Source organism: Streptomyces sp. SolWspMP-5a-2 (assembly GCF_900091845.1).
GTDB classification, from domain to species: domain Bacteria; phylum Actinomycetota; class Actinomycetes; order Streptomycetales; family Streptomycetaceae; genus Streptomyces; species Streptomyces doudnae.
Window position 1 is genome coordinate 1 of sequence record NZ_FMCI01000048.1, and the last position, 53,807, is coordinate 53,807.

General features: G+C 73.9%; 56 protein-coding genes, 2 tRNA genes, 1 other RNA gene and 3 pseudogenes. 30 read left to right on the forward strand and 32 right to left on the reverse strand.

Translation table 11 applies throughout. From position 1 onward, the window contains the following. The 9 genes and pseudogenes from GA0115242_RS04220 to GA0115242_RS04260 form a co-directional block, all read right to left on the reverse strand. Window positions 1-294 (reverse strand): annotated as a pseudogene (locus tag GA0115242_RS04220) (hypothetical protein); the annotation flags it as partial. Between the two features lie 125 nt (window positions 295-419). Further along, a complete protein-coding gene (locus GA0115242_RS04225) occupies window positions 420-1,310 on the reverse strand; it encodes an RNA polymerase sigma factor SigF (RefSeq protein ID WP_093824652.1) in 891 nt (296 codons plus the stop codon). Window positions 1,311-1,555: 245 nt separating this feature from the next. Next, window positions 1,556-2,419 carry an RNA polymerase sigma factor SigF gene (locus tag GA0115242_RS04230; RefSeq protein ID WP_093824654.1) on the reverse strand — a complete coding sequence of 288 codons (864 nt, stop codon included), beginning with the start codon at window positions 2,417-2,419 and terminating at the stop codon, window positions 1,556-1,558. Window positions 2,420-2,550: 131 nt separating this feature from the next. Continuing rightward, on the reverse strand, window positions 2,551-2,853 hold the full coding sequence (locus GA0115242_RS04235) for a Dabb family protein (RefSeq protein ID WP_093824656.1): 303 nt from the start codon (window positions 2,851-2,853) through the stop codon (window positions 2,551-2,553). Then, a complete protein-coding gene (locus GA0115242_RS04240) occupies window positions 2,850-3,029 on the reverse strand; it encodes a hypothetical protein (protein ID WP_093824658.1) in 180 nt (59 codons plus the stop codon). The genes GA0115242_RS04235 and GA0115242_RS04240 overlap by 4 nt, the downstream gene beginning before the upstream one ends. A gap of 171 nt (window positions 3,030-3,200) precedes the next feature. Then, window positions 3,201-3,288 (reverse strand) — tRNA-Ser (locus GA0115242_RS04245). A gap of 45 nt (window positions 3,289-3,333) precedes the next feature. Continuing rightward, complete coding sequence (tadA, locus tag GA0115242_RS04250; protein ID WP_093824660.1) at window positions 3,334-3,759, reverse strand: tRNA adenosine(34) deaminase TadA; 426 nt, start codon at window positions 3,757-3,759, stop codon at window positions 3,334-3,336. 58 nt (window positions 3,760-3,817) lie between these two features. Further along, on the reverse strand, window positions 3,818-4,333 hold the full coding sequence (locus GA0115242_RS04255) for a tRNA adenosine deaminase-associated protein (RefSeq protein WP_093824662.1): 516 nt from the start codon (window positions 4,331-4,333) through the stop codon (window positions 3,818-3,820). 291 nt (window positions 4,334-4,624) lie between these two features. After that, window positions 4,625-4,855, reverse strand: a complete 231-nt coding sequence (locus tag GA0115242_RS04260; RefSeq protein WP_093824748.1) for a hypothetical protein — start codon at window positions 4,853-4,855, stop codon at window positions 4,625-4,627. Between the two features lie 104 nt (window positions 4,856-4,959). On the opposite strand from GA0115242_RS04260, the gene upp reads away from it, so the two are divergent. Further along, window positions 4,960-5,595: a uracil phosphoribosyltransferase gene (upp, locus tag GA0115242_RS04265; protein WP_093824750.1), complete on the forward strand. Its 636-nt coding sequence runs from the start codon at window positions 4,960-4,962 to the stop codon at window positions 5,593-5,595. A gap of 18 nt (window positions 5,596-5,613) precedes the next feature. Here the strand turns inward: upp and GA0115242_RS04270 are convergent, their stop codons facing one another. Further along, window positions 5,614-6,267 (reverse strand): LytR C-terminal domain-containing protein, encoded by a 654-nt coding sequence (locus GA0115242_RS04270; protein ID WP_237548795.1) that lies wholly within the window; start codon window positions 6,265-6,267, stop codon window positions 5,614-5,616. A 97-nt stretch (window positions 6,268-6,364) separates the two neighbouring features. Then, entirely contained in the window at window positions 6,365-6,661 is a 297-nt protein-coding gene (locus GA0115242_RS04275) for a type II toxin-antitoxin system VapB family antitoxin (RefSeq protein ID WP_003999914.1), read from the reverse strand. Between the two features lie 105 nt (window positions 6,662-6,766). On the opposite strand from GA0115242_RS04275, the gene GA0115242_RS04280 reads away from it, so the two are divergent. Then, window positions 6,767-8,347: a helicase HerA-like domain-containing protein gene (locus GA0115242_RS04280; protein ID WP_093824666.1), complete on the forward strand. Its 1,581-nt coding sequence runs from the start codon at window positions 6,767-6,769 to the stop codon at window positions 8,345-8,347. Window positions 8,348-8,470: 123 nt separating this feature from the next. On the opposite strand, the gene GA0115242_RS04285 is transcribed toward GA0115242_RS04280, so the two are convergent. From GA0115242_RS04285 to GA0115242_RS04305, 5 genes are all read right to left on the reverse strand, one after another. After that, a complete protein-coding gene (locus GA0115242_RS04285) occupies window positions 8,471-8,743 on the reverse strand; it encodes a hypothetical protein (protein WP_093824668.1) in 273 nt (90 codons plus the stop codon). Window positions 8,744-8,801: 58 nt separating this feature from the next. Continuing rightward, a complete protein-coding gene (locus GA0115242_RS40240) occupies window positions 8,802-9,107 on the reverse strand; it encodes a hypothetical protein (protein ID WP_093824670.1) in 306 nt (101 codons plus the stop codon). A 72-nt stretch (window positions 9,108-9,179) separates the two neighbouring features. Then, window positions 9,180-9,833 carry an HdeD family acid-resistance protein gene (locus GA0115242_RS04295; protein ID WP_093824673.1) on the reverse strand — a complete coding sequence of 218 codons (654 nt, stop codon included), beginning with the start codon at window positions 9,831-9,833 and terminating at the stop codon, window positions 9,180-9,182. A 79-nt stretch (window positions 9,834-9,912) separates the two neighbouring features. Further along, a complete protein-coding gene (locus GA0115242_RS04300) occupies window positions 9,913-10,620 on the reverse strand; it encodes an HhH-GPD-type base excision DNA repair protein (RefSeq protein WP_093824675.1) in 708 nt (235 codons plus the stop codon). A 24-nt stretch (window positions 10,621-10,644) separates the two neighbouring features. After that, window positions 10,645-11,355, reverse strand: a complete 711-nt coding sequence (locus GA0115242_RS04305) for a siderophore-interacting protein (RefSeq protein ID WP_093824677.1) — start codon at window positions 11,353-11,355, stop codon at window positions 10,645-10,647. Window positions 11,356-11,433: 78 nt separating this feature from the next. Between GA0115242_RS04305 and GA0115242_RS04310 the strand changes: the two genes are divergently transcribed. The 6 genes and pseudogenes from GA0115242_RS04310 (at window position 11,434) to GA0115242_RS04335 (ending at window position 19,492) form a co-directional block, all read left to right on the forward strand. Beyond that, complete coding sequence (locus tag GA0115242_RS04310; RefSeq protein ID WP_093824679.1) at window positions 11,434-13,509, forward strand: penicillin acylase family protein; 2,076 nt, start codon at window positions 11,434-11,436, stop codon at window positions 13,507-13,509. Then, the gene (locus GA0115242_RS04315) at window positions 13,502-14,110 is read left to right on the forward strand and encodes a GNAT family N-acetyltransferase (RefSeq protein WP_093824681.1); all 609 of its coding nucleotides are present in this window, start codon (window positions 13,502-13,504) and stop codon (window positions 14,108-14,110) included. The genes GA0115242_RS04310 and GA0115242_RS04315 overlap by 8 nt, the downstream gene beginning before the upstream one ends. Window positions 14,111-14,379: 269 nt before the next feature. Then, window positions 14,380-16,136: pseudogene (locus tag GA0115242_RS04320) on the forward strand (copper resistance protein CopC). Window positions 16,137-16,314: 178 nt separating this feature from the next. After that, a complete protein-coding gene (locus GA0115242_RS04325; protein WP_093824683.1) occupies window positions 16,315-17,637 on the forward strand; it encodes an ABC transporter substrate-binding protein in 1,323 nt (440 codons plus the stop codon). Then, window positions 17,634-18,611: a carbohydrate ABC transporter permease gene (locus GA0115242_RS04330; protein WP_093824685.1), complete on the forward strand. Its 978-nt coding sequence runs from the start codon at window positions 17,634-17,636 to the stop codon at window positions 18,609-18,611. The genes GA0115242_RS04325 and GA0115242_RS04330 overlap by 4 nt, the downstream gene beginning before the upstream one ends. After that, window positions 18,608-19,492, forward strand: coding sequence for a carbohydrate ABC transporter permease (locus tag GA0115242_RS04335; protein ID WP_093824688.1), 885 nt, complete (start codon window positions 18,608-18,610; stop codon window positions 19,490-19,492). Before GA0115242_RS04330 ends, GA0115242_RS04335 begins: the two co-directional genes overlap by 4 nt. A gap of 34 nt (window positions 19,493-19,526) precedes the next feature. Here GA0115242_RS04335 and GA0115242_RS04340 read toward each other — a convergent pair whose 3' ends face one another. Beyond that, a complete protein-coding gene (locus GA0115242_RS04340) occupies window positions 19,527-20,432 on the reverse strand; it encodes a phosphorothioated DNA-binding restriction endonuclease (protein WP_093824691.1) in 906 nt (301 codons plus the stop codon). Between the two features lie 126 nt (window positions 20,433-20,558). On the opposite strand from GA0115242_RS04340, the gene GA0115242_RS04345 reads away from it, so the two are divergent. From GA0115242_RS04345 to GA0115242_RS04355, 3 genes are read left to right on the forward strand one after another with little or no spacing between them, the layout of a single operon-like run. After that, window positions 20,559-21,107 carry a hypothetical protein gene (locus GA0115242_RS04345; RefSeq protein WP_093824694.1) on the forward strand — a complete coding sequence of 183 codons (549 nt, stop codon included), beginning with the start codon at window positions 20,559-20,561 and terminating at the stop codon, window positions 21,105-21,107. Window positions 21,108-21,127: 20 nt separating this feature from the next. Continuing rightward, on the forward strand, window positions 21,128-22,318 hold the full coding sequence (locus GA0115242_RS04350) for a sensor histidine kinase (protein WP_093824697.1): 1,191 nt from the start codon (window positions 21,128-21,130) through the stop codon (window positions 22,316-22,318). After that, on the forward strand, window positions 22,315-23,007 hold the full coding sequence (locus GA0115242_RS04355; RefSeq protein ID WP_093824699.1) for a response regulator transcription factor: 693 nt from the start codon (window positions 22,315-22,317) through the stop codon (window positions 23,005-23,007). The genes GA0115242_RS04350 and GA0115242_RS04355 overlap by 4 nt, the downstream gene beginning before the upstream one ends. A 45-nt stretch (window positions 23,008-23,052) precedes the next feature. Here the strand turns inward: GA0115242_RS04355 and GA0115242_RS40585 are convergent, their stop codons facing one another. Together GA0115242_RS40585 and GA0115242_RS04360 are read right to left on the reverse strand one after the other, a co-directional pair. Next, on the reverse strand, window positions 23,053-23,199 hold the full coding sequence (locus GA0115242_RS40585; RefSeq protein WP_161352997.1) for a hypothetical protein: 147 nt from the start codon (window positions 23,197-23,199) through the stop codon (window positions 23,053-23,055). Window positions 23,200-23,284: 85 nt separating this feature from the next. After that, window positions 23,285-23,372, reverse strand: a tRNA-Ser gene (locus GA0115242_RS04360). A gap of 72 nt (window positions 23,373-23,444) precedes the next feature. On the opposite strand from GA0115242_RS04360, the gene ffs reads away from it, so the two are divergent. The 3 genes from ffs to GA0115242_RS04375 all read left to right on the forward strand — a co-directional run bounded on the left by ffs (window position 23,445) and on the right by GA0115242_RS04375 (window position 26,048). Next, window positions 23,445-23,541: signal recognition particle sRNA small type (ffs, locus tag GA0115242_RS04365), an RNA gene on the forward strand. A gap of 59 nt (window positions 23,542-23,600) precedes the next feature. Continuing rightward, window positions 23,601-24,833: a DNA polymerase III subunit gamma and tau gene (locus GA0115242_RS04370; RefSeq protein ID WP_370672251.1), complete on the forward strand. Its 1,233-nt coding sequence runs from the start codon at window positions 23,601-23,603 to the stop codon at window positions 24,831-24,833. Window positions 24,834-24,992: 159 nt separating this feature from the next. Next, complete coding sequence (locus GA0115242_RS04375) at window positions 24,993-26,048, forward strand: hypothetical protein (protein ID WP_093824701.1); 1,056 nt, start codon at window positions 24,993-24,995, stop codon at window positions 26,046-26,048. 283 nt (window positions 26,049-26,331) lie between these two features. Here the strand turns inward: GA0115242_RS04375 and GA0115242_RS40590 are convergent, their stop codons facing one another. Beyond that, window positions 26,332-26,484 carry a hypothetical protein gene (locus GA0115242_RS40590; RefSeq protein WP_176729741.1) on the reverse strand — a complete coding sequence of 51 codons (153 nt, stop codon included), beginning with the start codon at window positions 26,482-26,484 and terminating at the stop codon, window positions 26,332-26,334. A 98-nt stretch (window positions 26,485-26,582) separates the two neighbouring features. On the opposite strand from GA0115242_RS40590, the gene GA0115242_RS04380 reads away from it, so the two are divergent. Then, complete coding sequence (locus GA0115242_RS04380) at window positions 26,583-27,926, forward strand: helix-turn-helix domain-containing protein (RefSeq protein ID WP_093824703.1); 1,344 nt, start codon at window positions 26,583-26,585, stop codon at window positions 27,924-27,926. A gap of 134 nt (window positions 27,927-28,060) precedes the next feature. Beyond that, on the forward strand, window positions 28,061-28,774 hold the full coding sequence (locus tag GA0115242_RS04385) for a GAF domain-containing protein (RefSeq protein WP_176729742.1): 714 nt from the start codon (window positions 28,061-28,063) through the stop codon (window positions 28,772-28,774). A gap of 216 nt (window positions 28,775-28,990) precedes the next feature. Here GA0115242_RS04385 and GA0115242_RS04390 read toward each other — a convergent pair whose 3' ends face one another. Continuing rightward, on the reverse strand, window positions 28,991-29,782 hold the full coding sequence (locus tag GA0115242_RS04390) for a hypothetical protein (RefSeq protein ID WP_093824754.1): 792 nt from the start codon (window positions 29,780-29,782) through the stop codon (window positions 28,991-28,993). A gap of 378 nt (window positions 29,783-30,160) precedes the next feature. Here GA0115242_RS04390 and GA0115242_RS04395 point away from each other — a divergent pair, with 378 nt between their 5' ends. After that, a complete protein-coding gene (locus GA0115242_RS04395; RefSeq protein ID WP_093824704.1) occupies window positions 30,161-31,126 on the forward strand; it encodes a nucleoside hydrolase in 966 nt (321 codons plus the stop codon). Between the two features lie 38 nt (window positions 31,127-31,164). On the opposite strand, the pseudogene GA0115242_RS04400 reads toward GA0115242_RS04395, so the two are convergent. Beyond that, window positions 31,165-32,197: pseudogene (locus GA0115242_RS04400) on the reverse strand (aldo/keto reductase). A gap of 181 nt (window positions 32,198-32,378) precedes the next feature. After that, window positions 32,379-33,362 carry an LAETG motif-containing sortase-dependent surface protein gene (locus GA0115242_RS04405; protein ID WP_093824706.1) on the reverse strand — a complete coding sequence of 328 codons (984 nt, stop codon included), beginning with the start codon at window positions 33,360-33,362 and terminating at the stop codon, window positions 32,379-32,381. 375 nt (window positions 33,363-33,737) lie between these two features. On the opposite strand from GA0115242_RS04405, the gene GA0115242_RS04410 reads away from it, so the two are divergent. Next, window positions 33,738-35,396 carry a glycoside hydrolase family 13 protein gene (locus tag GA0115242_RS04410; protein WP_093824708.1) on the forward strand — a complete coding sequence of 553 codons (1,659 nt, stop codon included), beginning with the start codon at window positions 33,738-33,740 and terminating at the stop codon, window positions 35,394-35,396. 6 nt (window positions 35,397-35,402) lie between these two features. On the opposite strand, the gene GA0115242_RS04415 is transcribed toward GA0115242_RS04410, so the two are convergent. Beyond that, window positions 35,403-36,125 carry a DUF4142 domain-containing protein gene (locus GA0115242_RS04415; protein WP_093824756.1) on the reverse strand — a complete coding sequence of 241 codons (723 nt, stop codon included), beginning with the start codon at window positions 36,123-36,125 and terminating at the stop codon, window positions 35,403-35,405. Between the two features lie 284 nt (window positions 36,126-36,409). On the opposite strand from GA0115242_RS04415, the gene GA0115242_RS04420 reads away from it, so the two are divergent. Then, entirely contained in the window at window positions 36,410-37,117 is a 708-nt protein-coding gene (locus tag GA0115242_RS04420) for a DUF6445 family protein (RefSeq protein WP_093824710.1), read from the forward strand. A gap of 87 nt (window positions 37,118-37,204) precedes the next feature. Then, window positions 37,205-38,275, forward strand: a complete 1,071-nt coding sequence (locus tag GA0115242_RS04425) for an endonuclease/exonuclease/phosphatase family protein (protein ID WP_161352998.1) — start codon at window positions 37,205-37,207, stop codon at window positions 38,273-38,275. Window positions 38,276-38,416: 141 nt separating this feature from the next. Here GA0115242_RS04425 and GA0115242_RS04430 read toward each other — a convergent pair whose 3' ends face one another. Beyond that, window positions 38,417-38,785, reverse strand: a complete 369-nt coding sequence (locus GA0115242_RS04430; protein WP_093824712.1) for a DUF6479 family protein — start codon at window positions 38,783-38,785, stop codon at window positions 38,417-38,419. 143 nt (window positions 38,786-38,928) lie between these two features. Between GA0115242_RS04430 and GA0115242_RS04435 the strand changes: the two genes are divergently transcribed. Continuing rightward, a complete protein-coding gene (locus GA0115242_RS04435) occupies window positions 38,929-39,327 on the forward strand; it encodes a luciferase domain-containing protein (RefSeq protein WP_093824714.1) in 399 nt (132 codons plus the stop codon). A 16-nt stretch (window positions 39,328-39,343) separates the two neighbouring features. Here GA0115242_RS04435 and GA0115242_RS04440 read toward each other — a convergent pair whose 3' ends face one another. Next, window positions 39,344-39,820: a hypothetical protein gene (locus tag GA0115242_RS04440; protein WP_093824717.1), complete on the reverse strand. Its 477-nt coding sequence runs from the start codon at window positions 39,818-39,820 to the stop codon at window positions 39,344-39,346. A 379-nt stretch (window positions 39,821-40,199) separates the two neighbouring features. On the opposite strand from GA0115242_RS04440, the gene kdpF reads away from it, so the two are divergent. From kdpF to GA0115242_RS04465, 5 genes are all read left to right on the forward strand, one after another. Further along, the gene (gene kdpF / locus GA0115242_RS04445) at window positions 40,200-40,289 is read left to right on the forward strand and encodes a K(+)-transporting ATPase subunit F (protein ID WP_016434100.1); all 90 of its coding nucleotides are present in this window, start codon (window positions 40,200-40,202) and stop codon (window positions 40,287-40,289) included. Window positions 40,290-40,296: 7 nt separating this feature from the next. Then, the gene (gene kdpA, locus GA0115242_RS04450; RefSeq protein WP_093824720.1) at window positions 40,297-41,961 is read left to right on the forward strand and encodes a potassium-transporting ATPase subunit KdpA; all 1,665 of its coding nucleotides are present in this window, start codon (window positions 40,297-40,299) and stop codon (window positions 41,959-41,961) included. A gap of 29 nt (window positions 41,962-41,990) precedes the next feature. Continuing rightward, a complete protein-coding gene (kdpB, locus tag GA0115242_RS04455) occupies window positions 41,991-44,090 on the forward strand; it encodes a potassium-transporting ATPase subunit KdpB (protein WP_093824760.1) in 2,100 nt (699 codons plus the stop codon). 5 nt (window positions 44,091-44,095) lie between these two features. Then, window positions 44,096-44,755 (forward strand): potassium-transporting ATPase subunit C, encoded by a 660-nt coding sequence (locus GA0115242_RS04460; RefSeq protein WP_093824722.1) that lies wholly within the window; start codon window positions 44,096-44,098, stop codon window positions 44,753-44,755. A gap of 100 nt (window positions 44,756-44,855) precedes the next feature. Next, window positions 44,856-45,539: a response regulator gene (locus tag GA0115242_RS04465; RefSeq protein WP_093824724.1), complete on the forward strand. Its 684-nt coding sequence runs from the start codon at window positions 44,856-44,858 to the stop codon at window positions 45,537-45,539. A gap of 108 nt (window positions 45,540-45,647) precedes the next feature. On the opposite strand, the gene GA0115242_RS04470 is transcribed toward GA0115242_RS04465, so the two are convergent. After that, window positions 45,648-46,199 (reverse strand): universal stress protein, encoded by a 552-nt coding sequence (locus GA0115242_RS04470; RefSeq protein WP_093824726.1) that lies wholly within the window; start codon window positions 46,197-46,199, stop codon window positions 45,648-45,650. 672 nt (window positions 46,200-46,871) lie between these two features. Here GA0115242_RS04470 and thyA point away from each other — a divergent pair. The 3 genes from thyA to GA0115242_RS04485 are packed head-to-tail and all read left to right on the forward strand — an operon-like array spanning window position 46,872 to window position 48,756. After that, window positions 46,872-47,768 (forward strand): thymidylate synthase, encoded by an 897-nt coding sequence (thyA, locus tag GA0115242_RS04475; protein ID WP_093824728.1) that lies wholly within the window; start codon window positions 46,872-46,874, stop codon window positions 47,766-47,768. Beyond that, a complete protein-coding gene (locus GA0115242_RS04480) occupies window positions 47,765-48,292 on the forward strand; it encodes a dihydrofolate reductase (protein ID WP_093824730.1) in 528 nt (175 codons plus the stop codon). The genes thyA and GA0115242_RS04480 overlap by 4 nt, the downstream gene beginning before the upstream one ends. Then, entirely contained in the window at window positions 48,289-48,756 is a 468-nt protein-coding gene (locus tag GA0115242_RS04485; protein ID WP_093824732.1) for an HIT family protein, read from the forward strand. Before GA0115242_RS04480 ends, GA0115242_RS04485 begins: the two co-directional genes overlap by 4 nt. Here GA0115242_RS04485 and GA0115242_RS04490 read toward each other — a convergent pair. From GA0115242_RS04490 to GA0115242_RS04510, 4 genes are all read right to left on the reverse strand, one after another. Further along, window positions 48,731-49,609: a deoxycytidylate deaminase gene (locus tag GA0115242_RS04490; protein WP_093824734.1), complete on the reverse strand. Its 879-nt coding sequence runs from the start codon at window positions 49,607-49,609 to the stop codon at window positions 48,731-48,733. The two genes, GA0115242_RS04485 and GA0115242_RS04490, sit on opposite strands and share 26 nt — an antisense overlap. Continuing rightward, on the reverse strand, window positions 49,606-50,142 hold the full coding sequence (locus GA0115242_RS04495; RefSeq protein ID WP_161353000.1) for an adenylyltransferase/cytidyltransferase family protein: 537 nt from the start codon (window positions 50,140-50,142) through the stop codon (window positions 49,606-49,608). Before GA0115242_RS04495 ends, GA0115242_RS04490 begins: the two co-directional genes overlap by 4 nt. A 217-nt stretch (window positions 50,143-50,359) precedes the next feature. Continuing rightward, window positions 50,360-51,100: an ABC transporter ATP-binding protein gene (locus tag GA0115242_RS04500; protein ID WP_093824738.1), complete on the reverse strand. Its 741-nt coding sequence runs from the start codon at window positions 51,098-51,100 to the stop codon at window positions 50,360-50,362. 454 nt (window positions 51,101-51,554) lie between these two features. After that, window positions 51,555-52,136, reverse strand: a complete 582-nt coding sequence (locus tag GA0115242_RS04510; RefSeq protein ID WP_093824742.1) for a TetR/AcrR family transcriptional regulator — start codon at window positions 52,134-52,136, stop codon at window positions 51,555-51,557. 240 nt (window positions 52,137-52,376) lie between these two features. Between GA0115242_RS04510 and GA0115242_RS04515 the strand changes: the two genes are divergently transcribed. Then, window positions 52,377-53,240, forward strand: a complete 864-nt coding sequence (locus GA0115242_RS04515; protein ID WP_237548809.1) for an LLM class flavin-dependent oxidoreductase — start codon at window positions 52,377-52,379, stop codon at window positions 53,238-53,240. A gap of 24 nt (window positions 53,241-53,264) precedes the next feature. Here the strand turns inward: GA0115242_RS04515 and GA0115242_RS04520 are convergent, their stop codons facing one another. Further along, window positions 53,265-53,588 (reverse strand): SCO5918 family protein, encoded by a 324-nt coding sequence (locus GA0115242_RS04520; RefSeq protein WP_093824746.1) that lies wholly within the window; start codon window positions 53,586-53,588, stop codon window positions 53,265-53,267. Window positions 53,589-53,807 lie beyond the last annotated feature (219 nt).

Here is a 53,807-nt window from a genome sequence, read left to right on the forward strand (position 1 = left end):
AGGGGTGGCCCCAGGTGGCGCAGGCGGTCCCGAACTCCCGCCCGCCGCAGGCGTGGTGGCGGAGCCGGAGGGGCCGTCCAGCGGGACGAGCGCCACCCCCGCCGTCGGCCGCGCGGGCGCCGCGGAGACGTCAGGCGCCGCCCCGCCCGGAGCGAGATAGGCGTCCCGCCCGTCCCCGCCGCCGCAGGCCGCCAGCGCCCCGCCCAGCGACAGGACGGCCGCCGCCGCCGTGATCAGGGCGCCCCGGTGGCCGCGGGCCCAGGTGTCACGCGTCCCGGAGTCGGTTCGAAGCATCGCGCCATGGTGACTGACGCTCCGTCAAAGAGGAACCCCGCGGCGCACTTCACCCCCGGCGGTTCGCGCGAGGAGAGCCGGACGGTCGGACCGTCCGGCCGTCACCGCTGCCGGGTCGGCCCGGCTCAGTCGGAGATGAGGCCCTCGCGCAGTTGCGAGAGGGTGCGGGTGAGCAGGCGCGAGACGTGCATCTGGGAGATGCCGACCTCCTCGCCGATCTGCGACTGGGTCATGTTGGCGAAGAAGCGCAGCATGATGATCCGGCGCTCCCGGGGCGGCAGCTTGGCCAGCAGCGGCTTGAGCGACTCGCGGTACTCGACGCCCTCCAGGGCGGTGTCCTCGTAGCCGAGGCGGTCCGCGAGGGAGCCCTCGCCGCCGTCGTCCTCCGGGGCCGGGGAGTCGAGCGAGGAGGCCGTGTAGGCGTTGCCGACCGCGAGGCCGTCGACGACGTCCTCCTCGGACACCCCGAGCACATGGGCGAGTTCGGCGACGGTCGGCGAGCGGTCCAGCTTCTGCGACAGCTCGTCGCTGGCCTTGGTGAGGGCCAGGCGCAGCTCCTGCAGGCGGCGCGGGACCCGCACCGACCAGGAGGTGTCGCGGAAGAACCGCTTGATCTCGCCGACCACCGTCGGCATCGCGAACGTGGGGAACTCCACGCCGCGTTCGCAGTCGAAGCGGTCGATCGCCTTGATCAGGCCGATGGTGCCGACCTGGACGATGTCCTCCATCGGCTCGTTGCGCGAGCGGAAGCGGGCCGCCGCGTAGCGCACGAGCGGGAGGTTCAGCTCGATCAGGGTGTCCCGGACGTAGGCGCGCTCGGGGCTGTCCTCGGCGAGCGCGGCGAGCCGCAGGAACAGGGAGCGGGACAGGGTGCGGGTGTCGATGGCTTCCGAGGCCGTGGGAGGCGCCGGGGCCGCGGGGGCCTCCAGCACCTGTACATCGTCGATCGCGGCGTCGGGCGCGGACTCGCTCTTCGTGAGCGTGAGCACCTTCGAGCTGCCCTGGTCTGCGGACATGCCACCCCCTTTGGGTCGCGGGACGGTCGTGACGAACGCTCCGGACGAGGAACGCCAGCCTTCACCTGAATACCGGAGCCGGGGCCACGGCAAACGCGTCTCCGGCAGAATGTCACATGTCGGCAACACGCTGTAGTGACATGTCGACATGTGAAACGCGAAAAGGCCCTGGAAGAAGGGGGTCTGACGGTGATTCGGGCCGAAAACACGCGCAACCGCCCTGGTGAGCGATTCGCTCGTGGCGGTTACGCCTCGATCCTGTTTGCGGATCGCAGCCGCTGGAAGCTACGCGCCAGTAGCCGGGACACGTGCATCTGGGAGACGCCGAGTTCGGCGCTGATCTGCGACTGGGTGAGGTTGCTGTAGTACCGCAGCAGCAGGATGCGCTGCTCCCGCTCGGGGAGCTGGACCAGGAGGTGGCGGACCAGGTCGCGGTGTTCCACGCCGTCCAGGGCCGGGTCCTCGTAGCCGAGCCGGTCGAGCAGCCCCGGCAGCCCGTCGCCCTCCTGCGCGGCCTCCAGGGAGGTCGCGTGGTACGAGCGCCCGGCCTCGATGCAGGAGAGCACCTCGTCCTCGCCGATGCGCAGCCGCTCGGCGATCTCGGCGGTGGTCGGGGTCCGTCCGAAGGCCGTGGTCAGGTCCTCGGTCGCGCCGTTGACCTGCACCCACAGCTCGTGCAGCCGGCGCGGGACGTGGACGGTGCGGACGTTGTCGCGGAAGTACCGCTTGATCTCGCCGACGACCGTCGGCATCGCGAAGGTCGGGAACTGCACGCCCCGCTCGGGGTCGAAGCGGTCGATCGCGTTGATGAGCCCGATCGTGCCGACCTGGATCACGTCCTCCATCGGCTCGTTGCGCGAGCGGAAGCGGGCCGCCGCGTAGCGCACGAGCGGGAGGTTCGCCTCGATGAGCGCCGCGCGCACCCGGTTGTGCTCCGGCGTGCCCGGGAGGAGGTCCTTGAGTTCGGCGAAGAGCACCTGGGTGAGCGCCCGGGTGTCGGCGCCGCGGCTGCGCTGCGGGGTCTCCGTGACTTCCTGGACCTCCTGCGGAGGCGCTGTACTGGCCGACACGGTCAACGCCACCTCTTCTTCGGTCAACTCATCCGTCAAAAGCGGTCATAGCATCACAAGACATGTGCACTGTGTGCAAGCACCCCATAACACCGTGTTGAGGGTCAGTTGGGACATAAAGCACAAAAAGGCCCCCCGCCGTACGGCGGAGGGCCCGGCGGGGGGCAGGCTCAGCGGGCCTCGTAGGCGTAGTCCGCGATCACCCAGGTGGAGAACTCCTTCCACAGGGCGACCCCGGCCTGGTGCTCCGGGTGGACCAGATAGCGGTGCAGCGCCTCGGGATCGTCGAAGCCGGAGTTGATGGCGAAGTCGTGGGCGATGGGGCGGTCGCTGATGTTCCAGCCCAGCTCCCAGAACCGGATCTCCGGGATCGTGCCCTCCAGCGAGCGGAAGGCCTCGACGCCCTCGACGACCCTCGGGTCGTCCCGCCGCACGCCCTCGTCGAGCTTGAACAGCACCAGGTGGCGGATCATGAGTTCCCTCCGTTGGCGGCCCAGGTCATGAAGTCGCCGATGGCCTTCGCGGCGTCCGATATGCCCTCGAAGCCTATCTGGACGTACCCCGCGGCCCCCTTCGGGTCCGTGATGATCACGTAGAAGACGAAGACCACGATCACGTAGACGGCGATCTTCTTGATGTTCACCGCCACCGCGGCCTCCCCTGTGACTGCTGCGCCTGGTGCCTGCCCTGTGGATCAGGTCGGCGGCGAGTGTAACCTCCGGGGCCGCCGGAGAGGTCAACCACCTGTGGAAGAACGGTGTTCGGCGCCCCGGCGGTGAACGCGCGAAGGGCCCCGTCTTGCGACGGGGCCCTTCTGAAGCGGTAGCGGAGGGATTTGAACCCTCGGTGACGGGTTACGCCACACTCGCTTTCGAGGCGAGCTCCTTCGGCCGCTCGGACACGCTACCGAGAGAGACCTTACAACACCGGGGGCCGTGCTCCGAAATCGGTGGTCAGGGAGTGCGGAAGAACGCCGTCAGCAGCCGGGCGCAGTCCTCCGCGAGGACGCCCTCGACCACTTCGGGACGGTGGTTGAGGCGGCGGTCGCGGACGACGTCCCAGAGCGAACCGGCCGCGCCCGCCTTCTCGTCGCGGGCGCCGTAGACCACGCGGTCCACCCGGGACTGCACGAGCGCCCCCGCGCACATCGTGCAGGGTTCCAGGGTGACCACGAGGGTGCAGCCGGACAGCCGCCAGTCGCCGGTCCGCGCGGCGGCCCTGCGGAGCGCCAGGACCTCCGCGTGGGCCGTGGGATCGCCGGTCGCCTCGCGCTCGTTGTGCCCCGCCCCGAGCACCGTGACGGCGTCCGGGGCGAGGACGACGGCGCCGACGGGCACGTCGTCACCGGCCTGCCCGGCCTCGGCCAGGGCGAGCCGCATCGCGGCCCGCCACGGGTCGCGGACCGGGTCGGGGAGCGGGTAGGGGTCGGGGGCGGGGTCAGCGGACGGTCTCCAGTACCTCCGAGGCGCCCAGGGCCTCGGCGATGTCGCCGAGCGCGTCGTCGTCGAGGGCGCTCAGCTCCTTCTCGCCGACCCCGAGGTCCGCGAGGATCGAGACGTCGCCCACCGGGCCCGACGGCACGGAGTCGACGGAGTCGTCGTCCCCGTCGTCGTCCGGCTCGCCGTCCTCGGTGCCGTCGAGGTCGAGGTCGTCGAGGTCGATGGAACCGTCCTTGCCGAGCAGTTCGTCGGTGAGCAGCAGCTCACCGTACGAGCTGCGGGCTGCTGCGGCGGCGTTCGAGACATAGACGCGCGGGTCCTCCTCACCGTCCACCCGGACGATGCCGAACCAGGACTCCTCCTGCTCGATGAAGACGAGGACGGTGTCGTCGTCTTCACCGGCGGACTCCCGGGCCAGATCGGCCAGGTCGGCCAGGGTCTCCACATCGTCGAGCTCCGTGTCGCTCGCTTCCCACCCGTCTTCGGTGCGCGCGAGCAGTGCGGCGAAGTACACCGTGACTCTCCCACTGGTCTGAGGCGTGCCGGTTGGGGGTCCTCCCGGCGGAGGTTACGGGCGGGGAGAGCTGTGCTCCGAGCCCCACCCACTCGGAATCGTGGCAGAAACGAGGCGTCCAGGGGACGTCTTCCGCTCCCTGTGTCCGGCTGTTTCGACCGGGCGCCGGTAAAGACCTCACCAGCGCACTCGTTGCCGCCACGAGCGGATCGTACGCGGCTTTCCCGCGCGCCCACGCACGGCCACCCGGTCAACGCCCTTGGCAGCGGGGATCTTTTGGCCGCGGGGGCGCTACCAGCGGAACGTCCGCATGCGCATCGCGTGGCGCAGCCTGGCCACCTTGGCGCGGCGCGGCTGGACCCGGTCGCGCAGTTCGCGGGCCTCGGCGAGGTCGCGCAGGAATCGGGCGCGGCGCCGCCGGCGCTCCGACTCGCTCTCCTGGGCGGAGACCTCACGCCCGGGGGGAGTCAGCGGCGACGTCAGCGGCGACGACAGGTCCCGGTCGGTATCGCGGTCAGGCAGGTCAGGCATCGGCTCATCACCCCAGTCCGTCCGTCCACCTTCCCCCGGACGGGCGGTTTGATGCCAGGGTGAACGGGCCCGGGGGCCCGGTTACTGTTGTGGACATGCGTCTCCACGTCGTCGACCACCCACTGGTCGCCCACAAGCTCACCACGCTGCGCGACCAGCGCACCGACTCCGCGACCTTCCGCCGTCTCGCCGACGAGCTGGTCACCCTGCTCGCCTACGAGGCCACCCGTGACGTCCGCACCGAACAGGTCGACATCACGACGCCGGTCGCCTCGACGACGGGCGTCAAGCTCTCCTACCCGCGCCCCCTGGTGGTGCCGATCCTGCGGGCGGGGCTCGGCATGCTGGACGGCATGGTCCGGCTGCTGCCGACGGCCGAGGTGGGCTTCCTCGGCATGATCCGCAACGAGGAGACCCTCCAGGCCTCCACGTACGCCACCCGCATGCCCGAGGACCTCTCCGGCCGCCAGGTCTACGTCCTCGACCCGATGCTGGCCACCGGCGGCACGCTGGTCGCGGCCATCCAGGAGCTGATGCGGCGCGGCGCCGACGACGTCACCGCGGTGGTGCTGCTGGCCGCCCCCGAGGGCGTCGAGATCATGGAGCGCGAGCTGGCCGGGAGCCCGGTGACGGTCGTGACGGCCGCCGTCGACGACCACCTCAACGACCTCGGCTACATCGTGCCGGGCCTCGGTGACGCGGGCGACCGCCTCTACGGGGCGGCCGAGTAGCGCGAGCGGTACGACCGCTCAGCAGGTCTTCTTCTTCGACGACGCGGCGGGCGTCGGCTCCGGCGCGGCCAGTTCGGCCAGCGCCTTGTCGGCGGCCGCCTTCGCCGTCAGCGACGTGAAGCCGGTGCCGAGGATCAGGTCGACGTCGGTGCCCTTGCGGGCCGCGTCGGTGCGCCGCTCGGCGTCGCCGAGCTGGGTGCCGAGCACGGGCAGCGCGCTGTCCAGGGCGGCCTTGGGGCCGAGCAGCAGGCCGCTGCCGGGGACCTTCTTGTCGTACTCCTTGGTGGCGTTGCCCACCTCGCCGATCTTGAAGCCGCGCTTCTTCAGCTCGTCGGCGGTCTCCTTGGCGAGGCCGCTGCGGGGCGTCGCGTTGAGCACGTTGACGGTGATCTCGCCGGGCACGGGCAGCGGGCCCTTGCGCGCGGCGGCCTGCGAGGCGCTCGCCTTCGGGGACGGGCAGCCGGCCGCCGAGTTGGCCGCGGAGGCCTTCCCGCCGCCGGTGAAGACGTCGACGAGCTGCAGGGTTCCCCAGCCGACCAGGCCGAGCGCGGCGACCGAGGCGACCACCAGGACCGCGAGCCTGCCGCGCCGCCGGCGCTGCCGCATCCGCGGGTACACGTCCCCGCTGATCCGGTACTTGCCGCCCATACCCGGGGGAGTCAGCATGCTCATGAACGCAGCGTAGTGCGACCCGGCGGTGATTCCTACTAGATGATCATCGGTCGGCCCACAGGAGAACCCGAAAGGGGCAACCGGTGGGCGGAACGGCTCAGTCCAGTTCCAGCACGCGGGCGTGCAGCACCTGCCGCTGCTGGAGCGCGGCGCGCACCGCCCGGTGCAGTCCGTCCTCCAGGTAGAGGTCGCCCTGCCACTTCACGACGTGCGCGAACAGGTCGCCGTAGAACGTCGAGTCCTCGGCGAGGAGGGTCTCCAGGTCGAGCTGCCCCTTGGTCGTCACGAGCTGATCGAGGCGGACCGGGCGTGGCGCGACGTCCGCCCACTGCCGGGTGCTCTCCCGGCCGTGGTCGGGGTACGGCCGGCCGTTTCCGATGCGCTTGAAGATCACACGGAAAGCCTACCGGCCCAGACGTTCCGGGCGCAGCCATGGCGGCGGAGTGCGAGGCTGGAAAAGACGTCTCCAACCAGGGCAAACCGGGAACAGGGGTCCGACATGAGCGACAGCGAGAGCGCGGCCGCGGCCGCCGCCCCCGGCCCCGCGGAGAGCGCTCCAGGGCTCCCGCCGGAGGCCGCCGCGATCGCCCGCGGCTACGCCTCCACCGGGCCCGCGCTCGACCTGGGCGCGCTGCTGTGGGACGGCCGGTGCCTGCCGGGGGCGCCGGTCCGCGTCCCGCTGGCCGCGCTGACCCGGCACGGCCTGGTCGCGGGCGCCACCGGCACCGGCAAGACCAAGACGCTCCAGCTGATCGCCGAGCAGCTCTCGGCGGTGGGCGTGCCGGTCTTCCTCGCGGACGTCAAGGGCGACCTGTCGGGGATCTCCGCACCGGGCGAGCCGGGCGACGCGGTGCGCGCGCGGTCCGCGGAGGTGGGCGGACGGCCGTGGACGGCGACCGGGTTCCCGGCCGCGTTCTACGCGCTCGGCGGCGCGGGCTCCGGCGTCCCGGTGCGGGCCACCGTCACCAGCTTCGGGCCGGTGCTGCTGGCGAAGGTGCTCCAGCTCAACCGGACCCAGGAGCAGTCCCTCGCGCTGATCTTCCACTACGCCGACACCAAGGGCCTCGAACTCCTCGACCTCAAGGACCTGCGGGCCGTCGTCGCCTTCCTCACCTCGGACGAGGGGCGGCCCGAACTGAAGGAGATCGGCGGCCTGTCCACGGCGACCGCGGGGGTGATCCTGCGGTCCCTGACCGCGTTCGAGGCGCAGGGGGCGGCCGCGTTCTTCGGGGAGCCGGAGTTCGACTCGGGCGAGCTGCTGGCCACCGCGCCCGACGGACGCGGCCTGGTCTCCGTCCTCGAACTGTCCGCCGTCCAGGACCGGCCCGCGCTGTTCTCGACGTTCCTGATGTGGCTGCTCGCCGACCTCTTCCACGACCTGCCCGAGGTCGGGGACGTGCAGCGGCCGAAGCTGGTGTTCTTCTTCGACGAGGCGCACCTCCTCTTCGACGGCGCCTCCGCCGCGTTCCTCGACGCGATCACCCGGACCGTGCGGCTCATTCGCTCGAAAGGTGTCGGCGTCTTCTTCGTCACGCAGAGCCCGAAGGACGTGCCGCCCGACGTCCTCGGCCAGCTCGGCAACCGGGTCCAGCACGCGCTGCGCGCCTTCACCCCGGACGACCGCAAGGCGCTCAGGGAGACGGTGCGGACGTTCCCGGACTCCGCGTACGACCTGGAGGAGCTGCTGACCTCGCTCGGCACCGGCGAGGCCGTCGTCACCGTGCTCGACGAGCGGGGCGCGCCGACGCCGGTGGCGGCCACCCGGCTGCGGGCGCCCGAGTCGCTGATGGGCCCGGTCGGCGCCGCGGCCCTGGACCGGGCGGTCGAGGCGTCCCCCGGGTACGCGCGGTACGCGCGGGCCGTGGACCGCGAGTCGGCCTACGAGAAGCTGACGGCGGCCCGTGAGGCGGCGCCCGGGACGCCGGCGACGGCACCGGCGGACAAGGGGAAGAGGGAGCCCTCGGTGGTCGAACAGGTCGTCGGCAGCGGGATGTTCGCGTCGCTGGCCCGTTCGATCGGCACCCAGGTGGGCCGCGAGATCACCCGCTCCCTCTTCGGGACGGCCAGGCGCCGCAGGTGAGGACGGCGACCGCCCGCCCGTGACGCGTCGGGCGGGGGCGCCGGGCCCCGGCGGGTCCGGCGCCCCCGCCGCCGTCGGGACCGCCCTCCGCGGGGAGCGGCGGGTCCGTCCGGCGGATCGGGCTCAGCGGGTCCTGGTCAGCGGGTCCGGCTCGCGCGGGACCTGGGGGACCTGGGGGACCTGAGAGGTCTGCGGGGCCTGGGGGGCCTGCGGGGGTCGCTGGGCGCGCTGGCTCTGCTCGGTGTGCGGGACCTGCCGGGTGTGCTGGCTCTGCTGAGCCTGCGGGGCCCGCTGGGCCGCCTTCTTCCGGGGTTTCGGCTCGTGTTCGGGTTCCCTGCTGCGGACGGCCTCGGCGCGCAGCAGGGCGCGCAGGACCGCGTACGGGTCTGTGGGCATGACGGTGTTCCTCGTGATTCGTGCGAGGTGCTGAGGGACCGGGCGGGAGCGGGGTCTGTCAGCAGCGCAGGACCACGGAGCGCAGGATGCGCGGGGCGGGCGCGGGAGCGGCCGGTCCTGGCGGCGGCCGGTGGGCCGCCGCGTCCGGGGCCGGGGCGGGCAGGGGAGCGGGGCGGGGCGGGGAGGCGATCCGCTGGGCGGGGTGCGCCGCGGGCCGGGCCGCCGCTTCCGTGACGCCGTACTCGGCCTCCATGGACGAGGTCAGGGCCGGAGCCGTGTACGCCTCGGTCGGCACGAGCAGGGCGAGCAGCAGGACGAAGGTCCGCAGCCACTGCCGGCGGGGGAGACGTCGCGCGATGCTCACGGGTCCTATTTCCCCACCCGGAGTAGGGGTTTCATCACTTTGGCCGTGGAATTCGCCCGCAATGACTATTTGTCACACAGTGGCTGGAATGTGCTGGGCCCGGCCCCGGATGCGGAGCGCGGTGACGATCTCGACGACGCCGACCGCGACCAGCCAGATGCCTCCGACGAGGGTGAGGACGGCGACCGACTCGAACGGTGAGTCGATCAGCACCACACCCGCCACGAACGTCACGATCCCGAGGAAGATCTGCCAGCCGCGGGCGGGCATGGTCCGGTCGGAGGCGGCGGCCAGGGTCTGGGTGACGCCCCGGATCAGCCAGCCGATGCCGATCCACAGGGCGAGCAGCAGGATCGACTGCATCGGGCCGCGGAAGCAGAACAGGCCCAGCAGGACGGACACCGTGCCGCTGACGAAGGCCAGCACGCGCAGCGCCGTCCTGCGGTGCGTGCCGAACGCGGCGACGAGCTGGAAGACGCCGCTGATCACCAGGTAGAGGCCGAACAGGACACCGGCGGCGCGCAGGGAGGCGCCCGGCCAGACCAGCACCAGCACGCCGAGGACGAGCGAGGCGACGCCGGTCAGCAGGACGACCTGCCAGGCGGCCCGGGACAGGGCGTGCAGGGGGCCTTCGAAGGGCGGCTCGTCGTGCCCGTAGGGGGAGGTGCCGCCGGCGGGGTGGTCGCGGTGGTCCTGGCTCCAGGAGCCGTGCGATGGCTGCGTCATGGTCCATGCTCTGAACCCGCGCGCCCGTCCCGCCACCGCTGACGGCCACCCGGCTGACCCGCCCGCCGCGCCCCGGCGGCTACCCGCCTGACTTCGCGGACTTCGCTGACCCGGTGGACTTCGCCGACCTGGCGGACCCGGTGGACTTCGCCGCCGTCCCGGACTTCCCGGTCGTCGCCGCTTTCTCGGCCTTCTTCGCCTTCTCGGCTTTCTCGGCCTTCGCCGCCGCCTTCATCTCCTGCTTGTGGGCCCTGACCCGGGCCAGCGAATCAGGTCCGGTGATGTCGGCCACCGAGCGGAAGGAGTCCGGCTCGCCGTAGGCGCCCGCCGCCTCCCGCCAGCCCCGCGGGCGCACCCCGAGCTGCTTGCCGAGCAGGGCCAGGAAGATCTGCGCCTTCTGCCGGCCGAAGCCGGGCAGTTCCTGGAGGCGGCGCAGCAGTTCGGCGCCGTCGTCGACGCCCTTCCAGACCAGCTCGGCGTTGCCGTCGTAGTGCTCGACGAGGTACTGGCACAGCTGCTGGACACGTCCCGCCATCGAGCCGGGGTAGCGGTGCACGGCGGGCTTCTCGGCCAGCAGCGCGGCGAAGGCGTCCGGGTCCTGGACGGCGATGTCGTGCGCGTCGAGGTCGGCGGCCGCCAGCCGGTCCGCGATGGTGCGCGGTCCCCTGAACGCCCACTCCATCGGCACCTGCTGGTCGAGCAGCATGCCGGTCAGCGCGGCGAGCGGGGACCGCCCGAGGAGCGCGTCCGCGTCGGGGTCCTGGGCGAGGTGAAGGGTGACGTCCATGCCTCGATGATCGCGCGCCCGGCGTCAGCCCGCGCGCCAGTACCCCAGCGCGTGCGTGCGCTCCCTGGCGACGCCCAGTTCCTTGCGGACGTAGGCGGACAGGGTCCGGGTGGTGCGGGTGTCGCAGGCGATCCACACGTACGGCGCCGGGTCGGCGGCGAGCGCCTCGGGGAGTTCGGCGCGGACCCGTGCGACGAGGTCGCCGCGGGCCACCCGGCGCACCTCGTGGCGGCCTGGTCCGGCGCGGAAGGGCAGGCCCTCGCCGCCGCCCTCGAACCAGACGGTGGCCGGGGCGGTGGCGAACGCGCCGAGCAGGGAGTTGATCGCGGGCAGCGACGCGGGGTCGCCGATCGCGAGGACGCGGCCCGGCGCGGGCTCGGGCGGCTCGAAGCCGGTGCCCTGGACGGTGGCCTCGATCGTGTCACCGGGGGCCGCGGCGCGGGCCCAGTCGCTGGCGGCGCCCTCGTGCAGGGCGAACTCGAAGGAGAAGGTGCCGGTGGCGGGGTCCGGGTCGACCAGGGTGTAGGCCCGCTGGTGCGGCCTGCCCGCGTTGTCGAACCAGAGCCTGACCCACATCGTCGGGTGGACGCCGGTCGCGGCGAGCAGCCCGCCGTCGTCCAGGCGCAGCCTCCGGTACTCCGGGGTGACGTCCTCGACCCCGGTGACCGTGAGGGTGAAGTCCTTCGCCCGCATCAGCCGGAGGACCGTGCCCTCCCAGCCCCGCCCCTGCGCCATGCCGTCTCCACCCCTCGCGTACGATTCCTCCACCGATTACTTAGGTAAGGCTAACCTAAAAGTCAGGAGGGTCCCAGGGTGGGCACCGAGATCTACCGCGATGCGTGGGGCATCCCGCATCTGCGCGCCGGCGGCGTCCTCGAACTGGCCCGCGCCCAGGGCCGGGTGACCGCCCGGGACCGCTCCTGGCAACTGGAGGTCGAACGCCACCGGGCCCAGGGCACCTCGGCCGCCTTCCTCGGCCCCGACGCCGTCTCCTGGGACGTCCTGGCCCGCCGCGCCCGCCTCGACGACACCGCGCGACGCTGCTTCGACGCGCTGGCCGCCGCCGACCCGGAGACCGCGGACTGGGTCAGGGCCTACGTCGACGGCGTCAACGAAGGGCTCACCGGCGGGCCCGAGTTCACCGCCACCGGCCTCGCCCCCGGCCGCTGGGAGCCCTGGACCCCGCTCGGCGTCTGGCTCGCCGTCCACATCCTGTTCGCCGGGTTCCCGGCCAAGCTGTGGCGCGAGGAGGCCGTCCGGCACCTCGGCGACGACGCCGTCGGCCTCTTCGCCACCGACGGACCCGGCACCTCCGGCAGCAACGGCTGGCTGGTCGCCGGCGCCCGCACCACCACCGGGCACGCGGTCATCGCGGGCGACCCGCACCGCTTCATCGAGGACCCCGGCGTCTACCAGCAGATCCACCTGTCCTGCCCGGAGTTCGACGTCGTCGGCCTCGCCGTCCCCGGCGTCCCCGGCATCGCCCACTTCGGCCACACCGGCACCGTCGCCTGGGCCATCACCAACGCCATGGCCGACTACCACGACCTCTACCGGGAACGGCTGCGCCGCACCGGCGCCGGGGTCGAGGCCCTGGGCCCGGACGGCAGATGGCACCGGGCCGCCCGGCACACCGAGACCGTCGAGGTGGCGGGCGAGGAACCCGTCGAGGTCGAGGTCGTCGAGACCGGCCGCGGACCGGTGGTCATCGGCGGCCCCGAGGGGCTCGACGCGGGCGTGCCGGACGCCCGGCCGCTCGCCGTCAGCCTCCGCTACCCGCCCCGCGTCACCCACGACCTCGGTTTCGGCGCGCTGCTGCCGCTGCTGCGGGCCCGCCGGGTCGCCGACGTCGACCGGGCCCTCGACGGCTGGGCCGAGCCGGTCAACGTGGTGCAGGCCGCCGACACCGAGGGCGGCACGCTGCACCGGGTCGCCGGGCGGGTGCCGGTGCGCGCCGCCGCCAACGGCGTGCGCCTCGTGCCCGCCTGGGAACCCGGGCACGAGTGGCGCGGCTGGCACCCGGCGCCCCGCGCCCGGCTCACCGACGGCGTCGCCGTCATGGCCAACCAGCGCGGCCCCGCCACCCCGCTCGGCGTCGAGTTCGCCCCGCCGCACCGCGCCGACCGCATCGCCGCCCTGCTCGCCCGGCGGGAGCGGTGGGCGCCCGCCGACATCCCCGCCATCCACCTCGACACCCGGCTCGCCTCCGCGGGACCGCTCCTCGACCGCCTCGCCGCGCTCGACGGCCTGACCCCCGGCGCCGCAGGCCTCCGCGACCGGCTGCTGCGCTGGGACCGCCACATGGACGCCGACAGCGCCGACGCCGCCCGGTACGCGGCCGTGCGCGGCGCCGTCGTCCGACTCCTCGCCGCCCGACCGGAGTTCGCCGCGCTCGCCGTGCCGCCCGCCTACCCCGACGTCTTCCACCCCTGGCTCGCCTTCGTGCCCCGCGTCGCCTTCGCCCTCGAACACCTGCTGCGCGCCGAGGAGTTGTACGGCATCGACCGGGACGCCGTGGTCCGCGCCGCCGTCGAGGAGGTCGCCGCCCGGCCGCCCGCGGGCACCTGGGGCGACACCCACCGGCTCGCCCCCTGGCGGGCCCTGACCACCACCGCGTACGACGAACCCGGGCTCTCCGGGGACCACGACTGCGTGCTGGCCACCTCCTCCGTCCCCGGCCTCACCGACCTCAGCGGACGCGGCCCCTCGGCCCGGTACGTCTGGGACCTGGCCCGCCGCGACGACAGCCGCTGGGTGGTCCCGTTCGGGGCCTGCGGCGTCCCCGGCTCACCGCACCACCGCGACCAGCTCGCGCTCTGGCACACCGGCCGACTCGCCCCCGTCATCACCGACTTCGACCAGCTCACCCGGGAGACCGACGATGTCTGACCCCTACGCCCACCGCGCCACCCTGCACCAGCGGGCGGTCGACGGCTTCGGCACCGTCCGCGTGCTCGACCTCGACCCCGAGGCCGACGCGCCCGTCGTCCACTCCTGGGTGCGCGAGGAACGCGCCGCGTTCTGGGGCATGAACGGTCACACGGTCCGCCAAGTCGCCGAGGTGTACGCCCACTTGGCCACCCTCGACACCCACCACGCCCACCTGGTCGTCAAGGACGGCACGCCCGCCGCGCTCCTGCAGACCTACGAACCCGCCGCCGACCGGGTCGGCGACTGCTACCTGGTGCTCCCCGGCGACATCGGCGTCCACCTGCTCCTGGCGCCCGCGGGCCCGGACGGCGCCCGGCCCGGCTGGTCGGCCGCGCTGCTCGGGGTCGTCGCCGGGTACGTGCTGGGCACGCTGGACCGCACCCGGGTGGTCGTCGACCCGGACGTCCGCAACGAGCGGGCGATCGCCCGGTTCCTGCGGCAGGGCTTCACCCCCGGCGAGACCGTCGTCCTGCCCGAGATCGACCTCCCGGACGTCCACCTGCCCGAGAAGAGGGCCCAACTGGCGTTCCTGGAACGGGCGGTAGCCTTCCCCGGATGAGCACCGGCCGCCCGCAGCCGAGACCCGGCACGCCCGTCCCCGCGACCGCGCCCCCCGGCACGGTGAGCGTTGTGCCCCCGCCGCCCGTACCTCTGCCCGAGGCGGAGCGTCGTACGACGGAGAGTGACGTGGGGTGTGACGGTGACGGGACACGCGGCGGAGCGCGGCAACGGCGACGGCAGCGGGGCGGCGCCGGGCGGCTCACCGGCACCCGGGCCCGCCCCGGGCTCCCCCGCTCCCCCCGTCCCCGACGACGGCTTCAGGGGCTGGTGCTGCTGGCGTCCGTGCTGGTCCTGCTCGTCCTCGGCGGGGCGGGCACCGCGTCCGCCCACGCCGCCCTGCGCGCCACCGACCCCGGCGACGGAGCCGTCGTCCCCACCGCCCCCCGGCAGCTCACCCTGACCTTCACCGAGTCCGTCGCCCTGCTCGACGACTCCTTCCGGATCCTGGACCCGCAGAACCGGCGCGTGGACACGGGCGCCCCCGGACACGGACCCGGCGGCGCCGCCACCGCCCGGGTCGCCCTGCCCGCCGGCCTCCCGCAGGGCACCTACGTGGTCGTCTGGCGGGTGGTGTCGGCCGACAGCCACCCCGTCTCCGGCGCGTTCACCTTCTCCGTCGGCAAGGCGTCCCCGACCCTGGCCGTCACCACCGCGGGCCCCACCGAGGACCCGGCCACCGCGAGCCTGCACAACATGGGCCGCTACCTGGCCTACCTGGCGGCGGCCCTGCTCATCGGCACCGCCGCCTTCATCGCCCTGTGCCGCCCGGCCGACCGCGCCCCCCTGCGCGCCCCGCTGCGGATCGGCTGGTGGACGCTGCTGGGCGCCACCCTGCTCCTGCTGGTGCTGCGCGCCCCCTACGAGACGGGCGCCGGACCCGCGGCCGCCCTCGACGCCACCGCCTTCGCCCGCACCCTCACCGGCCGCCCCGGCATCGCCCTGCTGGCCCGCGTCGCCCTGCTGCTGGTGGCCGCCCTCTGGCTCCGCGGGCTGCCCGACCGCGCCCGCCTCTCCCGCCCGGCCCGCGCGGCGGGCGGCGCCCTCGCCGTCGGCCTCGCCCTCACCTGGGCGGCGGCCGAACACGCCTCGGCGGGCATCCAGGTGCCGGTGGCCGTCGGGTCGGCGGTGCTGCACCTGCTGGCCATGGCGGTCTGGCTCGGCGGTCTCGGCGCCCTGCTGCTCACCCTCCGCCGCGGCGCCGACCCGGACCCGGCCACCGTCACCCGGTTCTCCCGGATCGCCTTCGCCTCGGTGGCCGTCCTCGTCGTCACCGGCGTCTACCAGTCCTGGCGCGGCCTCGGCTCCTGGGACGCCCTCACCGGCACCACCTACGGCCTGCTGCTCACCGCCAAACTGGCCGCCGTCGTCCTGCTCCTGGCGGCCGCCGCCCTCTCCCGCCGCTGGACCGCCCGGCTGGCGGCGGCACCCCCCGGGGACCTCCGGACCCCCGGCGACCCCGAGACCTCCGAGGACATCGCGACCTCCGGCGCCCCCGGACCCCCGGCGACCCGGTGGACGCCCCCGGCCCGCCGCTCCGCCGGGTCCTGCGCCGCTCGGTGCTCGCCGAGGTCGCCGTCGGGGTCGTGGTGCTGGTGATCAGCACGGTGCTCAGCGGGACGCTGCCGGGCCGGGCGGCGGCCGAGGCGGCGGCGGAGGGCCCCGCGACCGCGGGCGGGCTGCCCGCCGCGTCCGTGACGACGATCCCGTTCGACGCCGGCATCCCCGGCGGCACGGGCAAGGTGCAGATCACCCTGGACCCGGGCCGGGTCGGCGCCAACGGCGTGCAGGCGGTCGTCTACGGACCCGACGGCGGCCTCTCCGCCGTCCCCGAACTCCGCCTCGCGCTCACCCTGCCCGCCCAGGACATCGGCCCCCTCGACGCCAGGATCCGGGACACCGGCGGCTACTGGACCGCCACCGGCCTCACGGTCCCGCTCGCCGGCACCTGGACGATGAAGGTCACCGTCCGCGTCTCCGACCTGGACCAGGTGACCGTCAGCGCGCCGGTGCGCATCACGGGATAGCGGCGCCGCGCGGCCGGACGGTCACAGTTCCCCCAAAAGCTCGACGGCGACCCTTGACCCCCGACCTGACATGCCGCTGTCATTACGGCCACGATGTCCGGTCAGGTTGTTTTCTGGTCGATTTCGATTGTTTCGATGTGGCGTTTCCATGGCCGAACCCTGCTCACAGGAGCCGTTCATGCGCGACCTCTCCCCCACGGGGCAACCATCGCAACACTCCCTCCCGCCGAGCCGCCGCCGCGTGCTGCGCCGGGCCGGTGCCGGCGCACTCCTCGCCGGGACCGGCGTCCCCCTGCTGAACGCCTGCGGCGGCGGCGCCGGCGCCGGTGACCCCAGGACCGTCACCCTCGGCTCCAACGGCTCGGACGCCGTCCCGAAGGCGGCCTACGCCGAGATCTACGCGGCCTTCAGGAAGAAGTCCGGGATCACGGTCGACGTGAACACCAAGGACCACAACACCTTCCAGGAGCAGATCAACTCCTACCTCCAGGGCACCCCGGACGACGTGTTCACCTGGTTCGCCGGGTACCGCATGCAGTTCTTCGCCGCGAAGGGGCTCGCCACCCCGCTCGACGACGTCTGGGCGAAGATCGGCGGCAACTTCCCGGACGCCATGAAGAGGCTCAGCAAGGGCGAGGACGGCACGTACTACTTCGTCCCGCTGGACACCTACCCCTGGGCGGTCTTCCACCGCGGGAGCGTCTTCGAGCGGCACGGCTACGAGGTGCCCGCCACCTGGGACGCCTTCGTGGCCCTGTGCAAGCGGATGAGGAAGGACGGCCTCGTCCCGATCGCCTTCGGCGACAAGGACGCCTGGCCCGCGCTCGGCACCTTCGACCAGCTCGACTTCCGCACCAACGGCTACGACTTCCACGTGGACCTGATGGCGGGCAGGGCGTCCTGGACCGACGCCCGGGTGCGCAAGGTCTTCGACCTGTGGACCGAGATCCTCCCCCACCACCAGGACGGCGCCGTCGGCCGCACCTGGCAGGACGCGGCCCAGGCGCTGGTCGCCGGGAAGGCGGGCATGTACCTGCTGGGCTCCTTCGTGGGCCAGCAGTTCACCGACCCGGCCGACCTGGCCGACCTCGACTTCTTCCCCTTCCCCGCGATCAGCCCCGAGTTCGGGCAGGAGACGGTGGAGGCGCCCACCGACGGCTTCATGCTCAGCCGCAAGCCGAAGAACCACGCGGGCGCGGTCCGCCTCCTGGAGTTCCTCGGCACCCCGCGGGCCGAGGAGATCTACCTCAGATCCGACTCCAGCGTGGTCGCCGCCGCGAGCACGGCCTCCACGGCGTCGTACACCGCCCTCCAGAAGAAGGCGTTCGACATGATCAGCGGCGCCCGGAGCCTCACCCAGTTCATGGACCGCGACAGCCGGCCCGACTTCACCTCGACGGTGATGCAGCCCGCGCTGCAGACGTTCGTCCGCGACCCCAAGGGCGTCGACAGCCTGCTCACGTCCATCGAACGGCAGAAGAAGACGATCTTCGCGTCGTGAGCGCCCCCACCGAGACCGACGAGCCCCCGCGGGCCGCGCCCACCGCGCCCCCGCCGGGCGCCCCGCCCGCCGGGCCGACCGGCCACCGCCGCCTCCTCACCCGCCGCGACCGGATCACCCTCGCCCTGATGGCGGGCGTGCCCGCCCTCCTGCACGTCGCCCTGGTGTGGCTGACCGCGCTCGCCTCCGTCGCGCTCGCCTTCACCACCTGGGACGGCATCGGCTTCGACACCATCCACTGGGTCGGCCTGCGCAACTTCCGCGAACTGTTCACCACCAACCCGCAGTTCTGGCCCGCCGTCGAGCACAACGTCGTCTGGTTCGCCGTGCTGATCCTGCTGCCGACGCCCTTCGGCCTCTTCCTCGCCCTCCAGCTCGACAAGCGCGTCCGCTTCAGCCGCGTCTACCAGACCGCGTTCTTCCTGCCCGTCGTCGTCTCCCTGGCGGTCATCGGGTTCGTCTGGCAGCTCGTCTACAACCCGGACACCGGCCTGATCAACAGCCTCGTCGGCGCCAACAGGCCCGGCCACTACATCGACTGGATCGGCGACCCCGACCTCAACCTCTGGGCGATCCTCGTCGCCGCGTCCTGGCGGCACACCGGCTACATGATGATCCTGTACCTGGCCGGCCTCAAGAGCGTCGACCCGGCCCTGCGCGAGGCGGCCGCGCTCGACGGCGCCGACGAGTGGCAGACCTTCAGGCACGTCGTCCTGCCCGCCCTGCGCCCCACCAACACCGTCGTCCTGGTCGTCACCGTCATCGAGTCGCTGCGCGCCTTCGACCTGGTCTTCGTCTTCAACAAGGGCGCCCACGGAACGGAGTTGCTGTCGATCCTGGTCACCGACAACATCATCGGCGAGTCCAGCCGCATCGGCTACGGCTCCGCGATCGCCGTCGTCCTGCTGCTGATCTCGCTGGCCGTGATCATCCCGTACCTGGTCGCGACCTTCCGCACGGAGCGACGCGGATGACCGCCGCCGACCGGCCCGCCCGCCGCGCCCCCGTCCGCCCGGCCCGCGTCCTGCTGCACACCTTCCTCGTCGTCACCTCCCTGGCCTGGCTCGCCCCGCTCCTGTGGGCGCTGCTCGCCGCGCTGCGCCCCTACGCGGAGACCAGCGAGAAGGGGTACGTCTCCTGGCCCGACCGGCTCTCCACCGGCAACTTCACCCAGGCGTTCGAGCAGTCGGACATGGCGCACTACGTCGTCAACACGCTGGTCGTCGCGGTCCCGGCGGTCCTGCTCACCCTCTTCCTCTCCTCGATGGTGGCCTTCCACGTGGCCCGCTTCGACGCCCGCGTCAACCTCTCGCTGCTGCTGGTCTTCACGGCCGGGAACCTGCTCCCGCAGCAGGTGATCATCACGCCCCTGTACCGCCTCTACCTGCTGGTCGACCTGCCCGGCATCACGGCGAGCGGCAAGCTGTACGACTCGGCGCTCGGCCTGGTCCTCATCCACGTCGCGTTCCAGTCGGGCTTCTGCGTCTTCGTGCTGAGCGCCTCCATGCGCTCGCTCCCGCACGAACTGACCGAGGCGGCGCTCGTCGACGGCGCCTCCGTGTGGCGCCTGTACGCCCAGATCACGCTCCCGCTCTGCCGCCCGGCCATGGCGGCGCTGGCCACGCTGCTCTCGATCTGGATCTACAACGACTTCTTCTGGGCGATCGTCCTGATCTCCACCGGCGACAACATGCCGGTCACCTCGGCCCTGAACAACCTCTCGGGCCAGTACTTCACGGACCCCAACCTGGTGGCGGCGGGCGCCCTCCTGACGGCGATCCCGACCCTGGCCGTCTACTTCGCCCTCCAACGCCAGTTCGTGAGCGGCCTGACGCTGGGGTCGGGGAGGGGGTGAGGAGCCGGGGCGAGGGCCTCAGGAGGCGAGGGTGTCAGGAGGCTGGCGGGCCGGGGGCGGGGCGGGCGGCGCCCTGGAACACCTGGCCCGCGTGCCAGCGGAGGTGCGGCTCCGCGACGGGCGCGGCGCCGGGCTGCGGACCGAGCAGCGGCCGGCCGGCGAGGGCGAGGACCTGCTCACGGGCGGCCCTCCCGCGCCCCACGAACCGCTGCGACACCAGGATCCGGTGCCCGTCCCCGATCCCCAGGACGCCCTGGTCGAGGAGCTTGTGGTGCAGCGAGCACAGACACAGCCCGTTGTCGACGTCGTCCGGACCGCCGTACGCCCACCAGCGCACGTGCGCGGCCTCCAGCCCGACGGGCAGGGCGCCGATCATGCCGTCGTAGCCGCAGAACGCGCACCGGTACTCGTAGGCGGTCAGCACCGCCTCCCGCATCCGGGTGCCGCGGCGCCGGGGTCCGCCGGGGGCCGGGACCGCCGCCACCTCGCCGGGTTCCAGCCCGACGGCGGCGCAGAGGTCGGCGTGCAGGGAGGGCGGGAAGTGGGAGTCCAGGAGCGTCCGCGCGATCCGTCCGAGCAGCGCGGGGTCCCGCCGCAGCGCGTCCCGCAACCCGGGCGCCAGCCGCCCCACGGCACGGGTGGCGCGCAGCTCGCCCACCCGGGTGCCGGGACTGCCGGGACCCCGGTCGGTGCGCACCTCCCAGACGCCGTCGCCGACGAGATGGTGGAACGGGTAGGCGGGCGAGGTGGCCCGCACGGGCCCGTACTCGGCCAGCAGCCGCTTCAGGTCGTCCTCGACGGCGGTGTACGGCAACTCCGAGCCGTCCGGGTCGCGTTGATGGCGTCCGAGCGCGTACAGGAACAGCAGCGGCTTGTGCGGGGCGCGGACACCGTCCCTGCTCCACTGCCGCAGCCGCGCGGCGCGGTCGACCCAGTCCATGCCGGGGGAGTGTAGCGAGGGGGGTGCCGCCCGCCGCCGGGGTGGAGGAGCGGGCGCACCGGGCTCCACCCGTAGTTCCACCCGTGGGTCCAGGCGCGAAACGGCCTTCGCCAGCAGGCTTGCAGCATGACAACGACCGACTGGATCACCGACATCGCCCTCCTCCTCGTCGTCTTCCGGCAACTGCGGGAGGGCCGCCTCGACGCCAAGTCGTACCTGATCCCGCTGGGGATCGTGGCCTTCGTCGCGCACACCTACCTCGACAGCGTGCCCACGGCGGGCAACGACCTGGTGCTGATCGGCACGCTCGTCGCCGTCGGCGCGGCCCTCGGCATCGCGGGCGGCGTCTACACCCGCGTCCGCCAGGTCGGCACGGAGCTGTACATCAAGGCGGGCGCGGTCTCCGCGATCCTGTGGGTGCTGGGCATGGGCGCGCGGATGGGCTTCCAGCTCTGGGTCGACCACGGCGGCGCCGACGACGTGGCCCGCTTCAGCCTGGAGCACCAGATCACCACGGGCGACGCGTGGGTGGCGGCGTTCGTGCTGATGGCGCTCACCGAGGTGGTGACCAGGCTGGCCACCATATTCGTCCGCGGCCGGATGGCCACCCGGGAGCAGCGGCGGGCCGCCGGTGACGGACCCCGCGTCGCGGTCGCCGCGGACCGCGCGGTCTGAGCACGGGTTATCGTCGCGCCGTGTCCGCCACCGACAACGCCGCATCCCCAGGGCCGGTCTCCGAACGGGAGCCCGGCCCCCGGGCCGTGCTCCGCTACGACACCGGTCTCCAGTGGGCCGTGACCCTGCTGATCATCGCCGTCCCGGTCTCCAACGTCCGTCCGGTGGGCGTCAGCGGCCGGGGCCTGGCTGTGGTCGCGCTGCTGGTGGTCAACTCCGCCGCCCTGCTGGCCAGGCATCTGCCGCCGACCTTCCCGCCCCGGGCCGCGCTGGCCTGGCTGACCACCGGTGTCGTGGCGTCGGCGGCGCTGCTCGAGGTGAGCGACGGCGGCTCCGGCTACCTCTTCGCCTACTTCCTCGTCGGCCACGCCGGGTACCGCCTCTCCCTCAAGCCCGCCCTGGCGGTCGCGGCCCTCTCCAGCCTGCTCTGCGGCGCCGTCTTCTACTTCTACGTGGGCCCCGACCACCAGGTGCTGACGTGGACCTTCGGCCTCAGCACGGGCATCCCGGTGGTGGCCGGGATCCTGGGCCGCAGCAAGCAGCAGGCGGTGGAGGCGAAGCTGCAGGCCGCCGAGTCCGCCGAGCGGGCGGCGCGGGCCGAGGCGCGGACGGCCGTGCTCACCGAGCGGAGCCGTATCGCGCGGGACGTCCACGACGTGCTCGCGCACTCGCTGGCCGGGATCAACATGCATCTGGAACTGGCGGACGCCCTGATCGACACGGGTGACCTGGAGAAGGTGCGCGCGGCGCACAACAGGGCGCAGAGCCTGGTCAAGGAGAGCCTGAAGCAGGCCCAGTGGACCGTGCACGCGCTGCGCGAGGACTCGCTCCCGCTGCTGGAGAGCCTGACCGCGATGATCGAGTCGTCGGGCCACCGCGGGGCGCTGACCGTGACGGGGACCGTGCGCGAGCTTCCGGCGCCGGTCACCCAGAACGTGCTGCGGATCGCGCAGGAGGCGCTGACCAACGCGGCCCGGCACGCTCCCGGGGCCGGGCTCACGGTGGGGCTCGCCTTCGAGGAGACGTCGACGACCCTCACCGTCCGCAACGGGGCCCCGAGCGGTGCGGCGGGCGCGGGGGCCGGGAGCGGCATGGGGCTGATAGGAATGCGCGAACGCGTCGCCCTGCTGGGCGGCACCCTCACGGCGGGCCCGCTCACCGAGGGTCCGGAGAGGGGCGGATGGCAGGTGGAGGCAGTGATCCCGGGATGACGACGACCGACGAACCGGCCCAGGGGCCGCACGACCCGGGGCCCGAGCGCCCGCTGAGGGTGATCGTGGCCGACGACCAGGCGGCCGTCCGCGAGCCGCTGGCCGCGGTGCTGGACATGACCGAGGACATCGACGTCGTGGCCGCCGCCGCGGACGGCGCCGAGGTCCTGGCCGCCGTGGCCGCCGGGCCAGTCGACGTCGTCCTGATGGACCTGCGCATGCCGGTGATGGACGGTGTCGAGGCGACCCGGCGGCTGACCGAGGAGCACCCGGGGACGGCCGTGGTCGTACTGACCACCTTCGCCGACGACGACTCGATCCTGGCCGCCCTGAGCGCGGGCGCCCGCGGTTACCTGACGAAGAACGCGGGGCGCCAGGACATCGTCCGGGCGATCCGGGCCGCCGCGGCGGGGCAGTCCGTCCTGGACCAGGAGGTGCAGAACCGCCTCCTGGCCACCGTGCGCACCCGGCCCCCGGCCGCCGCGAGCCCCCTCCCGCCGGACCTCACCCGCCGCGAACGCGAGGTGCTCACCCTGATCGGCCGGGGCCTGCCCAACCGGGCGATCGCCGAGAACCTCTTCATCAGCGAGGCCACGGTCAAGACCCACATCAACAACCTGTTCGCCAAGGCGGACATCAAGGACCGGGCGGAGGCGGTCCGCCGAGCGATCACGGCGGGGCTGGCGTGACGGGGGAGCGGGAGGCGGGCGCCCGGGGCCCGCGGCCGTGGGCGTTCAGGGGGCGGAACCCGCGCGCTTGTCCCCGACGGCCGTGAGGCTCCACAGGGGTGGGCCGACCCCGGAGAAGCCGCAGACCCCGCGGCTCAGGGCCTCCGCCTGGTCCAGGGCGGTGATCGGCTCCAGGACGTCCCGGACGGACAACGATGCGCCGGAAAAGCAACGAGGAAAAGTCGAAGGGCCCCGCCGCGAACGGTGGGGCCCTTCGACATCGTGCCCGGTGAGGCACTGGCGGAGGATACGAGATTCGAACTCGTGAGGGGTTGCCCCCAACACGCTTTCCAAGCGTGCGCCCTAGGCCTCTAGGCGAATCCTCCGCCGGGAACATTACATGACCGAGGAGGGTGCTCGCGAACTCGTTCCCAGCCGCTGACGTCGGGTACTCTCTGGGTAGCCCCTCACGCGGCGCTATCTGACTGAACTCCCCCAGGGCCGGAAGGCAGCAAGGGTAGGTCGGCTCTGGCGGGTGCGTGGGGGGCGTCTTCGTTGCCCGGCGGGGTCGGTCGGGAGCCCCGCTGTCAGTGGGCGCCTATAACCTCGTACGCGTGTCGTCTCTTGCGCTGTATCGCCGCTATCGCCCGGAGTCGTTCGCCGAGGTCATCGGGCAGGAGCATGTAACCGACCCGTTGCAGCAGGCGCTGCGGAACAACCGGGTCAATCACGCGTACCTGTTCAGCGGGCCGCGCGGCTGCGGCAAGACGACCAGCGCCCGCATCCTGGCCCGCTGCCTGAACTGCGAGAAGGGCCCGACGCCCACCCCCTGCGGGGAGTGCCAGTCCTGCCTCGACCTGGCGCGCAACGGCCCCGGCTCCATCGACGTCATCGAGATCGACGCCGCCTCCCACGGTGGCGTGGACGACGCCCGTGAGCTGCGCGAGAAGGCGTTCTTCGGGCCCGCGTCCAGCCGCTACAAGATCTACATCATCGACGAGGCCCACATGGTCACGTCGGCCGGCTTCAACGCGCTGCTGAAGGTCGTCGAGGAGCCCCCGGAGCACCTCAAGTTCATCTTCGCCACGACCGAGCCCGAGAAGGTCATCGGCACCATCAGGTCCCGCACCCACCACTACCCCTTCCGGCTGGTTCCGCCCGGCACCCTGCGGGAGTACCTCGGCGAGGTCTGCCAGAAGGAGGGCATCCCGGTCGACGACGGCGTGCTGCCGCTCGTCGTGCGCGCGGGCGCCGGCTCGGTGCGTGACTCGATGTCCGTCATGGACCAGCTCCTCGCGGGCGCCGCCGCGGACGGTGTGACGTACGCCATGGCCACCTCCCTCCTCGGCTACACCGACGGCTCGCTCCTCGACTCCGTCGTCGAGGCGTTCGCCACCGGGGACGGCGCCGCCGCCTTCGACGTCGTCGACCACGTCATCGAGGGCGGCAACGACCCCCGCCGCTTCGTCGCCGACCTGCTGGAGCGCCTGCGGGACCTGGTGATCCTCGCCGCCGTCCCGGACGCCGCCGAGAAGGGCCTCATCGACGCCCCCGCCGACGTCATCGAGCGGATGCTGGCCCAGGCGAGCACCTTCGGCGCCGCCGAGCTGAGCCGGTCCGCCGACCTCGTCAACGAGGGGCTGACCGAGATGCGCGGCGCCAACTCCCCGCGCCTGCAGCTCGAACTGATCTGCGCCCGCGTGCTGCTCCCCGCCGCCTACGGCGATGAGCGCGCCGTCATGGCCCGCCTCGACCGCCTCGAACGCGGAGCGGCGCAGTTCTCCGGCGGGGGCGGCGCCACCGCGCCCGCACCGCCGCCGGGGCCGACCGGCCGACCGGCCTACTGACCGACTGACCGACCGGCCGACCGCACCACGGTCTCCGCCGTCCGCGGAGGTGACGAACCGGGCCTCGGGGAGGGACGTTTGCAGTCCTGAGACCCACCTTTGCAGCAGCAGCGGTTACGGTGCTGACGTACGTGATCGACGGGGGATGGGGAGGGAAACATGCCCGGAACCGTGCTGCTGCTCGCCGCCGCTCCGGTGGGCAGGGGCCGCCTGGTGGACGCCGCGTCCGTGCTTCCCGTCCTGGCGGCGGTGGAGCCCGCCGTGCTGTCCGGGACCGGCACCGCGAACGTCGTGGAGCTGGCCGACCCGCTGGAGCCGCAGGCCGTCCTGACCCGGCTGCGGGCCGCCGCGACCGCGCCGGGGCCGCTCACCGTCTTCGTCACCGGCCAGCTCCAGCTCGACCGCAGGCAGCGGCTCCCGCACCTCTCGCTGGCCCGCACCACGCCCGCCACGGTCCGCTACACCGCGCTGCCCTGGCACTGGCTCCGCGAGGAGCTGCGGCTGCGCCCGCCCGGCGCCACCAGCCTCGTCCTCGACCTGCACGCCGACGCCGAGACCTGGCAGTGGCTGAGCGAGCACCCGCTCGACAGCGGGCACAACAACACCGTCCACGGGCGGATCGCGCCCCCGCCGGGCCGCCGCGCCGTCGCCGCGCCCGGCTACATGAAGGCCGTCGCGACGATCCTGCGCAGCGGTCACCGGCCGCCGCTCGACCAACTGCACCAGCAGGCGCTGTCCCGGATCGCGGACGAGCCGCCCGGCCTGGAGCTGGCGGCGCCGGGACCCGCCCCCGACGACCCGCACGCCGTGATCTCCGCCGCCGTCCAGGCCGGACGGCACGGCGAGGCGGAGTCCCTCGCCGCCCGGTACGAGCAGGCCGCGGCGCACACCCACGGGCCGGGTTCGGAGCCGGTGCTGCACTGGAGCGAGGTCCGCGCCGACCTCGCGATGCTCGCGGGCGACCCGGCGCGGAGCTGCCGCACCTGGCTCGCGGTGGCCGAGGCCCGGCTCGCCGCGGGCCAGCCGGTGGACGCCCCGGCCGTCGAGGCGGCCGTCGACCGCGCCCACCACCAGTGGGGCCAGGTCGCCGAACCGGCCGCAGCCCGCGAACTGGGCCTCGCCCTGGCCGCGCTGCGCTCCCGGGTGCCGGGCCGCCGGGAGGGCGCCCTGGACCATGTCCAGCGCCAGCTACGGCAGTTGCAGACCCAGGGCTGACGGGAGGCGGCGGACGTCGGCCGGGAGGCGGGCGGACGTCGGCCGCGAGAGGGCGGACGGCGGCCGAAGGGGCCCGGCGGCCGTCGGAAGCGGATGGACGCCAGGCGGCAGGGGCCCGACGCCCGTCTGAAGCGGGCGGACGCCCGGCGGGAGAGGCGCGTCGCCGTCGGGTGACGGCACGGGGGTTACCCGACGGAGTGTATTTCCGCACCGGCCCGGCGGCCCGGGGCCCGCACCGGGGCCGTCGGCGGCCGTCACCCCGGGCGCCCGGTGCCCCCGGCCGTCATCCGGCGTGGTGCGCCTGCTGTACGTTGCTGGTCCGCGGCCCGTCCACGGCTCTCGCCGGGACGGCGTTGGCGGCCAGGACCAGCATGGCCACGGCGACGACGGCCGCGCAGAGTCCTCGGGCGTAACGCTCGGAGATGTGTCGGAGCACGGCAACCTCTCAACAGCGTTGTATTAAACCCACTTAAGACGCCGTTTAACCTAGAGCCAGTCGTGGGTCAACAGCAAGAGGGCCAGGGGGAGTTGGGGATGTCCGAGCGTGACGACCCGGGAACCATCGGACGCCGGGTCCAGCAGTTGCGCGCCGAGCGCGGGCTGACCCAGCGGCAGTTGGCCGAGCCCGCCTACACACCCGCCTACATCTCCACCCTGGAGGCCGGACGGGTCCGCGCCTCCGAGGACGCGCTGCGGCACATCGCCGAACGCCTCGGCGTCGCCTACGAGGAGCTGGCCACCGGACGCCCCGCCCACCTCGCCACCGACCTGCGCCTCAGACTGACCGAGGCGCAGCGCACCCTCGCCACCGGCGAGACCGCGCAAGCCACCGAGCAGTACACCGGCCTGCTCGCGGAGGCCCGGGAGCACGCCCTGCCGGAGGCCGAGGCCGCCGCCCTGCTCGGCCTCGGCGAATGCGCCCTCGACACCGGTGAACTCGCCGCCGCCCGCCAGTACTTCGAGCGCACCGAGCAGGCCCTCGCGGACGCCCCGCTGACCGCCCGGGTGCCCGCCCTGCGCGGCCGCGCCGTCTCCCACTACCTCGCCGGTGAACTCCGGTACGCCGTCTACCTGCTGGAGTCCACCCTCGACGAGCTGAACCGCGCGGGACTCCACGACCCGGACGCGCTGCTGCTGCTCTACGCCAGCATCATCGGCCCCTACATGGACATGGGCGCCCACGCCCGCGCCGCCCAGGCCGCCGAGTTCGCGCTCACCCTCGCCCCGCGCGCGGGCGACCCCGCGCTGGTCGCCCGGATGCACCGCTCGGTCGCCCGCACCCTGCTCGCCGAGGGCCGGGTCGCCGAGGCCGACGCCTCCCTCGCCAAGGCGGCCGAGCTGTACCGCACCCTCCATCTGCGCACCGAACTCGCCAACTGCCACTGGATGCGCGGCTACGTCTGCGCGCAGAACGGCGAACTCAAGCGCGCCGAGGAGGAGTTGCGCACGGCCCTGACCATGCTGGCGGCCGGTCGCGCCGCCCTCTACGGCAGCCAGGCCGCCGTCGAACTCGCCGACGTGCTGCACCGGCGCGGCAAGTCGGAGGAGGCCGCGGAGCTGCTGCGCGAGGTGCTCAGCGACCTCAGCCCCGAGCGCGGCGCCCTGCACGCCGCCGCCGCGCACCGGCTGCTCGGCATCATCGCCGAGGACGCCCGGGACACCGAGTCCGCCGAGGAGCACTACGTGCGCGCGCTGAGCCTGCTGGAGCGGGCGGGCGCGGCCGGTGACCTGGCCGACCTGTGCCGCCTCCTCGGCGACCTGCTGCGCCGCACCGGCCGGGTCGAGGCGGCCCTGGACGCCTACCGCACGGGCCTGCGCCACCGCACGGCCCCCGGCACCACCACCCTCGGCCCGGCCCCCGCACAGCCGCCTCTGTGACCCCGCGGGTCACCGTCACCCGCGCCCGGCACCCCGGGGGCACGGCTCGGCACCGACGTGGCCGTTTCGTCCCCGGGGGCCCGGGTACCCGCGTGCGGTCCGGCCGCCCCGAGCACGCGAAGGAGGCGGTGGCCGTGCGACCCAGGCACGACCGAGGTGACTCCGGGGACGGGCACGACCGCGCCGCCGAGGAGATCGCCGGGTGGCTGTGGGGAGCGGGGCCCGACGAGGTCCCCGACCGGCTGTGCCGCGCGGCGACCCGGCTGCTGCCGGTGACCGGCGTGAGCGTGTCCCTGTACGCGCGCGGGGTGCCGGTGCGGCTGGCGGCGAGCGGCGCGCAGGCCGCCCGGCTCGGCGACATCCAGGCCGCCCTGGGCGACGGGCCCTGCCACACGGCGGCGCTCACCCACCGCACCGTCCTCGCCGACGACCTGACCCGGGGACCGGACGCCGCCCGCTGGCCGGTCTTCGCCCAGCAGGCGACCGACGCGGGGGTGCGGGCCGCGTACGTGCTGCCGCTGGGGGCCGCCGCGGTCTGCGTCGGCACGCTCGACCTGCACCGCGACGAACCGGGCCCGCTCGGCGCCGCCGACCTGCGCACGGCACGGGTCCTCGCGCGGGTCACGACGGCCGCGCTGACGGTGCTGGTGCGCGAGGACGCGCCCTGGCCCGGCGGCCGGCAGGCCGAGATCCACCAGGCGACCGGCGTGGTCATGGCGCAGCTCGGCATCTCCGCCGCCCCGGCCCTGGCCCGGCTGCGGGCCCACGCCTTCGCCGAGGACCGCACGATCCGCGACCTGGCCCACGAGGTGGTGCGCGGCCGGATCAGATTCGACGGCGAGGGATGACGGCGGAAGTTCGACGGCGGGGGATGACGGCGGAAGGCAGGGTGCCGGGACCCGGTGGTTGCGAGCCGGGCGCGGCGCGCTCGCGGAGCCGCAGAAGCCGGGGGCTCGACGGAGTCGGGGAGCCGAAGAAACCGGCGGAGCGGCAGAAGCCGAAGTAGCCGGGGAAGCCGAAGTAGCCGGGGAAGCCTGGGCCCGGTGGCGTTCCGGCGGGTCGGGTCAGATCTGGACCCGGCCCTGTTTGCGGACCTCCGCCAGCCGCTGCGCCCCCAGCCGGGCCACCGCGCCGGTCACGTCGGCGGAGACGTCGCCGAGGCCGCCGTCCGTGACGGTGATCGTGTCGTCGCCGACCCGGACCGCGGCGACGTCCAGGGTGAGGACCGGCGCGTCCTCCTGGTCGGCCGGTCCCTTCATGGTGACCCGCAGGCCCTGCCGGGCGTCGCCGACCTCGGGCAGCCGCGCGTCGGCGACCTCGACGGTGTGCGGGGCGCCGCCCGTGCCCTTGGCGGTGAAGTGGCGGCAGGTGCGCGGCAGTTCCCGCAGCCACGCCAGGGTCCTGTCCACGTCGGCGCGGGGCAGGGCGAGCACCTGGTAGCGGAGCTGCGCCTCGTCCATGGCGTCGTCGAGGCCGATCACCGCGCGGGTGCCGGACGCGCCGCCGAACAGGTCGTCGGTGTAGAGCGCGTCGAGCAGCCGCCGGCAGTCGGGCGCGTCGGCGGTCGCCTTCAGCATGGTGTCCCGCCAGGTCGCCGCGCCCTGCGTCGGTGCCCAGGGGTCGCCCAGGTCGGCCTCGGTGACGAGGGCGGCGCGCGCCTGGGCGTCGGTGAGGGCGCCCGCGGCCGGTGCGGCGGGCGCCGACGGGCGGGCCGACGGCGACGAGGTGTGCCCGCCGCCCTTGCGCCGCGGCCCGTCGGCGGACCCGGCGGAGCAGCCGGCCGAGGCCAGCAGCGTCCCGGCGGCCAGGACGGCGAGCGCGGAGGAGGACAGGACACGGGCCGGGGTTCGGGGCATCGGGGTCTCCTGGGGACCGAGGACGACGGCGGCGACGGCGGGCCGGGCGGCGGATGCGCGGTCCGCCCGGGTTCCCAAAAGACCACCGACCCCGCACCCGCACCACCGAGCCGACCCGTCCGGGTTACCCGCCCGGCGCAGTCACCCCCACCGGGTTCACCCGTACCGCCGAGCCCGCGCGCTCCGCCCGCTCGCTCCACCGGCTCGCCCTGCCCCCGTGTCCCGCTCGCTCGGCCTGCCCGCTCGCCCCGCCCCCGTGCCCTGCCCGCCCGCTGGCTCCCCCCCCGGCGGCCCGCCCACCCCCGCGTCCCGCTCGGAACCCACCCCGTAAGGTCGCTCCCAGCAGGGCCTTCGGTGGCCCGGGAGAGGAGTTGCGCCGTGCCGACCGGTCAGACCGTTCCGGTGATCATCGACTGCGACACCGGGGTCGACGACGCCCTGGCCCTGCTGTTCGCCGTCCGGCACCCCGGGATCGACCTGCGGGCCGTCACCTGTGTCGCCGGGAACACCGACGTCGACGGCGTCGTGCGCAACACCCTGACGGTGCTGGAGATCGCGGGCGCGGGCGACGTCCCGGTCGGGCGCGGCGCCGAGCGTCCGCTGATCGAACCGGCCCGCTCCGCGCGCCATGTGCACGGCGCCGACGGCATGGGCGACCTCGGGCTGCCCGCGCCCGCCCGGCTCCCCGCCGACGTGGACGCGGTGACGCTGCTGCGGCGCGAGATCCTCGCCTCGCCGCGCCCGGTCACCCTGGTGCCCACCGCGCCGCTCACCAACATCGCCCTGCTGCTGCGCACCCACCCGGAGGTGACGCGCAACATCGAGCGGATCGTCTTCATGGGCGGCGCGGTGGCCACCGGCAACGCCACCCCGGTGGCGGAGTTCAACGTCTGGCACGACCCGGAGGCGGCGGCCGTGCTGCTCACCGCCGGGGTGCCGATCACGATGTACGGGCTCGACGTCTTCGAGCGGGTCGTCGTGCCGGGGCCGCGGGTGCGGCGGCTGCGCGAGAGCGCGGAGCCGGGCGCGCGCCTGGCCGGTGCGCTCCTCTCGCACCGCCCGGCGACACCGGCCGCCGACGGCGACGACCCGGGCGGCGGCATCGGGGACGCGGGCGCGGTCTGCGCCGTCGTCGACCCGGCGGGCATCACCACCCGCGCGCTGCCGGTCGAGGTCTCCCTCGCGCCGGGCCCCGCCCGCGGCCAGACCGTCGTCGACCGCCGCAGCCGCCCCGGCGAGGCCGAGATCCACGAGGGCACCCGCGAACAGGCCCTGGTGGACGTCGCGCTCGACGTGGACGTCGACCGGTTCGTGCGGCTCTGGCTCGACACGGTCGCCGGGTAGGGAACGGTCCTGGCGGCGCCGTCCGGCACGTCCCGCGGTCAGGCCGCGGAGCGGTCGGCGGACGGCCTGCGGCGCAGCGCCGGTTCCGTGACCGGCGGGGTGTCGTAGGCCATGTCGAGCCTGCTGACGTCGGTGCCGGGGGCGACGACCTCGTCGATCCGGTCGAGGACGCCGTCGTCGAGGGTGACGTCCGCGCCCGCGAGCAGGTCGTCGAGCTGCTCCTCGGTGCGCGGGCCGAGGATCGCGGAGGTGACGCCGGGGTGCGCGACGGCGAACGCCAGGGCGAGGTGGGTGAGGGACAGCCCGGCCTCCTCGGCGATCGGGATCAGCCGCTCGACGGCGTCAAGCCTGGCCTCGTCGCCGAAGTGCCGGAAGCCGCGCGCGGCCCGGCGGCTGTCGGTGGCCCGCCCCTTGCGGAACCGGCCGGTGAGCATGCCCTGGGCGAGCGGGCTCCAGACCAGGGTGCCCATGCCGTACCGCTCGCAGACGGGCAGCACCTCGCGCTCGACGGAGCGGTCCAGGATCGAGTAGGGCGGCTGCTCGGTGCGCGGCCGGTGCAGCCCGCGCCGCTCGGCCGTCCACTGCGCCTCGACGATCTCCGAGGCCGGGAAGGTCGAGGTGCCGAAGGCCCGCACCTTGCCCGCGCGCACCAGGTCGGTGAGGGCGGAGAGGGTCTCCTCCACGTCGGTGTCGGGCGCGGGCCGGTGCACCTGGTAGAGGTCGACGTGGTCCGGTGCCGAGGCGGCGCAGCGAGTCGTCGAGCGCCCGGACCAGCCAGCGGCGGGAGTTGCCGCGCTGGTTGGGGTCGTCGCCCATCGGCAGGTGCGCCTTGGTGGCCAGCACGACGGTGTCCCGCCGCCCGCCCCTGAGCGCCTTGCCGACGATGGTCTCGGACTCGCCGCCCGAGTAGGCGTCGGCGGTGTCGATGAGGTTGACGCCCGCGTCCAGCGCCTTGTGGACGAGGCGGACGCAGTCGTCGTGGTCGGGGTTGCCGAAGGCGCCGAACATCATCGCGCCCAGGCAGTAGGGGCTGACCTTGATGCCGGTGCGGCCCAGCGTGCGGTATTTCATGGCTCTCCTCGTCCGCGCCGGGGGCCACGGACACGCCGATAAACGGGACATCGTTCCGTTACGACGATACGGAACGCTGTCCCGCTTAGCAAGCGACGGCGGGCCGGGCCCCGGCCCCGGGCATGCCGAACGCCCCGGAACGGGGGAGGTCCGGGGCGTTCGGGTCAGGGGGTGGGGCCGGTCAGGCGCGGGTCGCCCCGCGGCGCCGCTTCGACAGCACGACGAACGCCGCGCCGCCCGCCACCAGCACCGCGGCGCCGCCCGCGAGCAGGCCGGTGCCCGCGCCGCCGCCGGTCTCGGCGAGGCCGCCGCCCCCGCCGTTCGGGGTGGGCGCCGGGCTGTCGGACGACTTCGGCCCGTCGGACGCCCCGGGCGTGCCGGACGGCGCGTCGCTCGCCTCCGGGGTGTCGGCCGACGGCGTCGGGGAGGCGGGCGGGGTGGACCCGGCGGCCGGTTCCGACGGCTCCCGCGAGGGCTCCCGCGACGGCTCCTGCGGGGCCGGGGCCGACGGGGACGGCGAGGCCGGGGGCTGGGACTCCCCGTCCGCCGTGCAGTCCCGCGTGCCGCCGTTCCAGGCCGCGATCAGCTTGTCCTTGATGACCGGGCGGTCCGGGCCCTTGGGCAGGTCCCCGTGCTGGAGGCCGTCCTGCGCGTCCGTCCTGCCGTCGAACTTCACGGCGCCCCGGTACAGGTCGATCTGGGCGAAGCAGCCCGCGTCCGGCACCGCGATGTCGAGCGAGTCGGTCTTCCCCGGCCGCACCGTCACCGTGTCGAAGTCGACGAAGACCTGCTCGCCGGAGGTCTTGAAGGACGAGCCGTGCGCCAGGTACGAGGCGAGCGAGGCGGTGCAGCCGGCGGCGTCGCCCGCGGCACGCACCCTGATGTGCACCTTGCCGTCCTCGGTGGGCTTCAGGTTCTGGTCGTCGACCCGCACGGAGTCGGCGAACCCGGAGCCGTCGAGCGAGAACTGGCAGCGGTCCGTCCCGGTGGCCGTGCCCGCGCCGGAGCCGGGGCGGTAGCCGCCGCCGTGCTTCCAGCCGTCACCGCCGGGGGCGCCGTGCGCCCAGGCGCCGGAGGCGGAGGCGACGGTGGCGGCGCACAGGACGAGCGAAGCGGCGCCCGTACCCAGCAGACGGCGCGCGGTGACACGGCTCAGTGTGGACATGCGTTCCCCAGGGTGCGTGTGCGGAGCCCCGGCGGCGGGCGGCGCGGGACGGCGCGCGGCGGCCGGCCGCGGGGGCGAGTGGTCTCGGGAGCACCGGGCCCATCGTTCGGCTCATCGCGCGCGTGCGCCACAGTGCCTTCACATCCTGGATCGCCCCGAGTGCGGTGTCAACCTGCGGTGATATCAAGGGAGTTCAACAAGTCATCACATTTCCACCACATCGGGAACGGGTTGCTCCGCCCCGGGACGGGTTCCGCGCCGGACGATGTGGACAGGAATCTCTGCGCCGGGTCCCCCGCCGATCCGGGTGCCGGGCCCGCACCGGGCAACCGACGAGTCCTCCGCTGATCCGTTCGCCGCCGACAAGGGGAGCACGTGACCGACCCGAAGCCCGACCTCTCGTCCAAGGACCCCGACTGGTGGCGGCAGGCCGTCGTCTACCAGGTCTATCCGCGCAGCTTCGCCGACGCCGACGGGGACGGCCTCGGCGACCTCGGGGGCGTCACCGAACGCCTCGGCCACCTGGCCGCGCTCGGCGTCGACGCCCTGTGGCTCAGCCCCTTCTACCCCTCGGAACTCGCCGACGGCGGCTACGACGTCGCCGACCACCGGGACGTCGACCCGCGCCTGGGCACCCTCGACGACTTCGACGCGATGGCCGCCGAGGCGCACCGCCTCGGCCTGAAGGTGATCGTCGACCTGGTCCCCAACCACACCTCCCACCGCCACCCCTGGTTCCGCGAGGCGCTCGCCGCCGGGCCCGGCTCCGCCGCCAGGGACCGCTACGTCTTCCGCGACGGACGCGGCGACGCCGGTGAACTCCCGCCCACCGACTGGCAGTCCGTCTTCGGCGGCAGCGCCTGGCGCCGGGTCCCGGACGGGCAGTGGTACCTGCACCTGTTCACCCCCGAGCAGCCGGACCTCAACTGGGACCACGACGAGGTCCGCGCCGACTTCCGCACCACCCTGCGGTTCTGGTCCGACCGGGGCGTGGACGGCTTCCGGGTGGACGTCGCGCACGCCCTGGTCAAGGACCTGGCCGAGCCCCTGCGCGACCTCGGCGACCCGGAGGCGAGCCACGAGAGCGCCCTGCTCACCCTCCCGCCCGGCACCCACCCCTTCTACGACCGCGACGAGGTGCACGCGATCTACCGGGACTGGCGGACGGTCTTCGACTCCTACACCCCGCCCCGCACGGCGGTCGCCGAGGCGTGGGTGCCCGGGGCGAGGCGGGCCCTGTACGCCCGCCCCGACGAACTCGGCCAGGCCTTCAACTTCGAGTACCTGCAAGCGGGCTGGGACGCCACCGACCTGCGCGCGGTCATCACCGAGTCCCTGGAGACCGCCCGCACCGCGGGGGCGTCGGCCACCTGGGTGCTCTCCAACCACGACGTGGTGCGGCACGCCTCCCGGCTGACGCTGCCGCCCGGCACCGACCCCGGCGCCTGGCTGCTCTCCGGCGGCACCGCGCCCCCCGTCGACCCGGAAGCCGGGCTGCGCAGGGCGCGCGCGGCGACCCTCCTGATGCTGGCCCTGCCCGGCTCCTCCTACCTGTACCAGGGCGAGGAACTCGGCCTGCCCGAGGTCGCCGACCTGCCCACGGAGGCGCTCCAGGACCCGGTGTGGGAGCAGACGGGCCGCACCAGCAAGGGCAGGGACGGCTGCCGGGTGCCGCTGCCGTGGACGCCGGACGGACCCTCGTACGGCTTCGGCGCGGGCGGCGCGTGGCTGCCGCAGCCCGCGTGGTTCGCGCGGTACGCGGTCGCCGCCCAGGACGGCGCCGAGGGCTCCACCCTGGAGCTGTACCGGGCCGCCCTGAAGCTGCGCCGCAAGCTGCTCCAGGGCGAGACCCTGACCTGGGCGCCGGACGCCCCGGACGGCGTGCTGCACTTCACCCGCTCGGACGGCTGGCGGTGCGTCACCAACCTGTCCCGGTCACCGGTCCGGCTCCCGCCCGGGGAGGCGCTGCTGAGCAGCGCCCCGCTGACGGAGGACGGCGGGCTGGCCCCCGACACCACCGTCTGGCTGGCCTGAACTCCCCTAGCCCACCGTCGGGTCGGGGTTCACCGGTGCTCCGCCGCCGAGGTCGACCGGCGTGGAGGTGGCGTTCGGCGGCGGGGTGAGGACCACCTCGGGCTGGCCCGGGGCGGGCGGCGGCGGGGTGAGGTCGCTCTGCGGCAGCTTGGGCGGTGTGGTCTGGGTGAACAGGGCGGTGTCGAAGTCGACCAGGCCGGTCTTCTCCATCACCGTGATGTGGTCGAGGACCGTGTTGTTGGCCTGGTCGGCGAGGGCCCGCACCAGGCTGTTCTTGGTGGTGGAGCGGATCTTCGCGATCGTGTTGAAGATCGAACCGTGGGTGACCCGCAGGATGTTGGCGAAGTCGGTGTCGAACCGCTCGCCGCTCTCCGCGGTCAGCTGGGTGACGAACCCCTGCTGCTGCGGGCTGGCGAGGTTGGGCAGGGTGATGTTCAGCATCGGCGCGATCTTGCGGCAGCTCGTGTCGAGCGCCGCGTGTCCGTCGACGAGGTGCTCCGAGGCGGTGATGACCGCCTTGCTCGTGCCCTTCTCCAGCCCGATCTTGCCGAGCGGGTACTCCCAGAGCCCGGCCGCCCGCACCTTGACCACGAAGTCCCGGTCCTGCTCGGTCAGCGGGCCCCACTGGGTGTTGGCGATGACCCGGTCCTGCGCGGTCGACACCTTGGTCACCCCCAGCATCGAGGGGTAGGCGAGGGCGCTGAGGGTCAACGTCAGGGCGCCGCCCACGAAGAGAGTTCCCACCGCGTTCCGCGAAAAGCGCACCGTGCCTCCTGCCCGATCGTGGGCCCCGCCGAAGTGCGACGAGGGTCGAACGCAGAGCAGTACGGACGGCGGGCCGTTACGACTCTGTCGATTCGGCAAAATCCACCGGATGTGATCCACGTCTCCTCCGGACCCGCGCGGGGAGGTGCCCGGCACCGGCCGCGTTGGCCGAGTGTTGACCAACTCCCGGGTGATTCCGGACGTGTTCGCGGGAGAGTCGTGACAGGGACCCGACCTAGATTCGGCCCATGCCCCCACACCTCCCCCCGCGCCGGACCGCCGGGGCGCCACCGCGCGCGAGCCTGCCGGTGCTGCCCTACCGCAAGCCCACCCAGGGACGCGACTACTGGGTCCTGGACGACGTCCTGCCCGACGCGGACGCCGTACGGGAACGCTGCCTGGCCAGGGACGACTGGGTCGAGGGCTACCCGTACACCGCCGAGACCTGGCCGGGGCTGCGCACCATGCCCGGCCTCGACGCCGGTGAACTCGCCCGTGTGGAACGGCTGGTGCGCGCCGCCACCGGCGCGAAGGACCTGTGGGTGCAGCGGGCGCCGGGCGGCGGCACCCTCAACCACAACTGCGTCCAGGTGGTCGGCGCGGGCGAGAGCGAGCCGCGCCCGCACACCGACTCGCGTTCCCTGTGCCGGTACGCGGCCGTCCTCTACCTGAACCCGGCCGTGCCGAAGGACTGCGGCACCAGCTTCTACCGCCAGTCCCTGCCCGGCGGCAGGCTCGGCGGCAACACCGTGCGGGCCCCGCACACCAACCTCGTCGAGGCGCTCGGCACCCGGTTCGTCGCCCCGGACGCCTTCGAGGAGGACGTGCGCGTCCCGCACCGGCACAACCGGCTGCTCCTCTACCACGCCAACCTCGTGCACAGCGCGACCGGTTACTGCGGCAGCACGATGGAGGACAAGCGGATGACCGCCGTGTTCTTCTGGATGGCGGGGTGAGCGGGTCCCTCCGGAGCGGCGGCTGAACTGATCGCTCCGCCCGTTCGTCCTCACCTCGGACGGGACGGGACGAGCGGGGGGACCACCATGGCGGAGCGGACACCACCGGACGGCAGCGGCACCGGCAGCGGAATCGGGACCGGGACCGGAACCGGGGGAGGGGTCGCGCGGGGGACCGGCGGCGGGAGCGCGGACGGCGCCCGGCCGCGCTGGTGGCGTCCGGCCGGGCCGCTCTCCTGGCGGCGGGGCCGGGTGCTCGCCGCGCTCGCCGTGCTGATCGCCGCCCTGCTCCTCCTGCACCGGCAGGTCCCGCAGACGCCCGGCCGGATCGGCAGCCTGCTGGAGTCGTTCCTGCCCTGGCTCGGCCCGCCGGTGCTCCTCCTGCTCGCCCTCGCGCTGCTGCGCCGGGCGCCCCTGGCGCTGGCCGCGCTGGTGCTGCCCGCGGTGGCCTGGGCGTGGGTCTTCGGCGAACTGCTGCTGCCCGGCACCGCCCCTGGACCCCGCGAACTGGTCGTCGTGCAGCTCAACGTCAGCGACGACAACGCCGACCCGGAGGGCACCGCGCGCGCCCTGGCCGCCGCCGACCCCGACCTGGTCGCCCTGGAGGAGCTGGTCCCCGGGTCCCGCGCGGCCTACGAGCGGGCCCTCGCCCCCCGCCTCCCGTACCACGTGGTCCACGGCACCGTCGGCCTCTGGTCGCGGTACCCGCTCTCCGGCGACCGGCAGACGGACATCAGGCCGGAGTCGTTCGGCGACGACTGGAACCGCGGCCTGCGCGCGGTGGCCGCCACACCCCGCGGCGAGGTCGCCGTGCACGTGGCGCACCTGCCGTCGGTCCGGGTCACCCCGCGCGGTCTGGCGTCCGCCCGGCGCGACGAGAGCGCGGCCCGGCTGGCGCGGGAGGTGGCCGCCGAGCCGGTGCGGCGGGTGATCCTGCTGGGCGATCTCAACGGCACCGTCCAGGACCGCGGCCTGGCCCCGCTGACCGCCCTGCTGAACGTGCCGGAGCGCGGTTTCGCCCTCAGCTTCCCCCGGGCCTTCCCGCTGGTGCGCATCGACCAGGTCATGGCCCGCGCGGCGACCGTCCCCCGGATCGGCACCCTGCGCGTCCCGTCGGGCGACCACCTGCCGGTCCTCGCCAGGGTCGCCCTCGACTGACCCGGGCGGCCGCGGGGAGCCCCCAGACGCACGGGCCCCACGGACCGTCCGTGTTCCGCCGGACCGATCCGTGGGGCCCGTCCCGTGCGGCGACCGCTCCATACGGGACGGGCGAGCCGTCCCGCGGGCAGTCCCGGCCGGTCAGCGGCGGCCGAGGCCGCCGCTGCCGAAGGAGCCGCTGGAGCCGGGCAGCCAGCGCTTGCGGCTCTGGTCCGCGCCCGTCCTGCTGCCCGTGTGATGGATCTCGTGCGGCGTCAGCCGCTCCCGGCCCGTGGTGACGGGCATCTCGTCCGGCTCCCGCATCTCCCGCGTCTCGTACACCGCTCCGGTGTCCGGGAGGTGGGGCTGCTCGTCGGGGCGGGGACGCGGCGACTCCCGGTCCCGCACCCGCATACCGAACTGCACGGCCCAGATCAGCGCACCCGCGATGATCAGGCCACCGACAAACGCGACGGTCACGTTGAGCCAGCCGTTCGACCCAGCCGCCAGGACATACGTTGCGTTACTCATGTCCCTATTATCCCGCAATGTGATGAGATGCGTACCTGGAGGTCGTGGTGAACCCGCGTTCACCACGCGCGCGCCGGGTCTCCTCCGGGTTACGTATCGCGCAATCCCTGGTGGACAGCCGGTGAGCGGCCCACCATGAGGGCATGACACCGGCCGAGACAGCCCTTCAGCAGCTGGCGACCTGGCCCGACCTCACCCCCTGCCCCGCCGCCTGCGGGACCGGCCCCGCCCTGCGCTCCACCCGCGACGAGATCGTCCACTTCCACTCCGCCCGGGACGTCGACCTCCACCTCACCGGCCAGGCCATCGCCCGCCTGCGCCACGACATCGCCGGTTCGACCGCGCTGCGCATGGTCCCCGGCTCCCGCTGGGTCACCGTCCACCTCGACTGCGCCACCGACGTCGACCTGCTGCTCAGCCTGGTCAGCGTCGCCCTCAAGGCCCACCAGAGCGCTCCCCCGCCGACCGGTCCCGTCCCCACCGCGACGTGCAACTTCCACCGGGTCACCGTGCTGCCGCGCGACCACCGGGCCGAGGTGTGAGACCGGCGGGGCGCGCTCACATCCCGCGCAGCGCCTCCGCGTCCGCCTCCCGCGCCAGACGGGCGATCAGCCGCCCGCCCTCGCGGAGCGTGCCCGCGCGCTGGGAGCGGTGGACCGACGTCTCCAGCTCGTGCCGCAGGAACGGGGACGCGGCCAGCGCCCTCGGGTCGAGCTGGACGTGGTGGCCGTCCGCGTCGTAGAGGACCAGGTGGGCCGAGACGCCCTCCTGCTGGCGCACCGACACCAGCGCGTCCGCGCGCACCGTCCGCTCCCGCCAGGCGCCGCGCACGGTGAGGCGGCCCGCCGCCAGCCGGATCCGGGGCGGCACCAGGACCGCGAGGAGGACCGCGGACAGGGCCGCCCAGAGCAGGGCCCTGGGCAGGGTCAGGGTGCCCGCGGCCCGGTCGAGGAGCTGGGGCAGCGCCAGGAACAGCAGCGCGCACCCCGCCCCGGCCCTCGCCTGGCTCCGCCAGCGGCGGTCACGGCATCGCACGTTCCCGACGCTAGGCGCCCCGGGCCGGGGCGGAGCCCGCGCTGACGGGACCCTGACGTCAGGGTCCCGTCAGCGCCGCCCGTTCGGCGGTACCGGGCGCGACCGGTCCGCGCGGCCCCGCCGCGACCGCCCGGACCGCGCGACCCGCCGGGGGACGGGGCCCGGTCACGTCAGGGTCGCGTCAAGGCGGTGGCACGCGCCGTAAGAGAGGCGTCAACGCGGAGCGGGACCGTTCGAACCCGGGTTCTCCTCGAACAGTCCGAGCCGTTCCCGTTCCGCACCTCATCCAGGAGTCAGCGATGGCCGATCTGGCCTTCGTCGTCGTCACCCTCGCGGTCTTCGCGCTGGTGGCCCTCGTCGCCAAGGGGGTGACCAAGCTGTGACCGCCGAGAACATCGTCGGCCTCGTCGTGGCCGTCGCCCTGTTGGGTTACCTCGTCCTCGCCCTGATCTTCCCGGAGAGGTTCTGAACCGGAGATGGGTCCCGTCCTCGCCGGAGTGCTCCAACTGCTCGCCCTGACGGCGGCGCTCGCACTCGTCTACGTCCCCCTCGGCACCTACATGGCCCGGGTCTACACCTCCGACCGGCATCTGCGGGTCGAGAAGTGGATCTACAAGGGCATCGGCGCCGACCCCGACACCCGGATGCGCTGGCCCGCCTATCTCCGCGCGGTCCTCGGCTTCTCCCTCGCCGGCGTCCTCTTCCTCTACCTGCTCCAGCGGCTCCAGGGCGTGCTGCCCGGGTCGCTCGGCTTCTCCTCGATCGAGCCCGCGCAGGCGTTCAACACGGCCGTCTCCTTCGTGACGAACACCAACTGGCAGTCGTACGCCGGTGAGCAGGCCATGGGCCCGCTCGTGCAGACCGGCGGCCTCGCCGTGCAGAACTTCGTCTCGGCGGCCGTCGGCATCGCCGTCGCGATGGCCCTGGTGCGCGGCCTCGCCCGCACCCGCACCGGTGACCTCGGCAACTTCTGGGCCGACCTGGTGCGCGGCACCGTCCGGGTGCTGCTGCCGCTGGCGTTCGTCGCCGCGCTCGTCCTCGTCGCCTGCGGCGTCCTGCAGAACTTCGCCGGGATCCACGAGGTCGGCCAGTTCCTCGGCGCCCCGCAGCAGTGGAACGGCGGCGCGGTCGCCTCCCAGGAGGCCATCAAGGAGCTGGGCACCAACGGCGGCGGCTACTTCAACGCCAACTCCGCCCACCCCTTCGAGAACCCGACGCCCTTCTCCAACCTCTTCGAGATCTTCCTGATCCTGGTCATCCCGTTCGCGCTGACCCGCACCTTCGGCGTGATGGTCGGCTCGGTCCGGCAGGGCTGGGCGATCCTCGCGACGATGGCCGCCATCTGGGTCGGCTTCGTCGCCCTGATGATGTGGACCGAGTTCGCCCACCACGAGGGCGCGCTGCGCATCGCGGGCGCCTCCCTGGAGGGCAAGGAGCTGCGCTTCGGCGTCGGCGCCTCCTCGATCTTCGCGGTCTCGACGACCCTGACCTCGACCGGCGCGGTCGACTCCTTCCACTCCTCGTACACCGGCTTCGGCGGCGGCATCACCCTGCTGTCGATGATGCTCGGCGAGATCGCGCCGGGCGGCACCGGCTCCGGCCTCTACGGGATGCTGATCCTGGCGGTCATCGCGGTGTTCATCGCGGGTCTGATGGTCGGCCGCACCCCGGAGTACCTGGGCAAGAAGATCGGCGCCCGGGAGATCAAGCTGGCCGCCCTCTACATCCTGGTCACCCCGGCCCTGGTGCTGGTCTTCACGGCCCTCTCGATGGCCCTGCCGACCCCGCCGCACTCGATGCTCAACCCGGGCGAGCACGGCTTCTCCGAGGTCCTGTACGCGTTCACGTCCGCCGCGAACAACAACGGCTCCGCCTTCGCCGGACTCGACGCCAACACCGACTGGTACAACACGACGACGGCGCTCGCGATGCTCCTCGGCCGGTTCCTGCCGATGGTGTTCGTCCTCGCCCTGGCCGGTTCGCTCGCCGGGCAGCAGCCCGTCCCGGTCACCGCGGGCACCCTGCGCACCGACAAGCCCCTCTTCGCCGGGCTGCTGCTCGGCGCGATCCTGATCATCGTCGGCCTGACGTACTTCCCGGCCCTGGCGCTCGGACCGCTGGCCGAGGGGCTGGCGTCATGACCGCCCGCAACGAGAACCGAGAGAGCGAGATGTCCACCCCCACCCCGACCCGGGCCCCGCACAGCGACCTGCCCACCGGTCACCGGCCCGACGAGAGCCGGGTCGGCGCCGGACACTTCGACGCCGGGCAGTTGCTGGCCGCGCTGCCGCAGGCCGTCCGCAAGCTCGACCCGCGGGTGATGGTCAGGTCGCCCGTGATGTTCGTGGTGTGGGTGGGGTCGCTGCTGACCACCGTCTTCGCCTGCACGGACCCGGGCGACTGGTTCGGCTGGGCGATCAGCGCCTGGCTCTGGCTGACCGTGGTCTTCGCCAACCTCGCCGAGGCCGTCGCCGAGGGCCGCGGCAAGGCGCAGGCCGAGACCCTCCGCAGGGCCAAGACGGACACGGTCGCCCGCCGCCTGACGAACGGCCGCGAGGAGCAGGTGCCCGGCACCGCGCTCGGCATCGGCGACCTGGTGGTCTGCGAGGCCGGGGACGTCATCCCGGGCGACGGCGACGTCGTCGAGGGCGTCGCCTCGGTCGACGAGTCCGCGATCACGGGCGAGTCCGCGCCGGTCATCCGGGAGTCGGGCGGCGACCGCTCGGCCGTCACCGGCGGCACCAGGGTGCTCTCCGACCGGGTCGTCGTCCGGATCACCACGCGCCCAGGCGAGACCTTCATCGACCGCATGATCGGCCTGGTGGAGGGCGCCGCCCGGCAGAAGACGCCCAACGAGATCGCCCTCAACATCCTGCTGGCCGCCCTCACCCTGGTCTTCCTGCTGGCCTGCGCCACGCTGCCGCCGTTCGCCGCCTGGGCGGGCACCCGGCTGACCATGACGGTGCTGGTGGCGCTGCTGGTCTGCCTGATCCCGACCACCATCGGCGCCCTGCTGTCGGCCATCGGCATCGCGGGCATGGACCGGCTGGTGCAGCGCAACGTGCTCGCCATGTCGGGCCGCGCGGTCGAGGCCGCGGGCGACGTCTCCACGCTGCTGCTCGACAAGACCGGCACCATCACCCTCGGCAACCGGCAGGCCGCCGCGTTCGTCCCGGTGCGCGGCACCACCGAGGCCGAGGTCGCCGACGCGGCCCAGCTCTCGTCGCTGGCCGACGAGACCCCCGAGGGCCGCTCCGTCGTCGTCCTCGCCAAGGGCGGGTACGGGCTGCGCGAACGCCACCAGGGCGAGATCGTCGGCGCCGAGTGGGTCGCGTTCACCGCGCAGACCCGGATGTCCGGCGTCGACGTCGACGGGCGCAGCATCCGCAAGGGCGCCGCCGGGTCGGTCGTCGCCTGGGTGCGCGAGCGCGGCGGCGAGGTCGCCGAGGACGCCGAGGACGCCGTGCGGACCATCTCCGAGTCCGGCGGCACCCCGCTCCTGGTGGCCGTCGAGGACGAGCGCGGCGCGCGCGTGCTGGGCGTCATCCACCTCAAGGACGTCGTCAAGGACGGCATGCGGGAACGGTTCGCCGAACTGCGCCGGATGGGCATCAGGACCGTCATGATCACCGGCGACAACCCGCGCACCGCGAAGGCGATCGCCGACGAGGCCGGGGTGGACGACTTCCTCGCCGAGGCCACCCCCGAGGACAAGATGGCCCTCATCCAGCGGGAGCAGGCGGGCGGCAAGCTGGTCGCGATGACCGGCGACGGCACCAACGACGCCCCGGCGCTCGCCCAGGCGGACGTCGGCGTCGCGATGAACACCGGCACGTCGGCCGCGAAGGAGGCCGGCAACATGGTCGACCTCGACTCCAACCCGACGAAGCTCATCGAGATCGTCGAGATCGGCAAGCAACTGCTCATCACCCGGGGCGCGTTGACGACGTTCTCGATCGCCAACGACGTCGCGAAGTACTTCGCGATCATCCCGGCGCTCTTCGCGGCGGTCTACCCGGGCCTGGGGCGGCTGAACATCATGGCCCTCTCCTCGCCCGACTCCGCGATCCTCTCCGCGGTCGTCTTCAACGCGCTGATCATCGTCGCGCTGGTGCCGCTCTCCCTGCGGGGCGTGCGGTACCGGCCGATGAGCGCCGACCGGATGCTCCGCCGCAACCTCGCGATCTACGGCCTCGGCGGCCTGGTCGCCCCCTTCGTCGGCATCAAGATCATCGACCTGCTCATCTCCCTCATCCCCGGAATCGGCTGATCGCCATGAACAACGCGGTATCCCTCACGGCCCGGCTGCTCGGCGCGGGACTGCGCGCCCTGCTCGTGCTGACCCTGGTGACCGGCGTCGCCTACCCGCTGCTCGTCACCGGCATCGCGCAGACGGCGTTCCGCTCGAAGGCCGACGGCTCGCAGATCACCGCGGACGGCCGGGTCGTCGGCTCGTCCCTGATCGGGCAGTCCTACCTGCTGCCGCTGGAGAAGGGGCAGCGGACGCCGGACGCCGACCTGCGCTGGTTCCAGGGCCGCCCGGCGAACGGCCTGGGCGCCAACACCGTCAACACGCGGTACCGGCTGCTGGTCTCCGGCGCGACCAACCTCGCCGCCGACAATCCGGTGCTGATCCGGCAGGTCGAGGCGGCCAGGGCGGCCGTCGTCAGGGACAACTCGGTCCCCGGCCACCCCGACCAGGTCCCGGCCGACGCCGTCACCTCCTCCGGCTCGGGGCTCGACCCGGACATCTCCCCCGCGTACGCGCGGCTCCAGGTCGACCGGGTCGCCGCGCGCAACGGCCTGCCCGCCGCCCGGGTCGCGCGGCTGGTCGAGCGGCACACCGAGGGCCGTACCCTCGGCTTCATGGGCGAGCCCCGGGTCAACGTCCTCGAACTCAACATCGCCCTGCGGGCGTTGACGGCGTCCCACTGACGGGACACTGGGACGGCAGAGGGGGAGAAGGGCCCGCGGCGGCGACCGCCGCGGGCCCCCTCCCCCTCCCCCGAAGGGTGACGACACGAAAGGCACGCCCATGACCCGGGTGCTCGTGGTGGAGGACGACCCGCAACTGGTACGGGCCCTCGTGATCAACCTCCAGGCCCGCCGGTACGGCGTCGACTCGGCGCCCGACGGCGCCACCGCGCTCCGCCTCGCCGCCGACCGCAGGCCCGACGTCGTGCTCCTGGACCTCGGGCTGCCCGACATGGACGGGGTGTCCGTCATCCGGGAACTGCGCGACTGGACCCGGGTGCCGATCCTGGTCCTGTCGGCCCGGCAGACGTCCGAGGAGAAGGTGGCCGCGCTCGACGCGGGCGCCGACGATTTCGTCACCAAGCCGTTCAGCATGAACGAACTCCTCGCCCGGCTGCGGGCCGCCGTCCGGCGCACCGAGCAGCAGCCGGTGCCGCCCGCGACGACCCGGGTCGAGACGGCCGGCTTCACCATCGACCTGCTGGCGAAACGGCTGGTCCGCGACGGCCACGACGTGCGCCTGACCCCGACCGAGTGGCAGCTCCTGGAGATCCTGGTCACCCACCCCGGACAGCTCGTCACCCAGCGGCAGTTGCTCCAGGAGGTGTGGGGCGTCTCGCAGAGCAGCAAGACGAACTATCTGCGCGTCTACATGGCGCAGTTGCGCAGGAAGCTGGAGGCGGACCCGTCGAGGCCGCGCTACCTGATCACCGAGGCGGGCATGGGCTACCGCTTCGAGGCATGACCCGAGGCGAAGCCGACCCGCCACACCACCTGCCGCCCGGCCTGGTCACCGCCGGGCCACCTGGTCTCACCGCCGGGCCACCTCGTCACCGCCCGTCGTCCGGCCTCGTCACCGCCCGTCGCCCAGTCGCCGCATCTCGGCGCGGAGGCGTCGGCCGCCGCCGGGGCCGCGCAGGGCGGACACCTCGGCGGCCAGCGGCGACGGCGGCACCGCGAGGACCGGACAGGTGGCGTGGGCCAGGCAGTAGCGGGCCACCGACGGCGCGCACATCCGGCGCAGCCGCCCCCGCCGCCCGGTGCCCACCACCAGCAGGTCCCCTTCCCCGCAGGCGAGTTCGACCAGCGCCCGGCCCGCCGAGCCGCGCGAGGTGACCGCCGAGAGCGGCACCCCGGGGCCGTCCGCCGTCGGGAAGGCCTCCGCGAGGACGGCCAGCAGCCGCCCCTCGGCCAGCGCCCGCCACTCCCGCAGCAGCGGTTCGGGGACGGCCGCCCGGCTCGTCGGGCCGTCACCGCCCGGCGCCTCCCAGGCCAGCACCGCCCACAGCTCCGCCCGTCTGCGCCGGGCCTCCTCGGCGGCCCGGTTCAGCGCGGTGAGCCCGCCCAGCGAGCCGCTCACCCCGACCACCACCCGGCCCGTCCCGTCCCCTCGCACCCTGCCCATGCCGCTCCCCACGTCACGGTTGCGGGGCCCGGCGCACCTCCGGCCGGACCTCGCCCCATCACACTCCCGTACGCCCTCCGCTGCCACCCCGGGCGCGACTTCTTGCCGCTGCCCTGACATCGCGGGCCCACGCCTGGACGAGATGCGTCAACGTCCCGACAGGACGGGGTGCATATGCCGCCGACGCGCTTAGGATCGGTCCCGAGCCCCGGCCGCCTCCCCGCGTACCGGGGCTCCGACCATGGCACGGACCCGGTCGGGAGGCCGCCGTCCGCGACCGGGGTCCGCCGGAGGCGGCGCCCGCGCCGACGACGCACGAACCGTCGTCGGCACGGGCGCCCGCAGCGGCACGCCCGCACGGCCGGGCCGCGGTTCGCGCCGCACGGCGGCGGAGCGGGACGCACAGGCCCGGAAAACACCCCGGATTTCCTGCCGCTTTTCCCCGCGCATTTCCTCCGGAATGCAATCGGTACGGGAAATGGGAATTCCCGCTCCGTGGGTTCCTCCATGGGCCCCTCTGTGGGCTCCGGACCGGACGATCCGGATCGCGCGGGGAATTGCCGTTCCGCCCTGTCCGAGGGCGCAGCAGGTCAGGGCGGGTGCGGAAGTCCCGGCTGCTAGCATGGCGGGCAGCCCTGCCGGGAGCGGCGGCGGGCCAGGGAAGGAAACCTCGTGGAATATGCTGCGTTCGCGGACCGGACGCCCGATTCGCAATACCGTACGATCTTGGAGAACATCCTCGATCACGGCGAACAGGTGCCCACCCGGCAGGGGCCGGACGCGCTGACGCTTATGCAGCAGACGATGAGCTTCGACCTCGCCAACGGATTCCCGGTCATCACCGACCGCAGCATGGCGCGATTCTGGCGCAAGCCGATCGGGGAACTCTGCGCCTTCATCAACGGCGCCACCACCCTCGCCGAGTTCGCCGAGTTCGGCTGCGACTGGTGGGGCCCGTGGGCGACCGAGAGCAAGACCGCCAAGCGCGGGCTGCCGCCGGGCGACATCGGCCCCGGCTCCTACGGCGGCGCGTTCCACGACTTCCCCACGGCCGAGGGCGGCGGCTTCGACCAGTTCCGCCACCTGGTCGAGCAGATCCGCGAACTCCCCGCCGACCGCACCCACTTCGTCAGCCCGTGGATCCCCCAGTACCAGGTGCGCGGCGCGGGGAAGACCCCGAGGACCACCATCGCGCCCTGCCACGGCTGGGTCCACGTCCGGGTCATCCGGGGCCGCCTGCACCTGCACATGTTCCAGCGCTCCGGGGACGTCCCGGTCGGCGTCCCCTCGAACATGGTCCAGTACGCGGCGCTGCTGCTGATGCTGGAGCACCTCACCGGCCTCCCGGCCGCCCGCTACTACCACACCATCTCGGACGCCCACGTCTACACCGACCAGGTCGACGGCGTGAAGCTGATGCTGGAGCGCGAGCCGCTGCGGCTGCCCACCGTCACCCTGAACGAGCGCGGGCGCGCGGTCACCGACATCCACGGCTTCCGCGGCGAGCACTTCGACATCGCCGACTACGCGCCCCACCCGGGCATCGGCTCCATCCCGGTCTCGACATGATCAGGTCCCTGATCGTCGCGGCCGCCACGGACGACGTCATCGGCGCGGACGGCGACCTGCCCTGGTACATCCCCGGTGACCTGCGGTACTTCAAGGAGGTCACCCAGGGCCACGCGGTGGTCCTGGGCCGCCTCACCCACGAGTCGATCGTCGCCCGCCTCGGCCGCCCGCTGCCCCGCCGCGCCAACGTCGTCGTCAGCGGCTCCCCGGCCCCCGCGGCGACGACGGGCGAGGTCCACTGGTCCCCCTCGGTCGAGGCGGCCCTCGACACCGCCGCCGCCCTGGAGCGGGCGGCCGGGCTCGACGAGGTGTTCGTGATCGGCGGGGCGTCCGTGTACCGCCAGGCCCTCGCGTCCGTCGACCGGATCTACCTGACCCGGGTCCACCTCACCGTGCCGGGCGACACCCGGATGCCCGCGGGCTGGCTCGACGGCTTCACCCCGGTCTCCCGCACCGACGTCCCCGCACAGGGCGACGTCCCCGCGCACTCCTTCCTCGTCCTGGAACGGGCGGAGCGGGCGTGAGCCTCTACTGGTTCGGCAACTGCCGGACGGAGGAGCAGCGCGCGGAGATGGAACGGCTGGACCGCGCCGGGGTCTGCCTCTTCTGCCCGGACGTCATCCGCTCCCACGAGAAGCAGCAGATCGTGCGGGAGACGGCGCACTGGATCGTCACCCCGAACGAATTCCCGTACGCCGGGGCCCGGTTGCACCTGCTGCTCATCCCCAAGGAGCACGTCACCGACCTGGTCGAGCTGACGGCACCGGCCCGCGCCGACCTCTTCGAGGCGCTGTCCTGGGTGAAGGACACCCACGGCCTCGACCACTACGGCCTCGGCGCCCGCAACGGCGACAGCCGCTTCACCGGCGGCACGATCCGCCATCTGCACCTGCACGTCCTGGTCGGCGAGGGGGACGCAGATCCGGACGCCGACGGGGAGTTCACCCCGGTCAGGATGAAGTTCAGCTCCCGCCCGCCGACCCGCTGACGGCGTCCTCGGGCTCCATGTCCACCCACACCGTCTCGACCCCGCCCGCCCGCAGGACGTCCTCGCCGTCGAGCATCGCGTACGGGCCCGCGAAGTAGCAGCGCCGGAAGCCGGATTCGACGACCAAGCGGGCGCACGCCGGGCACGGGAAGGTGGAGACGAACAGCTCGGCGCCCGCCAGTCCGAGGCCGTCCCGGGCCGCGCGGGCGACCAGGGACGCCTCGGCGTGGATCGCGGTGGACAGGTCGGGCCGCAGCCCCCGGCTGAAGTCGTTGCGGGGGTCGCCGTCGACGTAGGGGGCGTACTCGGTCGGGTGGTGGTGGTTGAACGCGGTCCCCAGCACCCGCCCGTCCCGCGCGGCGAGGGCGCCGACCTGCCGCCACCAGTCGGAGCTGCGCCGCGCCTCGTCCTGCGCGCGCCCCATCAGACGGCGGTCGAGGGCCGCGCGGGAGATCCGCCCGTCGAACCGCGCGGGCCGCCGCGCCCGGCTCCACTCCCGGTCCCAGCGCAGGAACGTCGGCTCGAAGCGCACCTCGGCGCGGTCGGGCAGGCCGGGCAGCTCGACCAGCCGGTGCATGATCTCCTCGTCCGGCACCACCACGACGTCCGCGTCGAGGGCGGCGGCAAGACCGTCGGGCTCGACGACCGCCACCGGCGTGCCGGGCACCACGAGCCGGGCGTGCGCGGCGGCCCGCTCGGGGCTCAGGGCGCGGATCTCCTTGGCGAGCTTGGGGAAGAGCGTGTGGAACCCGGTGCCGAGGACGAGGATCTCGTCGGAGTCGGCGTGCCGGGTCAGCAGGGCCTCGTACCCGGAGTGCAGGACGGGCAGGTAGAGCAGGGTGCGCTTGGTCACCGGGTGCCCTGGTCGTCGTTGAGCCCGAGCTGGATGCGGCGCAGCCGCGCGGAGGTGGAGACGGTCGCCATCCGGTCGAGGACCTCGACCCGGGTGCAGTACTTCGACTCCAGCTCGGCGATCTCCTCCGGGCTGTAGGTGTCGGCGGTCGCGACGAGCACGTCCGGGCGGACCGCCTCGATGAGGCTCCACCGGGGGTGATCGGGCTCCTTCAGGGTGACGAGGCCGACCCCGCGCTGGTGCGTGACCATCCGCAGCCGCTCCATCTCCGGCACGGCCGGCCGGTTGGGGCCCTTGCGCTGGCGGATCTTCTCGTCGCTGTCCAGCCCGACGATCAGGAAGTCGCCGTACTTGCGGGCGGCCTCCAGGTACATCGAGTGACCCTCGTGGATGATGTCGAACGACCCGCTCGTCAGCACGACCTGCATCCCGAGGACCCGCAGCGCCTCCACGATCTCGGTGATGCGCCGGTAGTCCGCGATGAACCGCAAGTCGAAGTTCGACTCGTCAGCGAAGAGACCCTTGGCGTACATGGATCCTTCGTGGATCAAGTCATTGGCCCACCGGGCTTTTCCGAGCTTGCTGGTCATTTCCCTCTTGGCCTCGCTCCGGGTGTGGTATCGCCTCGATGGTAGCGGGAGAGGGGTGGTGGTGGCGGTGACAGCGGGGCGGAAGTGACCGCCCGGTGACCGTGTGCGAGGAGCCCGCCGCACCCGCGGGTGACCGGGCGCGATCCCGGGGCCCGGCGGGTCACCGGTCCGCCGGCGCCGCGAGCCGCGCGGCGAGGCCGGACGCGGACGGGGACTCCACCGACGCGACGATCCGGCCCCCGGCCAGCACCAGGGCCCTGTCCGCGCGGGCCGCCGCCACCGGGTCGGCGGTGAGCAGCACCACCGTCTGCCCGAGGTCGTCGACGAGGTCCCGCAGCAGCCCGAGGACCCGGTCGGCGCCGGCCGGGTCGAGCGCGCCGGTCGGCTCGTCGGCGAAGACCACCACCGGGTGCCCCGCCAACGCCCGCACCACGCAGACGCGTTGCTGCTCGCAGCCGGTGAGCGCGGCGGGCCGCGCGGCCAACCGGTCGGCCAGACCCGCGCGTTCGACGAGCGTGGCGAGCCATCCGGGGTCGGGGCCGCGTCCGGACAGCCGCAGCGGCAGCGTGATGTTCTCCTCGACGGTCAGGGACCCGATCAGGCTGTGGTCGCGGAACACGAACCCCAGCCGCTCGCGCCGCAGTTCGCTGCGCTCGGACTCGCCGAGCCCGCACAGCTCCCGGCCGCCGATCCGCACCGTGCCCGACGTCGGGGTGTCGAGCCCGGCCGCGCAGTGCATCAGGGTGCTCTTGCCGGAGCCCGGCGGGCCCGTCACGGCGACGAACGTGCCGGGTGCGACGGTCAGCGACACGTCGTCCAGGGCCCGTACGCCACCCGCGTAGACCCGGCCGACACCGGTCAGGGCGACGGCGGGGTCGCGGTCCCGGGCGGTGGCGTTCATCGGCGTCCCTGGGTGGCGCGGGCGGCCGGATCGGCGATCCGGGGACGGTGCGCGTGGGTGCCTGTGCTCGCCATGGGGCGTTCCTCCTGCGGTGGGCCGCTGGGTGTGTCGGACACTGACGCTACGGATCTCGACGCCGAGCGGCCCATCCGGTACCCCCGGAACGCCCGGAGAAGCCCCGCCCCAGGCACCGGCCCGCACCGCACCACGACACCGAACCGCCCGAAGAGCCGTACGGGGAGCGGAAGTTGCCACCGCCCGAGGGAAACGTCCGGGCGGCGGTGCCGGTGCCGGTGCCGGTGGCGCGGGTGGGGGAGGTGCGGGTGCCGGTGGCGTCGGGCGCGGGGGAGCGGCCCGGCAGGCAGTCCGGTCCGCACACCGGCAGGCGGGACGAGCGCCGGGCCCCTCGGCACGCGGGCGGGCAAGCGGGCCCGCTGGTCGGTCGGCCTGTCGGTCAGTCCGTTCGGCGTAGGCCCGCCACCAGGACCTCCACCAGTCGCCGCGCGTCGTAGCCGACGCTCCGCTCGGCGCCGATGCAGAGGTTGCCGACCCCGCGCATCAGCTCCAGCGCGGTCAGGCCGGTGCGGATCTCACCGGCCTCGGTCGCCGCGTCGAGCAGCCGGGTGCACACCGGCACCAGACGGTCGACGAAGTACGCGTGCAGGTTCTGGAACCCCGCGTCGTCCGACTGGAGCACCCCGGCGAGCCCGTGCTTGGTGACCAGGAAGTCCACGAACAGGTCGATCCAGCGGGCCAGGGCGGTGTAGGGGGTCGGGCAGCTCGCCAGCAGCTCGGGGCCCGCCTCCGCGCACGCCTCCACCTGGTGCCGGTAGACGGCGATGATCAGGTCGGCGCGGGTCGGGAAGTGGCGGTAGATCGTCGCCGTCCCCACCCCGGCCCGCGCGGCGATGTCCCGGACCGGGGCCTCCACGCCCGACGTGACGAAGACCGCGGCGGCCGCGTCCAGGAGGGCGCCCTCGTTGCGCCGGGCGTCGGCCCGGCGGGGTCGCCGCGCGCGCTGGTCGTCGTCGCTCATGGCCTCGGTCCTCCGGTCCCCGCTTGCTATGCGGAACGACGTTCCGTATCGTCAAACGGGACGGGGTTCCGTTTGACGATGATGCCAGAGCGGCACGCCGCCCGCCAAGCCACCCCCTGCCGCCACGGCGGCGGTACGGAAAGGACGTCCGCCATGACCGCCACCCCCGGCCAGGTCCCCGCCCGGGACCCCGCCCCCACCCCCGGCGCGGGCCCGCGCCGCCGCACGAGCTTCGGCATCATGACGGCGCCCATGAACGTCGGCTACGACGCGATCCTGCGGGTCTGGCAGGAGGCGGACACCGTCCCGGAGATCGAGCACGCCTGGCTCTTCGACCACCTCATGCCGATCGGCGGCGACCCGGACGGCCCCGCCTTCGAGGGCTGGACCCTGCTCTCCGCGCTCGCCGCGCAGACCCGGCGGCTGCGGCTCGGGCTGCTGGTGACCAGCAACCGGTTCCGGCCGCCCGCGGTGCTGGCCAAGATCGCCACCACGGTGGACGTCGTCTCCGCCGGACGGCTCGACTTCGGCATCGGCGTCGGCTCCCGGCCGCACCCGCCCGCCGCCCGGCGCGAGTACCCGGCGCACGGCCTGCCCTTCCAGGACACCGCGGACGCCGTGGAGAGCCTCGCCGAGGCGTGCACGGTCATCCGGCGGCTGTGGACGGAGCCCGCGCCCTTCGACTTCGAGGGCAGGCACGTCCGGCTGACCGGGGCGTTCGGCAACCCCAAGCCCGTCCAGCGGCCGCACCCGCCGCTGCTGATCGGCGGACGCGCGGCGGCGACCCTGCGGGTGGCCGCCGAACACGCCGACCTGTGGAACATCCCGGGCGGCGACATCGAGGACGCCGTCGCCCGCAGCGCGCTGCTCGACCGCTACTGCGCGCGGATCGGCCGCGATCCCGCGTCGATCGTCCGCTCGATGCACCTGGGGGTCTCCTACGAGGACCCCGCCGGTGCCCGCGCGGCGATCGCGGCGGCGACCGCGGCCGGTTTCACCCATGTCGTCCTCGGCCTGCCCGCGCCGTACCCGCGGGGCGTCGCCCGGTGGGTGGCGGACGAACTGATCCGCCCCAGCCAGGACCCCGGGGCCCCGACCGGCTGAGCGAGGGAAGGCCCGCGACGCGTTCTAGCTGTCCCAGACGGTGCTGCTTTGGTGCTCGTCCGCGGACGGCTGCAGGGGGCTCGGGAAGAGCGGGTCGGGCGCGGGCTCCGGCTCGGGGCGGGCGTGGCAGGTGAAGCCCAGCTTCTCCATGGCCCGGACGACCTCGCCGCTGCTGAAGTCGCGGCGGTCCTGGCGGGTCACGGCCTCGCCGACCTGCATGACCGGGTAGCGGCGGCGGCCGATGGTTACCGAGAACCCGGTGATCGGCTCGGGGGTGACGCCGGACATCGTGGCCTGCACCCCTTCCTTGGTCAGGTCGAACGGGTACCGGGCGATGACACAGCGCATGTTGCCTCACAGGGGAGAGGGAAGGGGTCCGCGCCCCGGCGGGAACGGACCGACCGGAATCGGCGGCGACGGCGGCGGGCCGGTGCGGGACGTCGGGGACGTCCCGCGGCAGGGTCCGGTCCGCGCGGCCGGGACCGCCGCGGGGACGGCGGTCCGGTCCCGGGGTGACCGGGTCCGGCCGCGCGTCGTGGCCACGGGGGAGCGGGTGCTCCGCGCGGG

Coding starts and splice junctions, on each gene's coding strand:
- GA0115242_RS04225 (WP_093824652.1), bottom strand. CDS start 1,310: ATGTCCGCAGACCAGGGCAGCTCGAAGGTGCTCACGCTCACGAAGAGC.
- GA0115242_RS04235 (WP_093824656.1), bottom strand. CDS start 2,853: ATGATCCGCCACCTGGTGCTGTTCAAGCTCGACGAGGGCGTGCGGCGG.
- tadA (WP_093824660.1), bottom strand. CDS start 3,759: ATGCGGCTCGCCCTGGCCGAGGCCGGGCAGGCCGGTGACGACGTGCCC.
- upp (WP_093824750.1), top strand. CDS start 4,960: ATGCGTCTCCACGTCGTCGACCACCCACTGGTCGCCCACAAGCTCACC.
- GA0115242_RS04270 (WP_237548795.1), bottom strand. CDS start 6,267: ATGAGCATGCTGACTCCCCCGGGTATGGGCGGCAAGTACCGGATCAGC.
- GA0115242_RS04280 (WP_093824666.1), top strand. CDS start 6,767: ATGAGCGACAGCGAGAGCGCGGCCGCGGCCGCCGCCCCCGGCCCCGCG.
- GA0115242_RS04285 (WP_093824668.1), bottom strand. CDS start 8,743: ATGCCCACAGACCCGTACGCGGTCCTGCGCGCCCTGCTGCGCGCCGAG.
- GA0115242_RS04295 (WP_093824673.1), bottom strand. CDS start 9,833: ATGACGCAGCCATCGCACGGCTCCTGGAGCCAGGACCACCGCGACCAC.
- GA0115242_RS04300 (WP_093824675.1), bottom strand. CDS start 10,620: ATGGACGTCACCCTTCACCTCGCCCAGGACCCCGACGCGGACGCGCTC.
- GA0115242_RS04305 (WP_093824677.1), bottom strand. CDS start 11,355: ATGGCGCAGGGGCGGGGCTGGGAGGGCACGGTCCTCCGGCTGATGCGG.
- GA0115242_RS04315 (WP_093824681.1), top strand. CDS start 13,502: ATGTCTGACCCCTACGCCCACCGCGCCACCCTGCACCAGCGGGCGGTC.
- GA0115242_RS04325 (WP_093824683.1), top strand. CDS start 16,315: ATGCGCGACCTCTCCCCCACGGGGCAACCATCGCAACACTCCCTCCCG.
- GA0115242_RS04335 (WP_093824688.1), top strand. CDS start 18,608: ATGACCGCCGCCGACCGGCCCGCCCGCCGCGCCCCCGTCCGCCCGGCC.
- GA0115242_RS04340 (WP_093824691.1), bottom strand. CDS start 20,432: ATGGACTGGGTCGACCGCGCCGCGCGGCTGCGGCAGTGGAGCAGGGAC.
- GA0115242_RS04345 (WP_093824694.1), top strand. CDS start 20,559: ATGACAACGACCGACTGGATCACCGACATCGCCCTCCTCCTCGTCGTC.
- GA0115242_RS04355 (WP_093824699.1), top strand. CDS start 22,315: ATGACGACGACCGACGAACCGGCCCAGGGGCCGCACGACCCGGGGCCC.
- GA0115242_RS04375 (WP_093824701.1), top strand. CDS start 24,993: ATGCCCGGAACCGTGCTGCTGCTCGCCGCCGCTCCGGTGGGCAGGGGC.
- GA0115242_RS04380 (WP_093824703.1), top strand. CDS start 26,583: ATGTCCGAGCGTGACGACCCGGGAACCATCGGACGCCGGGTCCAGCAG.
- GA0115242_RS04390 (WP_093824754.1), bottom strand. CDS start 29,782: ATGCCCCGAACCCCGGCCCGTGTCCTGTCCTCCTCCGCGCTCGCCGTC.
- GA0115242_RS04405 (WP_093824706.1), bottom strand. CDS start 33,362: ATGTCCACACTGAGCCGTGTCACCGCGCGCCGTCTGCTGGGTACGGGC.
- GA0115242_RS04420 (WP_093824710.1), top strand. CDS start 36,410: ATGCCCCCACACCTCCCCCCGCGCCGGACCGCCGGGGCGCCACCGCGC.
- GA0115242_RS04425 (WP_161352998.1), top strand. CDS start 37,205: ATGGCGGAGCGGACACCACCGGACGGCAGCGGCACCGGCAGCGGAATC.
- GA0115242_RS04430 (WP_093824712.1), bottom strand. CDS start 38,785: ATGAGTAACGCAACGTATGTCCTGGCGGCTGGGTCGAACGGCTGGCTC.
- GA0115242_RS04435 (WP_093824714.1), top strand. CDS start 38,929: ATGACACCGGCCGAGACAGCCCTTCAGCAGCTGGCGACCTGGCCCGAC.
- kdpA (WP_093824720.1), top strand. CDS start 40,297: ATGGGTCCCGTCCTCGCCGGAGTGCTCCAACTGCTCGCCCTGACGGCG.
- kdpB (WP_093824760.1), top strand. CDS start 41,991: ATGTCCACCCCCACCCCGACCCGGGCCCCGCACAGCGACCTGCCCACC.
- GA0115242_RS04460 (WP_093824722.1), top strand. CDS start 44,096: ATGAACAACGCGGTATCCCTCACGGCCCGGCTGCTCGGCGCGGGACTG.
- GA0115242_RS04465 (WP_093824724.1), top strand. CDS start 44,856: ATGACCCGGGTGCTCGTGGTGGAGGACGACCCGCAACTGGTACGGGCC.
- GA0115242_RS04470 (WP_093824726.1), bottom strand. CDS start 46,199: ATGGGCAGGGTGCGAGGGGACGGGACGGGCCGGGTGGTGGTCGGGGTG.
- GA0115242_RS04480 (WP_093824730.1), top strand. CDS start 47,765: ATGATCAGGTCCCTGATCGTCGCGGCCGCCACGGACGACGTCATCGGC.
- GA0115242_RS04495 (WP_161353000.1), bottom strand. CDS start 50,142: ATGTACGCCAAGGGTCTCTTCGCTGACGAGTCGAACTTCGACTTGCGG.
- GA0115242_RS04500 (WP_093824738.1), bottom strand. CDS start 51,100: ATGAACGCCACCGCCCGGGACCGCGACCCCGCCGTCGCCCTGACCGGT.
- GA0115242_RS04510 (WP_093824742.1), bottom strand. CDS start 52,136: ATGAGCGACGACGACCAGCGCGCGCGGCGACCCCGCCGGGCCGACGCC.
- GA0115242_RS04515 (WP_237548809.1), top strand. CDS start 52,377: ATGACGGCGCCCATGAACGTCGGCTACGACGCGATCCTGCGGGTCTGG.
- GA0115242_RS04520 (WP_093824746.1), bottom strand. CDS start 53,588: ATGCGCTGTGTCATCGCCCGGTACCCGTTCGACCTGACCAAGGAAGGG.